At 52.3% G+C, this 57,671-nt stretch carries 49 protein-coding genes and 1 other RNA gene (2 of these 50 cut by a window edge); 15 read left to right on the top strand and 35 right to left on the bottom strand.

What is annotated here, in order from left to right; genetic code table 11:
- Together EBB_RS07725 and EBB_RS07730 are read left to right on the top strand one after the other, a co-directional pair.
- Nucleotides 1–539, top strand: partial view of an HNH endonuclease signature motif containing protein gene (locus tag EBB_RS07725; protein ID WP_192393174.1) — the 3' portion only. 457 nt of this gene lie to the left of the window's left edge; only the last 539 of its 996 coding nucleotides appear in the window; the start codon falls outside the window, past its left edge; its stop codon occupies nucleotides 537–539.
- A 265-nt stretch (nucleotides 540–804) separates the two neighbouring features.
- A complete protein-coding gene (locus EBB_RS07730) occupies nucleotides 805–1,011 on the top strand; it encodes a hypothetical protein (protein WP_192393175.1) in 207 nt (68 codons plus the stop codon).
- A gap of 21 nt (nucleotides 1,012–1,032) precedes the next feature.
- Here the strand turns inward: EBB_RS07730 and ubiH are convergent, their stop codons facing one another.
- The 3 genes from ubiH to EBB_RS07745 are packed head-to-tail and all read right to left on the bottom strand — an operon-like array spanning nucleotide 1,033 to nucleotide 4,101.
- Nucleotides 1,033–2,247, bottom strand: coding sequence for a 2-octaprenyl-6-methoxyphenyl hydroxylase (gene ubiH, locus EBB_RS07735; protein WP_192393176.1), 1,215 nt, complete (start codon nucleotides 2,245–2,247; stop codon nucleotides 1,033–1,035).
- A 3-nt stretch (nucleotides 2,248–2,250) separates the two neighbouring features.
- A complete protein-coding gene (gene pepP, locus EBB_RS07740) occupies nucleotides 2,251–3,558 on the bottom strand; it encodes a Xaa-Pro aminopeptidase (RefSeq protein ID WP_192393177.1) in 1,308 nt (435 codons plus the stop codon).
- Between the two features lie 15 nt (nucleotides 3,559–3,573).
- The gene (locus EBB_RS07745) at nucleotides 3,574–4,101 is read right to left on the bottom strand and encodes a UPF0149 family protein (RefSeq protein WP_192393178.1); all 528 of its coding nucleotides are present in this window, start codon (nucleotides 4,099–4,101) and stop codon (nucleotides 3,574–3,576) included.
- Nucleotides 4,102–4,203: 102 nt separating this feature from the next.
- On the opposite strand from EBB_RS07745, the gene EBB_RS07750 reads away from it, so the two are divergent.
- The 7 genes from EBB_RS07750 to EBB_RS07780 all read left to right on the top strand — a co-directional run bounded on the left by EBB_RS07750 (nucleotide 4,204) and on the right by EBB_RS07780 (nucleotide 10,994).
- Nucleotides 4,204–4,431, top strand: a complete 228-nt coding sequence (locus EBB_RS07750) for a TIGR02449 family protein (RefSeq protein WP_192393179.1) — start codon at nucleotides 4,204–4,206, stop codon at nucleotides 4,429–4,431.
- Nucleotides 4,428–4,727, top strand: a complete 300-nt coding sequence (locus tag EBB_RS07755) for a cell division protein ZapA (RefSeq protein ID WP_192393180.1) — start codon at nucleotides 4,428–4,430, stop codon at nucleotides 4,725–4,727. The genes EBB_RS07750 and EBB_RS07755 overlap by 4 nt, the downstream gene beginning before the upstream one ends.
- A gap of 22 nt (nucleotides 4,728–4,749) precedes the next feature.
- Nucleotides 4,750–4,929, top strand: a non-coding RNA gene (ssrS, locus tag EBB_RS07760) — 6S RNA.
- Between the two features lie 226 nt (nucleotides 4,930–5,155).
- Nucleotides 5,156–7,054, top strand: coding sequence for a GspE/PulE family protein (locus EBB_RS07765; RefSeq protein ID WP_192393181.1), 1,899 nt, complete (start codon nucleotides 5,156–5,158; stop codon nucleotides 7,052–7,054).
- A gap of 22 nt (nucleotides 7,055–7,076) precedes the next feature.
- Complete coding sequence (locus EBB_RS07770) at nucleotides 7,077–7,913, top strand: HDOD domain-containing protein (RefSeq protein WP_192393182.1); 837 nt, start codon at nucleotides 7,077–7,079, stop codon at nucleotides 7,911–7,913.
- A 162-nt stretch (nucleotides 7,914–8,075) separates the two neighbouring features.
- A complete protein-coding gene (locus EBB_RS07775; protein ID WP_192393183.1) occupies nucleotides 8,076–9,605 on the top strand; it encodes a hypothetical protein in 1,530 nt (509 codons plus the stop codon).
- A 447-nt stretch (nucleotides 9,606–10,052) separates the two neighbouring features.
- Entirely contained in the window at nucleotides 10,053–10,994 is a 942-nt protein-coding gene (locus EBB_RS07780) for a DUF1152 domain-containing protein (protein WP_192393184.1), read from the top strand.
- Between the two features lie 317 nt (nucleotides 10,995–11,311).
- On the opposite strand, the gene EBB_RS07785 is transcribed toward EBB_RS07780, so the two are convergent.
- From EBB_RS07785 to nifH, 9 genes are all read right to left on the bottom strand, one after another.
- Nucleotides 11,312–12,274 carry a hypothetical protein gene (locus tag EBB_RS07785; RefSeq protein WP_192393185.1) on the bottom strand — a complete coding sequence of 321 codons (963 nt, stop codon included), beginning with the start codon at nucleotides 12,272–12,274 and terminating at the stop codon, nucleotides 11,312–11,314.
- Entirely contained in the window at nucleotides 12,267–13,031 is a 765-nt protein-coding gene (locus EBB_RS07790) for a 4Fe4S-binding leucine-rich repeat protein (protein WP_192393186.1), read from the bottom strand. Before EBB_RS07790 ends, EBB_RS07785 begins: the two co-directional genes overlap by 8 nt.
- Before the next feature lie 9 nt (nucleotides 13,032–13,040).
- Complete coding sequence (locus EBB_RS07795; RefSeq protein WP_192393187.1) at nucleotides 13,041–13,307, bottom strand: DUF6129 family protein; 267 nt, start codon at nucleotides 13,305–13,307, stop codon at nucleotides 13,041–13,043.
- A 2-nt stretch (nucleotides 13,308–13,309) separates the two neighbouring features.
- Nucleotides 13,310–14,005 carry a nitrogen fixation protein NifX gene (gene nifX / locus EBB_RS07800; RefSeq protein WP_192393188.1) on the bottom strand — a complete coding sequence of 232 codons (696 nt, stop codon included), beginning with the start codon at nucleotides 14,003–14,005 and terminating at the stop codon, nucleotides 13,310–13,312.
- A 4-nt stretch (nucleotides 14,006–14,009) separates the two neighbouring features.
- The gene (locus EBB_RS07805; RefSeq protein ID WP_020483289.1) at nucleotides 14,010–14,210 is read right to left on the bottom strand and encodes a 4Fe-4S binding protein; all 201 of its coding nucleotides are present in this window, start codon (nucleotides 14,208–14,210) and stop codon (nucleotides 14,010–14,012) included.
- A gap of 4 nt (nucleotides 14,211–14,214) precedes the next feature.
- Nucleotides 14,215–14,436 carry a putative nitrogen fixation protein NifT gene (gene nifT, locus EBB_RS07810; protein ID WP_020483288.1) on the bottom strand — a complete coding sequence of 74 codons (222 nt, stop codon included), beginning with the start codon at nucleotides 14,434–14,436 and terminating at the stop codon, nucleotides 14,215–14,217.
- 113 nt (nucleotides 14,437–14,549) lie between these two features.
- Nucleotides 14,550–16,133, bottom strand: coding sequence for a nitrogenase molybdenum-iron protein subunit beta (gene nifK, locus EBB_RS07815; protein ID WP_192393189.1), 1,584 nt, complete (start codon nucleotides 16,131–16,133; stop codon nucleotides 14,550–14,552).
- A gap of 148 nt (nucleotides 16,134–16,281) precedes the next feature.
- Entirely contained in the window at nucleotides 16,282–17,763 is a 1,482-nt protein-coding gene (nifD, locus tag EBB_RS07820; RefSeq protein WP_033159061.1) for a nitrogenase molybdenum-iron protein alpha chain, read from the bottom strand.
- Nucleotides 17,764–17,867: 104 nt separating this feature from the next.
- Nucleotides 17,868–18,752 (bottom strand): nitrogenase iron protein, encoded by an 885-nt coding sequence (gene nifH, locus EBB_RS07825; RefSeq protein WP_192393190.1) that lies wholly within the window; start codon nucleotides 18,750–18,752, stop codon nucleotides 17,868–17,870.
- 411 nt (nucleotides 18,753–19,163) lie between these two features.
- Between nifH and EBB_RS07830 the strand changes: the two genes are divergently transcribed.
- The 3 genes from EBB_RS07830 (at nucleotide 19,164) to EBB_RS07840 (ending at nucleotide 24,011) form a co-directional block, all read left to right on the top strand.
- Entirely contained in the window at nucleotides 19,164–20,489 is a 1,326-nt protein-coding gene (locus EBB_RS07830; RefSeq protein ID WP_192393191.1) for a cyclic di-GMP phosphodiesterase, read from the top strand.
- Between the two features lie 151 nt (nucleotides 20,490–20,640).
- Nucleotides 20,641–21,117 (top strand): type IV pilin protein, encoded by a 477-nt coding sequence (locus EBB_RS07835; protein ID WP_192393192.1) that lies wholly within the window; start codon nucleotides 20,641–20,643, stop codon nucleotides 21,115–21,117.
- A gap of 14 nt (nucleotides 21,118–21,131) precedes the next feature.
- The gene (locus tag EBB_RS07840; RefSeq protein ID WP_192393193.1) at nucleotides 21,132–24,011 is read left to right on the top strand and encodes an EAL domain-containing protein; all 2,880 of its coding nucleotides are present in this window, start codon (nucleotides 21,132–21,134) and stop codon (nucleotides 24,009–24,011) included.
- Here the strand turns inward: EBB_RS07840 and EBB_RS07845 are convergent.
- The 5 genes from EBB_RS07845 to EBB_RS07865 all read right to left on the bottom strand — a co-directional run bounded on the left by EBB_RS07845 (nucleotide 23,998) and on the right by EBB_RS07865 (nucleotide 33,320).
- The gene (locus tag EBB_RS07845) at nucleotides 23,998–27,072 is read right to left on the bottom strand and encodes a multidrug efflux RND transporter permease subunit (RefSeq protein WP_192393194.1); all 3,075 of its coding nucleotides are present in this window, start codon (nucleotides 27,070–27,072) and stop codon (nucleotides 23,998–24,000) included. The genes EBB_RS07840 and EBB_RS07845 overlap by 14 nt on opposite strands.
- Nucleotides 27,069–30,191, bottom strand: coding sequence for an MdtB/MuxB family multidrug efflux RND transporter permease subunit (locus EBB_RS07850; protein WP_192393195.1), 3,123 nt, complete (start codon nucleotides 30,189–30,191; stop codon nucleotides 27,069–27,071). Before EBB_RS07850 ends, EBB_RS07845 begins: the two co-directional genes overlap by 4 nt.
- A 2-nt stretch (nucleotides 30,192–30,193) precedes the next feature.
- Nucleotides 30,194–31,402 (bottom strand): MdtA/MuxA family multidrug efflux RND transporter periplasmic adaptor subunit, encoded by a 1,209-nt coding sequence (locus EBB_RS07855; protein ID WP_371741540.1) that lies wholly within the window; start codon nucleotides 31,400–31,402, stop codon nucleotides 30,194–30,196.
- 114 nt (nucleotides 31,403–31,516) lie between these two features.
- Nucleotides 31,517–31,792 (bottom strand): cupin domain-containing protein, encoded by a 276-nt coding sequence (locus tag EBB_RS07860; RefSeq protein WP_192393196.1) that lies wholly within the window; start codon nucleotides 31,790–31,792, stop codon nucleotides 31,517–31,519.
- 61 nt (nucleotides 31,793–31,853) lie between these two features.
- Nucleotides 31,854–33,320 (bottom strand): GumC family protein, encoded by a 1,467-nt coding sequence (locus tag EBB_RS07865; RefSeq protein WP_192393197.1) that lies wholly within the window; start codon nucleotides 33,318–33,320, stop codon nucleotides 31,854–31,856.
- Between the two features lie 693 nt (nucleotides 33,321–34,013).
- On the opposite strand from EBB_RS07865, the gene EBB_RS07870 reads away from it, so the two are divergent.
- Nucleotides 34,014–35,237 (top strand): cyclic di-GMP phosphodiesterase, encoded by a 1,224-nt coding sequence (locus EBB_RS07870; RefSeq protein WP_195880863.1) that lies wholly within the window; start codon nucleotides 34,014–34,016, stop codon nucleotides 35,235–35,237.
- 45 nt (nucleotides 35,238–35,282) lie between these two features.
- Complete coding sequence (locus EBB_RS07875; RefSeq protein WP_192393199.1) at nucleotides 35,283–36,479, top strand: cyclic di-GMP phosphodiesterase; 1,197 nt, start codon at nucleotides 35,283–35,285, stop codon at nucleotides 36,477–36,479.
- A gap of 12 nt (nucleotides 36,480–36,491) precedes the next feature.
- Here EBB_RS07875 and waaC read toward each other — a convergent pair whose 3' ends face one another.
- The 3 genes from waaC to EBB_RS07890 are packed head-to-tail and all read right to left on the bottom strand — an operon-like array spanning nucleotide 36,492 to nucleotide 39,512.
- Nucleotides 36,492–37,502 carry a lipopolysaccharide heptosyltransferase I gene (gene waaC, locus EBB_RS07880; protein ID WP_192393200.1) on the bottom strand — a complete coding sequence of 337 codons (1,011 nt, stop codon included), beginning with the start codon at nucleotides 37,500–37,502 and terminating at the stop codon, nucleotides 36,492–36,494.
- Nucleotides 37,503–37,505: 3 nt separating this feature from the next.
- Entirely contained in the window at nucleotides 37,506–38,531 is a 1,026-nt protein-coding gene (gene waaF / locus EBB_RS07885; RefSeq protein ID WP_229427565.1) for a lipopolysaccharide heptosyltransferase II, read from the bottom strand.
- Between the two features lie 54 nt (nucleotides 38,532–38,585).
- Nucleotides 38,586–39,512 (bottom strand): branched-chain amino acid transaminase, encoded by a 927-nt coding sequence (locus EBB_RS07890; RefSeq protein ID WP_192393202.1) that lies wholly within the window; start codon nucleotides 39,510–39,512, stop codon nucleotides 38,586–38,588.
- 363 nt (nucleotides 39,513–39,875) lie between these two features.
- On the opposite strand from EBB_RS07890, the gene EBB_RS07895 reads away from it, so the two are divergent.
- Nucleotides 39,876–40,085 (top strand): hypothetical protein, encoded by a 210-nt coding sequence (locus EBB_RS07895; protein ID WP_192393203.1) that lies wholly within the window; start codon nucleotides 39,876–39,878, stop codon nucleotides 40,083–40,085.
- A 62-nt stretch (nucleotides 40,086–40,147) separates the two neighbouring features.
- Here EBB_RS07895 and EBB_RS07900 read toward each other — a convergent pair whose 3' ends face one another.
- The 15 genes from EBB_RS07900 to EBB_RS25825 form a co-directional block, all read right to left on the bottom strand.
- A complete protein-coding gene (locus EBB_RS07900; RefSeq protein WP_192393204.1) occupies nucleotides 40,148–41,533 on the bottom strand; it encodes a DUF3526 domain-containing protein in 1,386 nt (461 codons plus the stop codon).
- Nucleotides 41,530–42,942 carry a DUF3526 domain-containing protein gene (locus EBB_RS07905; RefSeq protein WP_192393205.1) on the bottom strand — a complete coding sequence of 471 codons (1,413 nt, stop codon included), beginning with the start codon at nucleotides 42,940–42,942 and terminating at the stop codon, nucleotides 41,530–41,532. The genes EBB_RS07900 and EBB_RS07905 overlap by 4 nt, the downstream gene beginning before the upstream one ends.
- Nucleotides 42,939–43,664 (bottom strand): ABC transporter ATP-binding protein, encoded by a 726-nt coding sequence (locus tag EBB_RS07910; RefSeq protein WP_192393206.1) that lies wholly within the window; start codon nucleotides 43,662–43,664, stop codon nucleotides 42,939–42,941. The genes EBB_RS07905 and EBB_RS07910 overlap by 4 nt, the downstream gene beginning before the upstream one ends.
- Before the next feature lie 469 nt (nucleotides 43,665–44,133).
- Nucleotides 44,134–47,487 carry a tetratricopeptide repeat protein gene (locus EBB_RS07915; protein WP_192393207.1) on the bottom strand — a complete coding sequence of 1,118 codons (3,354 nt, stop codon included), beginning with the start codon at nucleotides 47,485–47,487 and terminating at the stop codon, nucleotides 44,134–44,136.
- 3 nt (nucleotides 47,488–47,490) lie between these two features.
- The gene (gene gapS6a / locus EBB_RS07920; RefSeq protein WP_192393208.1) at nucleotides 47,491–47,826 is read right to left on the bottom strand and encodes a GapS6a family protein; all 336 of its coding nucleotides are present in this window, start codon (nucleotides 47,824–47,826) and stop codon (nucleotides 47,491–47,493) included.
- 1,277 nt (nucleotides 47,827–49,103) lie between these two features.
- Entirely contained in the window at nucleotides 49,104–49,670 is a 567-nt protein-coding gene (gene efpL / locus EBB_RS07925) for an elongation factor P-like protein EfpL (RefSeq protein WP_192376202.1), read from the bottom strand.
- Nucleotides 49,671–49,673: 3 nt separating this feature from the next.
- A complete protein-coding gene (locus EBB_RS07930) occupies nucleotides 49,674–50,396 on the bottom strand; it encodes an arginyltransferase (protein WP_192393209.1) in 723 nt (240 codons plus the stop codon).
- Nucleotides 50,393–51,085 carry a leucyl/phenylalanyl-tRNA--protein transferase gene (gene aat, locus EBB_RS07935; RefSeq protein WP_192393210.1) on the bottom strand — a complete coding sequence of 231 codons (693 nt, stop codon included), beginning with the start codon at nucleotides 51,083–51,085 and terminating at the stop codon, nucleotides 50,393–50,395. The genes EBB_RS07930 and aat overlap by 4 nt, the downstream gene beginning before the upstream one ends.
- Before the next feature lie 91 nt (nucleotides 51,086–51,176).
- Nucleotides 51,177–51,890 carry a response regulator transcription factor gene (locus EBB_RS07940; RefSeq protein ID WP_225587271.1) on the bottom strand — a complete coding sequence of 238 codons (714 nt, stop codon included), beginning with the start codon at nucleotides 51,888–51,890 and terminating at the stop codon, nucleotides 51,177–51,179.
- Nucleotides 51,891–51,918: 28 nt separating this feature from the next.
- A complete protein-coding gene (locus EBB_RS07945) occupies nucleotides 51,919–53,505 on the bottom strand; it encodes a sensor histidine kinase (protein ID WP_192393211.1) in 1,587 nt (528 codons plus the stop codon).
- A gap of 5 nt (nucleotides 53,506–53,510) precedes the next feature.
- Complete coding sequence (locus EBB_RS07950; protein ID WP_192393212.1) at nucleotides 53,511–54,086, bottom strand: hypothetical protein; 576 nt, start codon at nucleotides 54,084–54,086, stop codon at nucleotides 53,511–53,513.
- Nucleotides 54,087–54,091: 5 nt separating this feature from the next.
- Entirely contained in the window at nucleotides 54,092–55,549 is a 1,458-nt protein-coding gene (locus EBB_RS07955) for a sensor histidine kinase (protein ID WP_192393213.1), read from the bottom strand.
- Nucleotides 55,550–55,876: 327 nt separating this feature from the next.
- On the bottom strand, nucleotides 55,877–56,353 hold the full coding sequence (locus EBB_RS07960; protein WP_192393214.1) for a NifB/NifX family molybdenum-iron cluster-binding protein: 477 nt from the start codon (nucleotides 56,351–56,353) through the stop codon (nucleotides 55,877–55,879).
- A gap of 180 nt (nucleotides 56,354–56,533) precedes the next feature.
- Nucleotides 56,534–56,923 carry a hypothetical protein gene (locus tag EBB_RS07965; RefSeq protein ID WP_371741541.1) on the bottom strand — a complete coding sequence of 130 codons (390 nt, stop codon included), beginning with the start codon at nucleotides 56,921–56,923 and terminating at the stop codon, nucleotides 56,534–56,536.
- Between the two features lie 418 nt (nucleotides 56,924–57,341).
- Nucleotides 57,342–57,671 carry the final stretch of a putative bifunctional diguanylate cyclase/phosphodiesterase gene (locus EBB_RS25825; protein WP_223146812.1) on the bottom strand. It continues 456 nt past the right edge of the window, so the window shows 330 of its 786 coding nt (coding positions 457–786); the start codon falls outside the window, past its right edge; the stop codon is at nucleotides 57,342–57,344.

Genomic DNA, 57,671 nt, shown 5'->3' on the forward strand with positions numbered 1-57,671 from the left:
ATGATGCCCCCTCAGATGATTCAATCTTCTATCTGCGAGCCACAATTCAGGGACGACCTGACCTCATTCCCCAGTCAGTCGTAGATCGTCATCTCGCAACTTACGTTGATAGAGAAAATGCTGAACAGCACGCGCGCGCACTATTTGCTATTGAGCGCCGCCTTGATGCTGCGGTTGAGTATATAAGAGGAGTTAATCAGTCTTTGCAGGAAGGAAATTGGTTCTCCGCTGCATACTACCTACGCGAGTTTAATGAAGGACAACTGGTTGATGAGCTCCTAATTGCGGCATACCGGAAGGCATCTGACGAGGGAAGCCTCTGGTGGCAAGTTCGAGCATTGCAGGAGCTTGGCTGGGAGTCAGAACTCAAGGAGCTTATCCTCAGCAAGAAAGAGGACATCACTTCTTCAAAAGATGTTCTGCTATTGGAACTGCTTGCCGAGTCAGAAGGAGATATTGATAAAGCTAGAGCCTTTCGCAAGGAAATGGCTAGAAATTTAATGAGTTGGCAGGCTGAGGAAGAGGACAAAGATGCCTAACCTCGCGTTCGGCGGGACTGCCGCGAAGCAGCCCTGTAGGTCAGGGTGCGCGTCAGCGTTCCCTGGCATATCCAAAGCTGGTATTGCAATGTCACATAACCGCTTACGCGGCAACTGGACCTACGGCTACGATTCGCACGAAACTCGAAAGCCGCAACCCAGTTGGCATCAAGCGTGAAATTTTGTTCCGGGAGGTTTAAATCAGTTTCATACGGCTGTTGCACCTAGCAGGTGCCATTTTTGCGGTCTCTTTGGGCGTCGGCTTATGGAAGTATTGGACATCAATCTGCAACGAAGCGTGTGCGCCGGGGCGGTCGGTAATGATGATTTTGCTGAGCTTCCTGCTGCCGGCCGCGGCATATTGGATGCTGCTGGTCTGGACGGCGGCACGGCCCAGGCCTGTTGCCCGCGTTATTGCCGCTGTTTTGACGTTAGCCAGTCTGATGGCGGCGATTTGGCTAAGCTTGTTTGACTGAGACTGTGCGGTTCCGGTTTATTCCCGATCACCCAACTTAGGCAATCTATCCGCTAAACCCATCGCATGCCGCGTCAGTAGTTTTTTCGCAAACGGCAGGTGATCCAGCATGGTCAAGCCGGCGTTGCGGACCGCGGCCAGCGGCAGATTGTCGTTGGAGAACAGCTTCACCACGCTATTGGTAAAGCCTATGGTTTTGCCATGATCTTGTTGGCGTTGCCGGCTGTAGTTCTTCAGCAGGCGGGCATCGCCCAAATCGCCATCGCGCTCGTGTTGGTCTATCAGCATTTCCGCCAATAAGGCCACATCGCGTATCCCCAGGTTAAAACCTTGGCCGGCGACCGGATGCAGTTGATGCACGGCGTTGCCGATGATGACGGTGCGGCCGGAGACCATGCTTTCCGCGCGGATCAGGCTTAACGGAAAGGCCCGGCGCGGCGCGGCCAGTTTCAGTTCGCCCAATCGATAACCGAAGCAGTTTTGCAGCTCGGCGAGAAACTCCCGGTCGCTGACGTTGATCAGGGTTTCGGCTTGCTCGTGAGTGCGGGTCCAGACCACCGCCGATTGTTTACCCGCTACCGGCAGCAAGGCCAACGGGCCGAATTCGGTGAAGCGTTCGAAGGCGATGTTGCGATGTGGTAGCGCCGATTGCACGGTGGTGACCAGCGCGGTTTGGCCGTATTCGGTGATTTGCTGCGGAATTTCCAACAATTTACGCACCGTGGAGTTGCCGCCGTCGGCGCCGACCAGTAACTGGGCGTTGACGTTTAAGGAACTGCCGTCGTGCTGTTTCAAGCTGACATTGACCGCGTCGCGGCCTGACATTAAACCGGCGACTCGGGTTTGATACAGACAAACGGTGTCGGTTTTTTCCACCAGATCGGCCATGTGTTGTTCGATGTCGCGGGCGACAATCACATAACCCAGCGCTTCCACGCCCTGATCCTCAGCCGCCAGCCGGGTTTTACCAAAATGGCCGCGGTCCGAGACGTGAATGTGTTTGATGGCGGTGGCTTTGTCCGCAACGCCGCGCCAAGCACCTAAATCATTGAGCAGTTCCACCGTGCCGGCCGCCAAGGCCAGCGCGCGGTCGCCGGCGGGGGAGTGACGCAGTTGCTCGCGGCTATTGGCTTCGACCAAGGCTATCTTCAAGCCGCTGTTTTTCAGCGCCAGGGCCAGACAATTCCCGGCTAGGCCGGCGCCGACAATGATTAGGTCGAAATCGTGTTGCATGGTTTAGCCTGCCATCAGCGCTTCGATGTCGGCCACGGTTTTGGGCACGCCATGCGTGAGAATTTCATGGCCGTCTTTGGTGACCAACACATCGTCTTCGATGCGAATGCCGATGCCGCGCCATTGCTTGTCCACCGTCTCGCAGTCGGCTGGGACGTACAGGCCGGGTTCCACGGTTAATACCATGCCCGGTTCCAGCAAACGCCATTCGTCCTTGATTTTGTAATCGCCGACATCATGCACGTCCATGCCTAGCCAGTGGCCGATGCGGTGCATGTAAAACTGTTTGTACTTTTCGTCTTCGATCAGTTTTTTGACTTTGCCTTTTAACAAGCCCAGTTCGATTAGGCCTTTGGTGAGGGTTTCTACCGAGGCGTCGTGGGCTTTGTTCCAGGGATTGCCGGGTTTGATTTCAGCCAGCGCGGCGGCTTGGGCATCCAGCACCAATTGATAAAGTTGTCTTTGCGGCTCGCTGAATTTGCCGGAAACCGGAAAGGTGCGGGTGATGTCGGCGGCGTAGTGGTCGCATTCCACGCCGGCGTCGATCAGCAGCAAATCGCCTTTGTTGAGTTTGTCTTTGTTTTCGACGTAATGCAGCGTACAGGCGTTTTTGCCTCCGGCGACGATGGAAGGGTAGGCCACCGCGCGCAGGCCATCCTGAATAAATTCGTGGATCAACTCGGCTTCGATTTGATATTCGTACAAACCGGGTTTGCAGGCTTGCATGGCGCGGATATGGGCTTTGGCTGACACTTCGCCGGCGCGGCGCATCAATTTCAATTCTTCGGCGCTTTTGAATAAGCGCATTTCGTGGACGATATGCTCCAGTGACACCAATTCTCCTGGTGCGGTGACGCCGGAACGGGATTGCTTGCGGATGTGGTTGATCCACTCCAGCAGTTTGTGGTCCAGGTCGCTGTCCTTACCCATCGGGTAGAACACCTTGCTTTTGTTTTCCAGCATGCCGGGCAGGATGTCGTCCAGATCGTCAATCGGGAACGAATCGTCGGCTTCATAGTGTTTGGTGGCGCCTTCCAGGCCGGCGTGTGCGCCTTCCCACTGGGCTTTTTTCTCGTCGAACTCGCGGCAGAACAGAATGTATTCGCCTTGCTCGCGGCCGGGGATGAATACGGCCATCGATTCGGCTTCGTTAAAGCCGGTCAGATAATAAAAGTCGCTGTCTTGACGGAATGGGTAGTGGACGTCGCGGTTGCGGGTGCGCTGCGGGGCGCTGGCAATGATGGCGATGTTGCCTTTGCCGATTTGCTTCATCAGGCTGGCGCGGCGTTTTTTGAATTCGCTTTGTTTCATGGTCGATCTACTTGATTAATGCGTTTGCGATGAGCCGAGTTCGGCAAATTGATCGCGGACGGTAAACACGGCGGCGCGCACATATTCGCGCAGTTCGATCAAGGCATTTTCGTCGTCTTCGTCGCCGACATCGGTGTCGATTTTGGTGAGCTCTATCATGTCGCGCATCACTTCGGCGGTATCGCCCGGCCAATCGGCGCCGGTTTGCGCGTAACCCACCCCAAATAAAAACCCTTGGCACCAGCAGCGTAAGGCTTCCACTTGTTCGTCGAGCGGATCGTCGTCGTCCGGCATTAGCAAATCGAAGGCGAAATCGTCGTTTTGATTTTCCAGTAATACCCGGGTTTTTTCGAACACGCCATGCAGCAGCGCCTTATCCTCGTCGATCAATTGTTGCTCGTCGTCGATGAGTTCCCGTAGCCAGTTTTCCGCATCGGCGCGGATTTCGACACAGAGCATGCCGGTGGCGATACCGTGCGCCTCGGCAGCGCCGATGTCGGCGTCTTGTTGCTCTAAAATTGTTTCAACCGAACGGTAGGTCATCTGGACTGTGTTTCCTATTAAAGCTGTTTAATAACATGGCTTATGCTAACATTCTTAGCCATCTACGATGATTATAACGTCATATCGGCCCATACTCCTGCTATGTCTCAAACAGAAAAAGATCCGTCAACCGAACTGGAAGCATTGGAAGCGAAATTGGATACGCTCATTGCGCAGTTCAATCAAGTTAAAAACGAGAATAAATCCTTGAAAGTTAAACAGGATGCCTTGGTTAAGGAAAAAGCCAAATTGCTGGAAAAAACGACGTTGGCTAAAACCCGAGTGGAAGCGATGATTGCCCGTTTGAAAGCCATGGAGCATGATTCGTGAGTAAAGCCGTACAGCCCGTTTCGCTGAATATCCTGGATAAGGAATACAAAATTGCTTGTGCCGCCGATGAAAAAGAGGGTTTGATTAACTCTGCCCGGGAACTTGACCGGCAGATGCGCAAGATCCGCGATACCGGCAAGGTCAGCAGCACTGACCGCATCGCTGTGCTGGCTGCCTTGAACTTGGCCCACGACTTGGTGGCATCCAATAAGACTGAAGCCAGCGGCAGTTTGGATATTTGCCAACGCTTGGCCGATTTGCGCAGCAAAATAGAAAACGTTTTGGAAAACCCGTGATTCCCCGGTAGACTATAAGTCCAATCTCCTGCGGCGTTCGAGCAGTACTGGGTGTTTCCTGAACCTGTTTTTACCCCGGAAACTTTTTGCCATTCATGGTGTGCATGCCTGTTTATTCAGGAAGCCTGATTGACTGGATTTGGTTTCCACTTGAACCTTCGGTTCAAGGACGAAAGTATCAGACGGCGCAGGCGGGAGATCTCTTGATTTTTTTGTCTCTGTTTCCCGCCCTCGTTCGAATTTCCCCCACGTGTTTGTTGTTAGTCTGCTGTTAACTGGCGCGCAGGGTGGCGTAAGGCCTGGCGACTATAATCGCGGCTTAAAATTCGGTGAGCTAGCGCTGTATAGACTATGATCCGTCCTCCAACACCTGTTGATAGCATGCCCCTTTCCTTTTCGCTCCGCTGGACAACGACGATTACGCGGCAATGAACATAAGCGACACCAACACTGGCGATTCCTGCAAAAGCTTCACAGAAAACTTCTTGGGCCTATTGGTTGGTCAGGGCCTGATCGATGCGGAAAAACTGAAATACGCCTTGCGGGTGCAAAGCAAACTGGAGTCGCCAAAGCCGATTTTGTTGGTGCTTTGCGATCTGGGTTATGTCACCCACAAGCAATTGGTCGAGTTGTTTCGTAACCACCCGGTCAAAGTCAAGTTAGGCCTGTTCCTGGTGGAGTTCGGGTTCATCACCAACACCGACCTGGACTTGGCGCTGGCCGAGCAACGGCAAAAAGCAGGGCGCAAACGCCTGGGCGAAATTCTGGTGGAACGCAATCTGATATCGGAAACGAAAATGCTCGAGGTTTTAGCGGACCTGATGGGGATTTCGGTTGTCGATTTAAGTACTGCCGTGATCGACCATTCGCTGATGACCAAGCCGATGTTGAAGTCTGCCAACAAGCATTGTTTTTTGCCTATCGAAAAACAAATGGACGGCGTATTGGTGGCTTTTGGTGATCCGCTGGATCAAAACGCCATCGAAATGGCCCGGCACGTCTTGGGCGCCGAGATCATTCCGGCGGTGGGGCGATATTCGCAGATCATGCGTTTTCTGCTCAATTACGAGCGCAATACCGGCGCCGAAAAAGCCGCCACCGGCGAGCAGTCGGCCGTCGCGGTTGCCAACCTGATCTTTGAAGACGCGATACGCCAGGGAGCCAGCGATATACATATCGAACCGCTGGAGCATAAGGTTCGGGTGCGGCAACGGATTGACGGCGTAATGGTGCACTACCGGGATTTTCCGGTCGAAATCGCCCAGGCCTTGATTAGCCGGATTAAAGTGATGGCCGGCGCCGATATTGCCGAAAAGCGCCGGCATCAAGACGGGCGGGTCATGTTCGAACAGGCCAGCAGCAATCGCGTGATCGATATGCGCGCTTCGTTTTTCAGTACCATCAACGGCGAAAAAATCGTGTTGCGGCTATTGAACCGCAAGACAGAATTGCTGGATATACACGAAGTGGGCATGGCGCCCTTGATGCTGGAACGCTTCATTCAAGATTCGCTCGATGTACCGACCGGCGTTGTGATTATCACCGGACCGACCGGTTCGGGTAAAACCACGACACTGTATAGTGCAGTGGATTACCTGAACGCACCGGAAGTCAGCATCGTTACCGCCGAAGACCCGGTTGAATACGTAATTGACGGCGTCGCGCAATGTTCGATCAATCCGAAGATCAATCTGACTTACGAAGAAACCCTGCGCCACATCGTGCGTCAGGATCCGGACATCATCGTACTCGGCGAAATTCGCGACAAGTTTTCCGCGGACACCGCGATCCAGGCGGCCCTGACCGGCCACAAAGTGTTGACCACATTTCACACCGAGGACAGCATCGGCGGCCTGTTGCGGCTGCTGAATATGGAAATCGAGGCTTTTCTGATTTCTTCGACCGTGGTTTCGGTAGTCGCTCAGCGCCTGTTGCGCAGAGTGTGCCGGCATTGTGCCGAACCGTCCAAGCCCGATCCGGCTTTGCTGCGTCGGTTGAATGTGACGCCGGATGATATTGTCGGCGCTCAATTTTTGTTGGGCAAGGGCTGTGAAAAGTGCCGTTTTACCGGATACTCCGGCCGGGTGTGCGTGTTCGAGCTATTGTCGATGAACGAATTGGTCAAAGATGCGATATTGCAGCGTAAAACCTCCTACGAAATCCGGCGGGTTAGCCTGGAGACGGCGGGCTTGGTTACCCTGCTCGAGGATGGTTTGGTGAAGGCCGCTGCCGGCACCACCTCACTACAGGAAGTGATCCGCAATCTGCCGCGTTTTGGAAAACCCCGCCCTTTATACGAACTGCGCCGCTTGTTGGGCAGTCGATGAACAAATAAAACAATCCAGTCCTATGAGTGAAAAAACGCTTTCCGAATTGATAGATGAGGCCATGACCTCGGGAGCCAGTGCCTTGCCGGTATTTCCGCGGGCGGTAACCGAGCTGCGTTTGGCGTTGCAAGACGAAAATCGCTCGCTGGACGCGATTGCCAAACAATTGGCGATGGACGCCAGTCTGGCTAGCCAGATTTTGCGCGTTGCCAACTCGTCGTTCTATGCCGGCTTGGGATCGATCAACACGGTCAAGGACGCCCTGGTCCGCTTGGGTTTGCCGCGCATTGTCCAGATTGCCACCTTGGTTACGCAGAAAGGCTTGTTTGCGGCAAAAGATGCCGCCACTCAGCAATACATGGTCAAACTTTGGCAGCATAGCGTCGCGGTAGCCTTGGGCGCCGAATGGCTGGCCAAGCGTTTGTCGTTCCAGACGATAGCGGAAGAAGCCTTCATGGCCGGCCTGTTTCACGACATTGGCGAACTGTTGCTGTTGCGCTGCCTCGAAGACCTGGCGGCCAAGGACCCCAATCTAAATTTACCCGCCGATTTGCAGCGCGAACTGATCCTCCGCCAGCACGAGAGCAAAGGCGCATGGTTGCTGCAAGAATGGAATTTACCGGAAACCTATCGTACGGTTGCCGCCAACCATCATCAGCCGGCCACCGAACATACCGGTACGGTGGAATTGTTGGTGCGCGTAGCCGACATGGTGGCCTACAAGCTAGGTATTGCGCCGCGTCCGCAGCCTGATTTGGTGATCTCCAGCAGCGAGGAAGCCGGTCGGCTCGGCCTGTCGGAGATCATGCTGGCGGAATTGGAAATTGCGCTGGAAGATTCGCTGGCCTTGTCTGCCTGAAGCGCCAATCCCGGCCATACACTTGCGATGCGGGGCAAACCGGTTGTTACCGATTCCAACCGGGGCAACCAATTGCCGTCGCTAAAACGCGAGGCTTTGCTTTAGAATGGACGTCAGCCGGCATGGCCGCTTTCCCAAACTTTGCATAATCACGTTGGAACAATGACCATCGAATTTCTGATCAATTTTCTGATTCTGTTGCTCGGCACTCTGGCCGCCGGGTTTTTGGCTTACCGCTCGTTTCAAAAGCGCCGGGTCCAACTCGGTGCGGAACCGACGCTGCCGCAGTACTTTATCCGGCGCAGCACATACTGGAGCGGGATTGTCCTTTACTGCTCGTTGATGGCTGGATTGTTTTTCTTGCTGACTTGGCAATGGCTGCCGCTGGAGCCGTTGGTAACGCTGATCGTTAGCCATTTACGCGCCGGTGAGCTGGTGAATCTGCTCTACGGTCTGGATGGTAACAAACTGTTCCCGCTAATTGCTGCCGGCATCATGCTGTTTTTCGTCGGTTGGGAAAGCCCATTTAATCCGTTGTTGATTTTACGGGACAGCATTCACGACGCCTTTGCGATTCCGACCAAAGCCGTCGAAGTGTATAACGCGCTGATCAAATCCCGGCTGTCGGCGGCGGACGACAAGATAAAAGCCCAAATCGCTGATCGCCTGTTGGTGCAAAGCATCGACGCCGGCGATTTCGATAAATCCGGCGCCACCGTCGAATACAAATGGGCGCATAACAGCCTGCTGTTCGATCAGATTCAACATTACGCCGACCAATCCTCGTATCGCCGGCTGTTCAGCGAACCCTCGTTGATGTGGGGCGAAATTTGCATTTCCTACAATGCGATGTCGGAAAAGGTGAATATTTGGAAGGAAGCCGAGCCGCATTACACCAAAACCGTCAACTTGCTGAAGGATTTGGACCGACTGACCGGATTGCTGTGCCGATTGCTGGCGGCGGCGGTGGTATTCGGCAGCCCCAGCGAAAACGACATGTGGGAGACGGTCAGAAAGCTCGGCGGCAATGTGCACGAAGCGCGCTTGAAGCACACCTATAAATACCTGCTGATATTCGCCGCGGCGACGGCGTTTGGCGTGATTTTGGGGCGGGAAGTGTCGGTGGCGCTGCACAATGTGTTTTTGTTCCCGGACAAACCGTTACCGCACTTCAGTTATACCACGCTGCGCTGGATAGCCTATTCGATTGCGATTTACGTGGTGCCCATTACACTGGTTTTTGCTTTGCGGAGCGTCGCCTTTCGCCATCAACAGGAACCTGTCGAGCAGAATTACGGCTTTTACATGGCGATCATGTTCGTCTGCTTTCTGGTTAGTACCACCATCTCGACGTTTATCCTGGAGTTAACCTTTTATCGCCGGGATGATTTTAATTTCCTGGACAGTTTCCTCGACCACGCCCGCTGGGGAATTATGCCGGCGCTGATTTGCGGTTTCGTCGCCTACCGGATGGACGCGCCGGCCAGCGAAGCCGAGGCCTTAAGCAAAACCATCCTCTCCGCTGTGTTGGGTTTTCTGGCTTGGGGCGGGATTGCGGTGATTTTCATGCTGTATGCGACGGACGATTTGGCGATTGAGAAGTTGAATTTGCGGTTTACTTTGGTGGGGACGGCGTTTTTTGTTACCGGGTTGCTGGGTGCGGCGGCTCGGTTTAAGACGGCTAGTGATTAGATTGGATTTGTCGGGTGGGCGCGGGATTGAAGTTTATGTGTCGCTGGCGCGACGGCTGGTTTTAATGTCGGGTCTCGGCCCGACAGCCGAGTAACTTTTCTTTGTTTGGCCAAAGAAAAGTCACCAAAAGAAACGCCACCCGGATGCCGCTTTGATCCTGCGCGCCGAAGCTTTTATCGAGGGTCGGCAGAAGGGGCTTCCCAGCCCCTCCGCCGACGTGCGGCATCCCTGCCGCACCCCTTCGGGCTATTCTCGATAAAAGCTTTGGTGCTCGGCGCGGCATACGGGAGAAACACCTCACCTGGAGATTGGAAATTGATTAGGAAATTTATGTGAGGGGTAGGGTACGCATCGCGTACCATCTTGAATTCATTGCTTGTTCAAAGCACAAAAAGGTACTACCTAACTTACTTTCCCTATAGTGGCTCACTAAGCCAAAGGTTTTACGTGAACATTCCATTTTTCGATGCGTTGGCAAATGGACAACGCTTTTTAATTGCTGGGGTTGGCGGAGGATTCGACATCGTCAGTGGCGTCCCCATTTACCTATATTTGCGTCGCCTTGGTAAGCAAGTCACGATGGCTAACCTCTCTTTTACAGAGTTTGGCTTAACAAACTGCGAAGAAATTAGCCCTGGCGCTTTTCTTGTCAATAAACAATCTGCCGACTTGCCGTATTTTCCAGAGAGATACATTTTGGAGTGGTTGTCGTCTCGGGGAGAAGAGTCGGCAATGTATGCGTTTTCGAATGAAATTGGCGTCTTACCGTTGAGAAGTGCATACGCCGAAATAGTTGAACGCCATCAAATCGATACGCTGGTATTGGTTGATGGCGGTACTGACAGTCTGATTTTTGGGGATGAGCCGGGGATAGGAACGGTTGTTGAAGACGCATGTTCAATGATTGCCGCTAGCGGCGTAGCCGTAAAACAAAGTTTGATGGCGATGGTCGGTTTTGGAATAGATCATTTCCACGATGTTAATCACCACGCTTGTCTTGAAAATATTGCGACTCTAATCAAGGACGATGGCTATTTGGGAGCTTTTTCTCTAACCAAGGATATGTATGAGGGCAGAGGGTTCCTGGAATTGGTTGATTACCTCAATCAAAATATGCGCGTTAGGCATTCTATTGTTACAAATTCGGTTGCTAGCGCGATAAAAGGTGAATTTGGGGATCATCAAGTGACGCCTCGAACCAGCGGTAGCGAACTATTCATAAATCCACTGATGGGTTTGTACTGGACTTTTTCCTTGCCTGCTGTCGTTCGGCGAATGGGGTTTGCTGCAAAAATTGAGAACACCACTGAAATGGACGAAGTTGCGAAATTGATCCGTTCTTTTCGGATTGGAAGTAGGCTAAGGGATCGCAAGCGTATTCCATTGTAAAAGCTAATGGCTCTCGCGCAAATCATGCATTGATATTCTGATCCCGAGAGGGCTTTACTCCCGTATGCCGCGCCGAGCACCGGAGCTTTTGAGCGGATCAGCCCGTAGGGGTGCGGCATGGATGCCGCACGTTGCCGAAGGGGCAGGAAGCCCCTTTCGGCAACCCCGTTCAAAAGCTTCGGAGCGCAGGAAACAAGCGGCATTCGGGTGGCATTTTCTTTGGATACTTTCTTTTGGCCACACAAAAGAAAGTATCTCGGCTGTCGGGCCGAGACCCGACATTAAAACAACCGTCGCGTTAGCGACACAGCACAAAATCAAACGTTATAAGGCGTAGAAATCCAATCCCGCAACACCGCCTCATCCCGCTCCGGCAAATAAGCAAAATCCCCGGAAATATCCTTATAAACCGCATCGGCGCTGTGGGTGGATACCAACTTGCCTTTGACCATGTAAAAAAACCAAGCAAACGGATAACCGGCTTGCCGGTCGAAGCGATTTAATACATTACTTAACGCACTGCCTTTCTTGCCGGCAAAGTCTTCCAGATGCGGCAGGTTGTTTTTGTGGGTGTTGACGATTTCCACGTTGACGATTTGTTCGCCGAAACGGCCGGTGTGCCGATAAGGGCGGATGATCCAGTCTTCGGACATGCTGTGTTTTTGGCCGGCGCTGCTGCGGTTCCAGTCTTCCATGAAGCGTTGTACCGGATGTTCGCCGGGATGGCGCTCGTTAATCACTTCCATGAACAGCTTGACATCGGTCTTGCGCCGGTAGGTGTATCTGGAATGTCCGAAGCCGAAGCTCTCGATGCAAAAAGGTTGCAGCGGGTCGATGAATTCTTCCAGATCGTCGGGCGGATTGTTTTCATCCACCAGCATTCGATCAGAGACTTCGTGAGTCTTGTCAATTTCGATCAAGGTAAAGTCTTCGGCTTTAGTGCCGGTCTGCACCACAAAATACAGGGTTTTACCGGTTTGCTTGGTGGCGATCAGTTTTTGCTCCAGCGTGTAATCGATCAGGGTTTGCAGGTTTTGCCCGCATTCCAGATAGGTGCGTTCCACCCATTCGATTAAATCGCTGGCGATGCGTTTGCCGTCCATATCCACCACGCCGCCCAGCCGGTACCATTCGTCGCCCGTCAAAGCCAGGCGGATAGGATGGTCTGGAATCAGCGCCTGGAGTTTGCTGAGCAGCAAATCGTCGGTTTGGCCGGGGATGATTTTTTTACAGCAATCGGTAATGTCTTGTCCGGCAAGATTGAGTCTTGATTCAGTCATGATCGGCTTCAGGTGTGGAGTTGGAATGTAAGCGTTGCTGCACCAGTTCGCGGACATCCGGTTCCGGATCGTCGGCTAGTCCGGCTAGTTGCGCGGGATCAACCTTTAGAGCCGCCGTGTAGCGCACGACCCAGTCGTCGTCGTTTAACAGCATGGCGGCGTCTTCCGGCGACATGCGTTCCGCGACGATGCGCCGTACATCCGGCGAACGGTCGTTGGCCATTAGCCCCAGGCTGACTTCCGGCAGCCTTTCGGCAACGCGTTTGCGTACTTGTAAGTCGTCGTCTTTGATGAAACGGAACAAGCGGCCCGGCGGCAGACGTTTGGCGACCATTAAGCGCACGATGTAGTCGGGGTCGTCGGCCAGCAATTCCAGGTGTTCCAGATCAATGCGGTCGGCGACCGTCATGCGTACTTCGCGGTCCGGGTCGTTGATCAGGGCGATTAATTGCTGGGTCGGCAGGCGGAAAGCTACGGCGCGGCGCACCACTTCGTCTTCGTCGGTGATGAGCGCCGACAAGGCTTTTAGCGGTGCGTAACGCACGGCGATGGCGCGGCGTTCCCAGAACGGATCTTGCAGATAATGCGCGGCATAGGCCGGATTAACCCGAAAGAAACGGTCGATTTGCCGACCGCTATTTATGAACACGCAGGTATCACCGGGCATGCACCGGCCCATCAGCAGGGTTTTCCCGCGGAATGGGCAGAGGCTGCAATCGGCGACGGGCAGAGTAACAGGGCTGTCTTGTTCCGCCATATTATCGCCTTATTCGGGGATAACTTCGGCGATCACAATGCCTGAGGCATTTTCGTAATTATCGGTAATGCGTAAGCAATGTTCGCGGCCATCGACCAGATACAGGTTAAAGCCCGTACCTTCCAATAACGGTTCATTGTTGGGCAGGTCGTCATCCATGCAATAGGTGAAATGGACGCCGGGGTATTCGCCGCGTAGTCCACTGACGACGGTTTCGTTCAAGGCTTGGCCGTTAATTTTCTCGGCTATGGTTTGCAGTTGCTCTGGACTAATCATCGCTAGGATTCCTGTTTGAAACAAACGCGTTGCACGGGCTGGATGCCCATCGATTTAGCCAGCCACGGTGGCGGAGCATGCGCTAAAACGATTTGCAGCTGCTTGATAATTTGAGTGATGGCTTCGCCCTGATCGGCTTTGACCGGATGAATGCCGTATTTGATAATTTTCGCCGCCGCCGGACCGCCGATAGAGGCAATATACAGCACTCGGCAATCGGCTATCAGTTCCGCGCGATACACATTCTTGTCGTCATGCTGCCGTTGCGCGTCGCTATCGATGCTGCGCACATCGATGAGGCGGGCGTCGTCCGCGGCAATCTGATAAATCAAAAACTGTCGGCACGAGCCAAAATGACCGCTGATGTGCTGCGGATCGTCGCTGCCGATGGCAATTCGGATCGAGCTGGCGGATGCAATTGTCTGGCAGGGATCGGCTATCGGCGGCGCTGCTTCCTCGCTGTTTTGCAGGATGCGCAACGATTCACGGATACTGTCGGCGTCGGCCACAATGCCGAAATTGTTTAAAGCTTGTTGGAACTGGGCTTTGCCGAGTTCGGCCAGGCTTTTGTCGTTTAAAGCCGTGCCGGTACAGGCACGTAGCACGGAGATAAACAGTTTGGGAGGGGTATCGGGCAGGGCGCGAGCCGCAAGCCCGATGCGCAGTGCCAGTTCCCGGGTTAAGGTAGACTGGCTCATGGCGTCAAGCCACTAAAGGCAGAATGCAGTTGTCGATTGGGCAAACCTTGACGCATTGCGGTTCGTCGTAATCGCCATTGCATTCCGTGCAGGTTTTTTTGTTGATTTCAAAAACAATCGCCCCTTCCTTGATGGAGTCGGTAGGGCATACCGGCAGGCAATCGCCGCAGGAGATGCATTCTTCGGCAACAATATACAGAGACATGGCTTTATTCCTCCGATAACCGTTTAGCTTGCAAGGTTGTAGGGATTTTAGGCGGAGGCGACAGTGGATCAAAGTAATATTTCGATCCGTCACCCAAAACCACTTCACCGCCCCATTTATCGGCGCTGTCGAATTCTAAGGATTCGATGGTTTCTTCCAGGTCTTTTTTGGCGATGTAGAACAGCAATTTGCCGTCTTCGCGTTTCCTGAGCATGACGCTAGGCATTGGGTTTCTCCAGACAAGTGTAGGTCGGGTTAAGCCTGCGCTGTAACCCGACGCGATTTGGTTTGACTAGCTTAAGAAAGCGGTGGGCGCCGCCGTCGGTGCCCACCCTACGATTAACGAATCAAATCGTAGTTGTAGTCAGTGGTTCCCATACCTTTGGTTTCTTTGTCCAACTGCTCCAACAAGGCATTAACGATGGTGGTCAGCATGTACATGCCGCCTTCGTAGCCCAATGTGGTCATACGGTGCAAGTGGTGACGATCGAAGATGGGGAAGCCGATGCGGATCAACGGTACTTCGAACTCTTCGCCTTTGTAGAAGGTGTCGCGTTGGATAAATTTGCCGTAGGAGTTGCCGATCATGAAGTCCGGTTTGTTGGTGAACATCAATGAACGGAAGTGCCACAAATCCTTACCGATATGTACCGTCGCTTCCTGGCCGTAAGGAGAGGCTTTCAACACTTCTTCAACCGCTTTTTTGTAACGTTTGTTCGCGTGGTTGACTAACACGTCTGTTACCTCGGCGCCCATTTCCAGCAGGAATTTGGTCATACCCAAAGCAAAGTCTGCGTCGCCGTACAGGGCAAATTTTTTGCCGTGTAACCAAGCGTGTGAGTCAGTCATCATGTCCACATAACGACCGCGTTCCACTTCCAGTGATTTTGGAATCGGTTTGCCGGTCAGTTCGGAGATTTTCATTAGGAACTGGTCGGTCCATTCCAAGCCCATTGGGATGTTCAGCTTAGGTGCGTCATGTTTCCAACTGTTTTCCAAGAATTTTTTGGTTTTTTCCAATTGCCAAGGTTGCAACAGAATGGTCGTAATCGCATTCGGCGCGTCTTTGACTTCGTCGATGGTGGTGCCACCGGCATACATGTTGAAGTGGCCGTCAGCTGGCGTATCCAACACTTCGGTAGGATCGCTCAACAAAGTGTGCTCAACACCCATTTCGTTCAGCATCCGGTGAATCACGCGGAAGTTGCCCAAATAAGTTTCAAAGCCAGGGACTAAGTTGATTTTGTTGTTACTGCCAACTTCGTATTTACCGTCAGGCATCACACCTTTCTCAAGGGTGAAGTAGCGGGCAATACCTTCGAACATGTTATCCCAACCCGTGGTATGGCTACCAACGAAGCTAGGGGTGTGCGCAAATGGCACAGGGTAGTCTTGATCGACGTGGCCTTCTTTTTTCGCGTTGTTGATGAACGCGTTCAAGTCGTCGCCGATCACTTCCGCCATACAAGTGGTTGATACTGCGATCATGGTGGGTTTGTACAGGGCTTTCGCGTTTTCCAAACCGGCAAACATATTTTTCTGACCGCCGAATACCGCCGCGTCTTCAGTCATAGAGTCAGATACGCAAGAGATAGGCTCTTTGAAATGACGGTTGAAGTAAGTCCGGAAGTAAGCCACGCAGCCTTGTGAACCGTGCACGTAAGGCATGGTTTTTTCGAAACCCAGTGCGCAAAGTACCGCGCCCAGAGGTTGGCAAGCTTTGGCAGGGTTAACCGTGATCGCTTCACGTTGGAAGTTTAGATCTTGGTATTCCTGGGTAGTTGTCCATTGGAACACTTCATCAATCGTGTCTTGCGGATGACGTTCTTCGTACTGTTCACGTTTGTTGGCCAAGCTTTCCTTGTACTCGTCATTTCTGAATAAAGGATAACTGGGTTCTATTTTATCGACATTTTGGCTCATGATAATCTCCTAACGCGCCACTAATCTGTGGTCCGGCGTTGATTGGATTTTGCCGGGAATCAAATCCCGACCGACATTTTGGCACCTAGTAAGGTGGACACAGGCCCACCCTTCCGGGAATTAAGGTGGGTAATACCCACCTTACGGATTACGCAACCGCTTTGACGGGTTCGCTCTCGGTCGCCTCGGTTTTCCAAGGGGCTTTGAAGCTTTTCCAGCAAGGATTGTTAATGGTCATGTCCATATCGCGGGCGAAAATGGCGAAACCGTCGTAGCCGTGATAAGGGCCTGAGTAATCCCAGGAGTGCATTTGGCGGAAAGGCACACCCATTTTTTGGAAAATGTATTTTTCTTTGATGCCGGAGCCGACTAAGTCAGGTTGGACTTTTTTCACGAACTCTTCGAATTCGTAGCCGGTGACGTCGTCATACAACAAGGTCGCGTTGCCCATTTCCTTGATGGTACGGTCGTAGTCGTCGTTGTGACCGAACTCGTAACCGGTACCCACCACTTCCATGCCCAAATCTTCATAGGCACCGATAACGTGGCGAGGACGCAGACCGCCGATGTACAACATCACGCGTTTGCCTTCCAGGCGTGGTTTGTATTTAGCAATGACTGCATCGTATTCGGCTTTGTAGCGTTCGATCACGCGCTCAGCACCTTCTTTGATGGTGTCATCGAAGTGAGCAGCGATTCTGCGCAAAGACTCGGCGATTTTGGTCGGGCCAAAGAAGTTGTACTCGATCCAAGGGATGTTGTACTTTTCTTCCATGTGGCGGGCGATGTAGTTCATCGAACGGTAGCAGTGAATCAGGTTCAGTTTCACTTTTGGGGTTTTTTCGATCTCGGCAATGGTACCGTCGCCAGACCATTGAGCCACAACGCGCAGACCCATTTCTTCCAACAGGGTACGTGAAGCCCAAGCGTCACCACCAATGTTGTAGTCGCCGATCACGGCTACGTCGTATGGTGTGGTTGGGAAGCTTTCGTCGCCATCGCGATTTTCCAAAACCCAGTCGCGGATCGCGTCGTTAGCGATATGGTGACCCAGTGATTGTGAAACCCCACGGAAACCTTCGCAACGTACCGGAACGATAGTTTTGTTGTACTCTTTGTTTTTAACTTTTGAAACCGCTTCGATGTCGTCACCGATCAAACCGATTGGGCACTCAGATTGAATGGAGATGCCTTTGTTGAGCGGGAACAAGGTTTCGATTTCGTCGATACATTTGGCCAGTTTTTTGTCACCGCCGAATACGATGTCTTTCTCGGTAAAGTCCGAGGTAAAGTTCATGGTACCGAAGGTGTTGACGCCTGTTGTACCTACATAATAGTTACGGCGACCGGCGCGGGAATATTGTCCACAGCCAACCGGACCGTGTGAAATATGGATCATGTCCTTAATAGGACCCCAAACCACCCCTTTGGAACCGGCATATGCGCAACCACGAATGGTCATGACGCCGGGCAGGGATTTACGGTTGGACGTGATACATTTATTTGATTTTTCCAAGCTTTGATCGTTGATGGCCAAATGTTTGGCGCGATCAGCTTTGGCTTTTTCGGGATAGACTTCCAGCACTTCTTGAATAAGCGCTTCGGTCTCTTCTCTTGTCATGGCTGCCATGATGAAATCCTCCTGGTAGTCGTGGGTAATCCCCCACAGACCTGTTAGGAACAATGCGAAAGCAGGTTGAGCTGGCTTAAGAGCCAACCCAACCTACATACTGATTAAGCGGTGGCTTCTGCGGCTGCGGTTACACCAACAACGCTTTCGTCAACTTCTTCCATAACGCCGAATTCCATCAGCAGGTCTTCCAATTCGTCCATCGTGATGGGAGTTGGGATGACCAGGTTGGTGTTAACGATGATTTTGTTGGCCAAGTCGCGGTACTCTTGCGCTTGTTTGGCTTGTGGTTCGTACTCGATCACAGTCATACGGCGGATTTCCGCACGTTGTACAACGTTGTCGCGTGGTACGAAATGGATCATGTGTGTGCCCATTTTTCTGGCCAATTCCATGATCAGTTCGTCTTCGCGAGCGGTTTGACGTGAATTGCAGATCAAACCGGCTAAACGTACGCCGCCTGAGTTAGCGTATTTCACGATACCTTTAGCGATGTTGTTGGCAGCATACATAGCCATCATTTCGCCTGAGCAAACGATATAAATTTCTTGCGCTTTGTTTTCACGAATGGGCATCGCGAAACCGCCGCACACAACGTCACCCAATACATCGTAGAATACGAAGTCGAGGTCGTCGGTGTAAGCACCTTCTTCTTCCAAGAAGTTGATCGCGGTGATAACACCACGGCCGGCGCAACCTACGCCTGGCTCTGGACCGCCTGACTCAACGCATTTAATGTCGCGGTAACCCACTTTCAATACGTCTTCCAGTTCCAAGTCTTCTACGCTGCCGGCGTCGGCTGCCATTTGCATGATGGAGTTTTGCGCTTTCGCATGCAGAATCAAACGAGTAGAATCGGCTTTAGGGTCGCAACCGACGATCATTACTTTTTTGCCAAGCTCTGCCAAGCCAGCAACCAGATTTTGCGTGGTGGTAGATTTACCGATACCACCTTTACCGTAAATAGCACATTGACGTAATTTCGCCATGATCTTCTCCTCTTGAGTAGGTGTTGTTAATAACAACCTGATAATTGCAATGGCCGTGCCAAAGTTTTTTTGTTTTTTAAGTCTTTGAAAATAAAGGTTAAAAAATAATATTTCTAGTTTTTTCGATGGTCGGATTAGCAACATTCTTTGTAAGGCCTGTTATCTAACCAACATAAATCGCGGGGTTTTTATATGGAGGCGGAGGGTTGGTGCGTATTCGTCTCGGATTTTGGTCCCGGTGCTTTAGCGATCACACTCTATAATTGATGCCAATCTTGGGCGCCAGGCATAAGCAGGCGTGTATCCGGTTTTATCACGGGACGTGTATGTGGCGGGTTGCAGCCACATTTTTTACCTGGGAACGGTTACCCATGTGGTATTTCTCATATTAAATAGTGATATTGTCTTTGTATGTTCTTTAAGAATTGGTGGCCTTTCCGTCGCAAGCTGAAAAATCAGGCGAAGAAGGATGATTCCTTCGATGTCAATCAGCGCATCTACACGCCGGTTAGCCAGTTGACCGTCGGCATGTATGTCATCGAATTGGACCGGCCTTGGTTGGAGAGTCCGTTCTTATTTCAAGGATTTGAACTGGAAACCGAAGCGGATATCCGCGCGGTAAAAGATGTCTGCCAGTACGTTTACATCGACGCCACCCGCAAAAGAAAACGCCCGGTCCAGGCTAAAACCACTCAAGACAGTTTGTTAAGCGAAAGCAATATTGATTTTGGTGCGCCGCCGCCGCCAAAGCTAAGCGTTTTCGAGAAAGAGTTTGCTCGTGCCGAACATGTTCATAAAGAAGTGGAGCAGTTGGTATCTAACTTTATGGAGCGCATCGCCAATGGCGAAGGCATAGACACCAAGGCCGCCAAAGAAGCGGTCGCGCAATGCGTCAACAGTATTTTGCATTCGCCGGATGCTTTTTTGTGGCTGAACCAGCTCAAGAACAAAGACAAATACACCGCCCAACATAGCTTGAATGTTTGCGCCTTAGCAATTGTGTTGGGACGATACCTGAATTTTTCCGTAGCCAACCTCAACAATGTCGGTTTGTGCGGGATGATGCACGACATGGGTAAAATGCTGGTGCCTTTGGATATTCTGAATAAACCCGGCAAGCTGGAACCCGAGGAGCTGGCGATTATGCGCTCGCATGCCGCTCTGGGCTACGAACTGCTCAAGTCCAGCGATCAAATGTATCCAGGGGCGATAGACACGGCCTATTCTCACCACGAAACCCTGGACGGCAAAGGCTATCCCCGGCGCATTGGCGAAAGAGGAATTTCGCTGTTTACCAGAATCGTCACCATCGTGGATATGTACGATGCCATCACCAGCGACCGGGTGTATCAGAAAGGCCGGACGCATCTGGAAGCGACCAATATCCTGGCCAATATGGCCGGCTCTCAGCTGGACGAGCGTTTGGTGATCAAATTTATAGAATGTTTGGGCGTTTATCCGCCCGGCAGTATCGTCATGATGACCAATGGTTACATTGCGATTGTGGTGGAAGTGAATGAATTGCAGAAGCTGCGCCCCAAAGTCATCATGTTGCTCGATGCTCAGAAACAGCGGATTCCGGAAACAATCGTCAATCTAGCGGATATGTTGCTGGACGAACACGGTAAGGTGTTGACTATCAAAGGCATTGTCAAAGCCCAGGATTACAACATAGACATCAAAAAATATTATCAACAAGGCGTTTTGCAAAAGGGATTTGCGAATGAAAAACGCTAGGCTACCGTAGGAATCCCGACGTTTAGAGCAACTCTGCTAAAATAAGCAACCTGGCGATGGTCACGAAAGGGATTGTTTGTGGGTTTATCGTCCGTATTCTTTTGCCAAGCCTAGCCAAGGCTATAAATTTTCTTGAGGCGTCTTGGATTAAATGTACAGAAAAAATAGGGTAGTACACGGATTTACGCTGATGGAGATGCTGTTGGCGGTCGCTATTATGGCGGTGTTGACGGCCATTGCGATACCTGCCTACAACGGTTATATCGATAAGACTAAGAACGATCTTGCCATTAGCTACCTGATAGGCATCCAAATGGAAATCGAACGGTATTACACCCGCGAATTTCGCTACCCGAATGCACTTAGCGACATCACCTCCGTTCTTCCAAACAACGGTAAGGACCCTTGGGGTAGAGACTATGTCTATCTCAATATCATTGAAGGCGGTCCGGGTACCCACGGCGATGTACGCAAAGATGGCGCGCTTAACCCGATCAATACCAAATACGATTTGTACAGCCTGGGTAAAAATGGTGTCACAAAAAAGCAGATTAGTCTGAAGGACAGTCTGGACGACATTATCCTGGCCCGCGACGGCGGTTTCGTCGGTCTGGCCGCTGATTTCTGAGTAAACCATCGGCGATGGGTAACAGACTATCTTTTAGCGGTAGTAAAGTTGCCCGCCGCATTCTGTTTTCTTTCGTGCTGGCCGCGCTGATTCCTATTGTCATTCTGGGTGTACTTTCCTTTCAACAGGTGAAGCAGCAGCTGCAAGAGCAGACTGCCAAGGCATTACAGAGAGGTTGTAAGGATTACGCCTACGGACTGGTCAGTCGTTTGCTGTTTGCCGAAAGCTCTCTGCGACTGGCGGCCTTGAAAATTCATAAATCCAGCAATAGTGATAAGCCGGTCGCGCTGGCCGGCGAACAATGGCTGCAAGGCCAATTCACCGGGTTGGCGGTGCTGCGGGCCGATGGCCAACCCTCCACATTATCCCGAGACAACACGGCAATACCGACGCTGACGCCAGAAGAGCTAGCGCAGATTGTGATCGGGAAAACGTTGATTAAACCGGTGAGTGGTCAGCGGCTTGAAGACAATCGTTTGTGGATGGCCATCAATCTAGTCGAAAACTCACCGAAAGCCGGCATCCTGATGGCCGAATTGAAACCCGACTTGTTATGGAATTCCGAAACTATCGATCCCAACAATCTGCTATGGGTGATGGCTGCCGACTCGATACAGATATTGTTCGCGCTGGAGCAAGATTTCGATCCGTCTCCGGAGCTTAGGGCGCAAGTCGCACAAGCCAATAGCGGCCGCTTCTCGTGGCAAAGGGACGGCGAAGCCTACCTCGGTGCGTATTGGAAGCTGCCGGTCGCTACGCTATTTTTCGGTCCGGACCTAATCATCGTGCAAAGCCAGCCTGAATCGCTGGCGTTTGCGGCAATCAAGCAATTCAGCGCGATTTACCCGCCCGTGATTCTGCTGGCCGCGCTGATTGTCGTGTATTTGAGCAGCAGGTTGATTGCTAATTATTTAACGCCGCTCGAACGCTTAAAAATCGGCACCCAACGGGTTGCCGACGGCAATCTGGAATGTCGAGTAGATATTCATAGCCACGACGAATTTGAAGAGTTGGCGGATTCGTTCAACGAAATGACGCGCCGCCTGCGCAGCCAGTTCGATATTCTCGCCACGATGGCGGAAATCGACCGTCATATTCTCTCCGCCTTAAATGCCGAAGATATTATCGACACCGCGCTGAATCGCTTGCCCAGCATATTGTTTTCCGATTTGATTTCCATCGCCGCCGTCAATCCCGATACCGGTATCGCCGACGAGATTCGGGTTCGGCGCAGCGGGCACGATACCGAAACATTAGCCGAACCGGTGATTCTGAACCAACAGGATGTGGCGGATTTGCGCGCCATGCAAAATGGCGTGCTGGAGATTGCTAACGACGACGAGCAGATGTCCGAGTATTTGCAGGTACTCGGCGTGTCCGGCGCATGGCGCTATTTGCTAGTTCCCGTTCATGTCAGCGGCGCACTGGCTTCGCTTATTTGCTTGGGTTATCAAGCGCCGAAACAGATTCCACCGGAATCGCGCAACGCGGCCATCAACTTCGGCGACCGCATCGCCGTCGCGCTGTCCAATGCCGCCTGGGAAGAGAAGCTATACCAACATGCACATTACGACTCCCTGACCGGTTTGCCCAATCGCTTGGTACTGCATGACAGGCTGGGGCAGGAAATCGCGCGAGCCCGGCGCGATGACGCGCAGCTGGCGGTATTTTTTATGGACTTGGATCGCTTCAAAAACGTCAACGATTCCCTGGGGCACTCGGCCGGCGACGAATTGCTGCGGCAAGCGGCGCGGATTTTTCTCAATTGCGTTAGAGCGACCGATCTGGTTGTCAGACTGGGCGGTGACGAGTTTGTCATCGTGATCGGTGAATTGCATACTCAGCATAACCCGGCGGCCTTCGTCAGCGCGGTTGCCGAGAAAGTTCTGGCCGCGCTGAAGCAACCCGTGACGGTGGCCGGACTGCCCATGACCGTGACGACCAGTGTCGGGATTGCTCTGTTTCCCGACGATGCCGACAACGTGCCGGATTTGTTAAAGAATGCCGATGCCGCCATGTACCATGCCAAGAGCGAAGGGCGCGCCAATTTCCGGTTTTATTCGCCGGAGCTGAATGCGGCGGCATTGGAAAATATCAAGCTGGAGCAAGAACTGCGCGGTGCGATTGGCAGAAATGAACTGCTGGTGTTCTACCAACCCAAGGTGGATTGGGATGGCCGCATTGTCGGCGCCGAAGCGCTGATCCGCTGGCGACACACCGAGCTGGGCATGATTTCGCCGGCCAAATTCATCTCGTTGGCCGAGCAGACGAGTTTGATTGTGGAGATCAGCGATTGGGTGTTGGAGCAAACCTGTTTATGGGTGAACGCTTGCCATGCCCAAGGACTGGGGCCCTTGCGGATTTCTGTTAATCTTTCCGCCGTCGATTTTAAGCATCCGGAATTAGTCGAGAAAATCGCGGCGGTGTTGAGCAAAACCGGCACAGACCCAAAATTCATCGAACTGGAACTCACCGAGTCGGTGGCTATCGGCAACATCAAGACCTGCATCGAACGCATGCACCATTTGAAAGCACTAGGACTAACCCTGTCTATGGACGATTTCGGGACCGGTTTCTCCTCACTGTCCTATCTAAAAGAATTGCCGCTGGATGTGCTAAAGATCGATCAATCGTTTGTCCGGCAGCTGGAAAACGATGACAGTAGCGCGGCCATTGTCCGGGCGATTCTGGCGCTTGCCGACGGCTTGGGTATGGAGACCATCGCCGAGGGCGTCGAAACCGCAGCGCAACTTGAACTATTGAAACAACATCACTGCGGCTTATTTCAAGGCTACTTATTCAGTCGCCCCGTGCCTACCGACGAATTTTTAAGCTTGTTGCAGGCCGACGCTGCCAAACGTGGCGCAGAATTGCCGGCTGTTAGTTCGAACTAAACCAGCGGCGGCCCCAGGCACTGACACCATCCAGATATAGATACACCACCGGCGTGGTGTACAAGGTCAGCAATTGACTGAAAATCAAACCGCCGACGATGGAAATCCCCAACGGTTGGCGCAGTTCCGCGCCGTAACCCGAACCCAAAGCCAACGGTAGCGCGCCCAGCATCGCCGCCAGTGTGGTCATCATGATCGGCCGGAAGCGCAATAAACAGGCCTGGAAGATGGCTTCCTCGGCGCTCAGTCCGCGGTGGCGTTCGGCGTCCAAGGCAAAATCGATCATCATGATCGCGTTCTTCTTCACAATGCCGATCAGCAAAATGACCCCGATCAAGGCGATGATGCTGAACTCGGTATCGCAGGCCAGCAAGGCCAGCAAAGCGCCGACTCCGGCTGAGGGCAGGGTGGACAAGATCGTCAGTGGGTGGATATAGCTTTCGTAGAGCATGCCGAGCACGATGTAGATGCTCAACAGCGCCGCCGCGATTAACCAGGGTTGGTTGCGCAGCGATTCCTGAAAAGCTTTGGCCGAGCCCTGAAAACTGCCGCGCACCGCCGCCGGCGTGCCGAGATCGCGCAGGGTTTGTTCGATGAATTGGGTGGCGGTGGACAGCGATGTGCCGGGCATCAGGTTAAACGACACGGTGGCGGCGGCAAACTGGCCTTGATGGTTGACGGTCAGCGGCGCGTTGCTGGTCTGGAAACTGGCCAGCGTCGCCAGCGGAATTTGGGTGCCGGTGTTGTTGCTGACGTAAAGCTGTTGCAAGGTGCGCGGGTTTTGCCAGTATTCCGGCGCCAGTTCCAGCACCACCCGGTATTGATTCAGCGGCTTGTAAATCACCGACACCTGGCGTTGCCCAAAGGCGTTGTTCAAGGCGGTATCGATAGCCGCCTGACTGACGCCCAGGCTGGCGGCTTTGTCTCTATCCACCACCAGCGATATTTGCCGGCCCTTGTCTTGCTGATTGGTGTTGACGTCGGTCAGCTCCGGCCGCTTGCGCAGCGCCGCGACGATCTTGGGGGTCCATTCGCGCAGCAGGTTCAAGTCTTCGGATTGCAAGGCAAATTCGTACATGGCCGCCGAGCCGCGACCGCCGATGCGTAAATCCTGCACCGGCTGCAAGAACAGGCTGGCGCCGGGTTCGTCGGCCAGTTTTTCCCGCATGCGCCGGCTGATTTCAGCCATCGGCGCGTCACGCTGTTCGGGTGGTTTCAGCACCGCAAACATCAGGCCGGCATTAGTGTTTTGCATGCCGCCGGCGAAGCCGACCACCGCAGTCACGGCCGAGTCTTGCCGCAAAATATCGACAAAATCGTGCAGCTTGGTCTGCATGGCTTGAAAGGAAATGCTTTGATCGGCCTGGATGGCGCCGCTGAGCCGGCCGTTGTCCTGCACCGGGAAAAACCCTTTCGGCACGATGATATACAGGTAAACATTCAAGCCGATGCAAGCCAGCAGCACCGTCAACATCAGTTTGGGATGGTGCAGCGCCCAACTCAAACTGCGGCGATAGCCGTTTTGCAAGCGCTGGAACTGCGCTTCCAACCAAGCCGACAGCTTGCCGGGGGTATGATTTTCCTCCGGTTCCAGCCAGCGGGCGCAGAGCATCGGCGTCACTGTCAAGGACACCACCAGCGACACCAGTACCGCCGCCGATAAAGTCACGGCAAATTCTCGAAACAGCCGGCCGACGATGCCGCCCATCAATAATATTGGCGTGAAGACGGCGATCAGGGACAAACTCATCGCCAGCACGGTAAACCCCACTTCGCCGGCACCACGTAAAGCGGCCTGGAACGGCGGCACGCCGTTTTCGATATGCCGGCTGGTGTTTTCCAAGACCACGATGGCGTCATCCACGACAAAGCCGGTAGCGATGGTCAAAGCCATCAACGACAGATTGTCCAGGCTGTAATCGCATAAATACATCACCGCGCAGGCGCCGATCAGCGATACCGGCACCGCGACCACCGGGATCAGCGTGGAGCGCAGCCGGCGCAGAAATAGCAATACCACCAGGATTACCAACACCACCGCGATCAACAAACTGCGTTCCACTTCATCGACCGAGGCGCGGATGGTTTGCGAACGGTCCGAGACAATCGACAATTCCATGGCCGCCGGCGTCAGCGCGCGCAATTGCGGCAGCATGGCTTTGACGTGTTCGACCGTGTCGATGATATTGGCGCCGGGTTGTTTATTGATGATCAACAACACCGCCGGCTGGCCATTCTTCAGGCCGGTACTGCGCAAATCTTCCACCGAATCCACCGCCGTCCCCAGATCGGCGATGCGCACCGGCGCACCGTTGCGGTAAGCGACGATCAAGGGCAGGTAATCGGCGGCGTGTTCGGCCTGGTCGTTGGCGTGAATTTGCCAATGCCGCTCGCCAGTTTCCAGCGCGCCTTTGGGGCGATTGGCGTTACTGGCGTTGATGGCTTGGGCGACTTGATCCAGGCCGATGCCGTATTGTGCTAACGCGCCGGGATTCAGTTCCACCCGTACTGCCGGCAGCGAGCTGCCGCCGACATTGACCTGGCCGATGCCGGGCAACTGGCTGATTTTTTGCGCCAATATCGTCGAGGCTGTGTCGTACATTTGACCGCGGCTGAGCGTGGTGGAGGTGAGCGCCAGAATCAGAATCGGCGAATCGGCCGGATTGACTTTACGGTAATTGGGCCGGTTGGGCAGATTGCTGGGCAGCAGGCTGCTGGCGGCATTGATCGCGGCTTGCACGTCGCGGGCCGCGCCGTCGATGTCGCGATTTAAATCGAATTGCAAGGTGATCCGGGTCGAGCCCAGGGAACTGGCCGAAGTCATTTCGCTGATGCCGGCAATGCGGCCCAGCGCCCGTTCCAGCGGCGTGGCGACCGTGGCCGCCATAGTTTCCGGACTGGCTCCCGGCAGGTTGGCGGATACCGAAATGGTCGGAAAATCCACTTGCGGCAAGGGCGCGACCGGCAGTTGCAGGAAGGCGATGATGCCGGCCAGTGCCACACCGAGCGTCAGCAGCGTGGTAGCAACCGGGCGGTAGATGAACAGTGCCGAGATATTCACGGCTGGCGGTCGCCGCTGTCGGCTAAAGGCGATTCGGCCGCGCCGCTTAGTCGGCGGGCCAGCCGGTCCAAGCTCAAGTAAATCACCGGCGTGGTGTACAGCGTCAGCAATTGGCTGAGCAACAAACCGCCGACCATGCTGATGCCCAAAGGATGACGCAATTCCGAGCCAACGCCGCTGCCCAGCATCAAGGGCAGGGTGCCCAGCAAAGCGGCCAGCGTTGTCATCAGAATCGGCCTAAAGCGCAGCAGGCAGGCCTGGAAAATCGCTTCGCGCGGCGGCAGGCCTTGCTTGCGCTCGGCTTCCAGCGCAAAGTCTATCATCATGATCGCGTTCTTTTTGACGATGCCGATCAGCAGCACGATGCCGATCACCGCGATGATGCCCAAATCGTTGCCGGACAACTGCAAGGCCAGCAGCGCGCCGACCCCGGCCGAGGGCAGCGTGGACAGAATGGTGATGGGATGAATATAGCTCTCGTACAGCACGCCCAGCACGATATACACCGTGACGATGGCGGCCAGGATCAGCCACAGCGTGCCGCTGAGCGAGGCGTTAAACGCCAGTGCCGCGCCCTGATAATCGCTTTGTACCGCTAACGGTAAACCAATGTCCTGCTTTGCCTGTTCGATAGCTTGAATGGCGTCGCCCAATGCGGCGCCCGAGGGCAGGTTGAAGGAAATGGTCGCGGACGGAAACTGATCCAGATGGTTGATAGCCAGCGCGGTCTGCCGTTCGGAAATGCTGGCCAGGGCCGACAGCGGCACCTGGCTGCCATTGCTGGAAGGAATCCGCAGCTCTTGCAAGCCTTCCGGGCCGCTCTGCTGCTTGGGGTCTACTTCCAACACCACCCGGTACTGATTGGACTGGGTAAAAATGGTCGAGACCAAGCGCTGGCCGTAGGCGTTGTATAAAGCGTTATCGATGTCGGCGGTGCTCACCCCAAGCCGGCTGGCGCTGGCGCGGTCGATTTCGATATAGGCTTGCAGGCCTTGGTCCTGCACGTCGCTGGCGGCATCGGCGATACCGGGCAGGGCGCGCATGCGCTCGACCAGGCGTTGGGTCCAGCGGTTTAACTCTGTTAGATCCACGGTCTGCAAGGTAAATTGGAACTGGGTGCGGCTGACCCGGTTTTCCAAAGTCATGTCTTGCACCGGTTGCAGATAGACCGATATACCCGGCACGTCGGCCAGGCGCGGACGCAGACGTTCGATTACAGCCGTGGCGCTGTCGCGTTGGGCTTGCGGTTGCAGGTTGATTAAAAAGCGGCCGCTGTTCAGGGTCGGATTACTGCCGTCCACGCCAATAAACGACGACAGGCTGGCCACGGCCGGATCGGCCAGGATCTGTTGAGCCATGGCTTGCTGGCGTTCGGCCATCGCCGCGAAGGAAATGCTGGGCGGCGCCTCGGTAATGCCTTGAATCAGGCCGGTGTCCTGGATGGGGAACAGGCCTTTGGGCATGGCCGCGTATAACAACACGGTCAACGCCAGCGTGGCGATAGCGACCAGCAGCGTCAGGCCTTGGCGCTTTAGGACCCATTCCAGGCTGCGGCCGTAAGCAGCGATGACTTTGTCGAGGAAGCCCACGTGTGAGTCATGGCCGGCTGCGCTGGCCCGTAGCAGCCTCGCGCACATCATCGGCGTCAAGGTCAGCGACACCACCGCCGAGATCAGAATCGCCACCGCCAAGGTGATGGCAAATTCGCGAAACAGTCGGCCCACCACGTCGCCCATGAACAGCAGCGGAATCAGCACCGCCACCAGCGAGATGGTCAAGGAGATGATGGTAAAGCCGATTTGCTCCGAGCCTTTCAGGGCCGCCTGCAAGGGCGACTCGCCGCGTTCGCGGTAGCGGGAGATGTTTTCGATGACGACGATGGCGTCGTCCACCACAAAGCCGCTGGCGATGGTCAGAGCCATCAAGGTCAGATTGTTGATGCTGAAGCCGGCCAGGTGCATCACCGCAAAAGTACCCACCAACGACAGCGGTACCGCGACTGCCGGGATCACGGTTGCCGCCAGGTTGCGCAGAAAAAGAAAAATCACCATTACCACCAGCGCCACGGCCAGCAGTAACTCGAACTGCACATCGTGCACCGAGGCGCGGATGGTGACGGTGCGGTCGGTTAAAGGCAGCACTTCGACCGCGGCCGGCAAGGTCGCCCGCAGTTGCGGCAGCAACTTGTTGATGCGATCCACCACTTCAATGACATTGGCGCCGGGTTGGCGTTGGATATTGACGATGACGGCGGCTTTGTCGTTGGCCCAGGCTGCCAGTTTGACGTTTTCGGCGGCGTCGACCGCGTCGGCGACTGCGGATAGCCGCACCGGCGCGCCGTTGCGATAGGCCACCACCAAGTCGCGGTACTCAGCGGCCGAGCGTAGTTGATCGTTATTGTCGATGATGGCCGAGCGTTGCGGGCCGTCGAACATGCCTTTGGGTTGGTTGACATTGGCGGCGGCGATGGCGGCGCGCAGGTCTTCCAGACTCAGGCCGTAGGCGGCCAGTGCTTGGTGGTTGGCTTGTATCCTGACCGCCGGCCGTTGGCCGCCGCTGATGCTGACCAGACCGACGCCGGGCAATTGGGCGATTTTCTGCGCCAGACGGGTATCGACCAAGTCCTGGACTTTAGGCAAGGCCAGGCTGGATGACGTGACCGCCAAGGTCAAAATCGGCGTGTCGGCCGGGTTGACCTTGTTGTAAATCGGCGGCAGCGGCAGGTCTTTGGGCAGGAAATTGTTGGCGGCGTTGATGGCGGCTTGCACGGTTTGTTCGGCAATGTCCAGATCCAATGCCAGATCGAATTGCAGTGTCACCACGGACGCGCCGCCGGAGCTGGTCGAAGACATCTGTCGCAGACCGGGCATCTGCCCGAACTGGCGCTCCAGCGGCGCGGTAATCGCCGAGGTCGTCACTTCCGGGCTGGCGCCGGGATAGAGCGTCGTGACCTGAATCGTCGGGTAATCGACTTGCGGCAGCGCCGAGATCGGCAATAAGCGGTAAGTCAAAATGCCGGCCAGCAGCAGGGCCAGCATCAGCAAGGAGGTGGCGACCGGTCGCAGGATAAAGTGTCGCGACGGGTTGAAACCGGGAAGCGGGTTTTGCGCGGCGGCCATGTTTAGTTGGCGGTTTTGCCGGAGGCGGCCGGTTGGGTTTTATCGATTACCTTGACTTGGCTGCCTTCGCGCAGCTTGTCGGCGCCATCGACCACCAGTTTTTCGTTCGCGGCAATACCTTCCGGAATCGCGACCGTTTCGCCGTCAGCCGGTCCGACTTTTATCCGCTTTACGCTGATGGTGTTGTCGTCCTTCACTAGGTACACGAATGCGCCATTGGCCCCGTGCTGAATGGCCGCGCTGGGGACTAAGGTGGCCGCACGCAAGGTGTCCAGGCGCATTTTGATGTTGACGAACTGGTTGGCGAACAGGGTGCGGTCTTCGTTAGCAAATTGGGCTTTTAATTTCAGCGTGCCGGTGCTGGCGTCGATCTGGTTGTCCACCGCCAGCAGCTTGCCGCTGGCCAGTTTTTGCCGGCCGGCCCGGTCGTAGGCGTCGATGACCAGCGTCTCGCCGGAACGCCAGCGCCGCATAACCTCGGGTATCACATCTTCCGGCAGCGTGAACACCACCGAGATCGGCTGAATTTGGGTGATGACAGCCAGGCCATTGACGTCGCTGGCGCGGACCATGTTGCCTTGATCCACCAGCCGCAAACCGATGCGGCCTGATACCGGCGCGGTGATGCGGGCGTAACTCAGTTGCAGCTTGGCGTTGTCGAGCTGGGCGCGGTCGATCTCGACCGTACCGCGATATTGCTTAACTAGCGCGGCCTGGGTGGCGGTTTGCTGGGCGGCGATGGAATCTTGCTCCAGCAAGGTTTGGTAGCGAGCTTGGTCGATTTCGGCGTTTTTCAACAGGGCTTCGTCGCGCAGCAATTGGCCTTCGGCTTGTTGCACGGCCACTTGATAAGGGCGGGGGTCGATTTCGGCGAGCAGTTCGCCTTGTTTAACCGCTTGGCCCTCGCTAAACCCCACCCGGATCAGTTCGCCATCGACGCGGGAGCGCACTGTCACGGTATGCAGTGGCGTGACGGTGCCCAGGCCGTTCAGGTAAATCGGCAAATCGCCTTGCCAGCTTGAGGCGACTGCGACGCTGATGGGGATGTTTTCGTTGGGATTGGCGCGCGCGTCCTGGTTTTCCTGCGGATGCTGGTCGGCTCGGTGCAAATAATAGCCGCCCGTCGCGACCGTTAATAGGAGAATGGTCGCCCAGCGCCAGCGCGACCTCGGCTTTAATACGGAATAATCCTGATCCTGGTTCATAGCCATGCGAATATCAATAGTTAGGTGCCGGCTTCATGCCGGCCAGCCGAGTCTACCGGCACAACTAAAAAAGGCATCTTGAAGATGCCTTTTTCGGATTGTCGACCGATGTAGTGACGATCAATCGTAGTGGTAGTGCTTGCGCAAAGGTTTGACCACTTCCCATTCGCTGTCCAGACCTTCATGAAACATCACCAGGTCGCCCGGTAAAATCCGCACCGGCTCGCCGCCGACCGGGGTGACGATGATTTCGCCTTCCAGCACATAAGCGGTTTCGGTTTCGTCGAAATCGATGGTGAATTTGGAAATTTCTTTTTCCCAGATCGGCCAGCTCGATACGCCCAGCTCTTTTAAACGTTCTTCGCTGGGGTTATGTTCAACGGTAATTTGGCTCATGGGTTTCCTGTTTGATAAAGTTGATCGAGCGGCGAATTTTAGCATTGTTGCCGCGCCGCAGCTATGAATCGGTGGTTTCGTCCGGTAATTGCTTCAGATCGTCCGCGCGGCGCAGCCTGTTACGCCGCTCTGCCCCGACCGTGTGGTTGTCGGCATTGTTCTCCAACTTGGGCTCGCTTTGCTGGTAGATTTGAAATTCGGTGACGGAATTTATCGTGGTCAGCGTCTGCTCCTTATTTAAATAATCGTTAAGCCAGATCACCAGTAACGCGATTGCCAGGCTGGCCGCGCCAGCGATGCCGGCGTCCTGGCCGTAATCGGGTTTCACCGGCTTATCGGGGAGTGAGGCCCAATCCACGACATCCAGTTGCGGATTGCTTTGCCGTTGTTTGACGTCGATTTCCACCAGCCGTTGTTTGGTTTGCTGCAATAATTCTTCCAGCTTAAGCAGTTCTTCCTGCATCGTTTTGTGTTTGGCGAATTGATTGGTGTATTCGGCGGCTTTTTGTTTATGCTCGGCCATTTGCTTTTGAATGGTCACTACGGTGCGATGTGCGGCGCCGTAGGCGTTTTCGGCCTCTTGCGTGGCATAGCTTGAGCCGGCTTGTTCTTTGCTGGCAATTTTTTCATCCAGCTCGGCCAATTGGGTTTTTAAATTGCGCAAGCTGGGGTGAAATTCGATGTATTCGTCGGTGTATTGGCTTCTTTGCGCTTCCAGGCGTTCGCGCAGGCGCTCGGCTTGCTGGGTTAACACCGCCAGACTTTGCGAATCGGCTTCCGGCACCACGGCTTTGCCTTCGGCGATGGCAGCACGAATGGCGTCCAGTTTGGCCTTGGCTTTCGCTTCTTCTTCCAAGGCGGCGTTCAAGGAATTATTTAAACCTTGTAAGCGGGCGTGAGCCTCGTTATCGGTGCTCTCCAAGGAGAGGATGTCATGCTGCAAGCGGAACGATTCAATGTCCTGGCGTTTGTCGCGCACTTGTTGTTCAAGGCGAGTCAATTCCGATTTAATCGACGTACTGGCTTTATCGGTGATTTCGGCGATGTACTCCGCGCGAATTTGTTGGTAGGTTTTGATCCAAGTATTTAAGGCAATTTGCAGAAATTGCGGATGATTACCTTCAGCCGCCAATTGCACTAGATTGGTGTCCGCAACCGGTTTTACCTGGAACAGCTCTTTTAACTGATTGATATTCGGATGCTCGATACCATCCTGCTGTTTTAGCGTCTCGGCGGTTTTTTCCAATACGAGCTGTCCGAGCAAGACCTGCTTTTGAATGTTGACATGCTCCAGATCCGCCTCTACATGAGTTTGATCAACATCGGTTGCCGCAGTCGTCAATACCAAGGCTTGGCTTTCAAAAACCGCCGGCTGGAGAAAGACATAGGTTTCGGTAATTAGCAGCAAGGGCAGAAGCACCAGCAAAAATAAGGTCCGGCGCCGTAAACGGCGTGGCCAAGGTGTTGGATTGGAACGGTAAAAGTCGTCTCCGACGATCTGGAAATCATGGCGATAAGGAAACATCACGATTCTCTCCCTGGCGCTAAGTCCGCAGGTTATAGTTTTTGTTGTAATCCGCTTTGCGGAAAGTTTTTCTAAGCGATCCCTGCCGAGAAAATTTTTAACGCCCGGACCAAGTCTGTGCAAGTCAGCTTCGGTTACGGGCAATTAAACGAATGTCTGGTTTAGTTGTTGTCGATATTGACTGCTAACTTCAGTGGGAATCTTGATTACGCAAGACTTAATTGATAGCCCATTTCAGGCTGTAGAGCTCGAGTTCCGCGCTGGCTGGCCTGCTCTGGTGCCTAAACAGTCAATATCGGCGAGTTGCCAGTTTAAACCAATACAAAAATCAAGCAATTCTTAATTTGCCAACGGCTATAAAGGCTGGGCTCCAGTCTGGTGTTATGTCGGGTCAATAATCGAAGGCGCGTCAAAGCCCGTAACCCGAGTCGAAAGCGATTAGCAAATCGGTTGTAGGCCTGGCACTCAAATCCAAGATATTAAGCCACGCATAAAATATGCTTCGCCTATACTAAAAAGCCAATTGGCTTTGTGATCCGCCGCCGGTTTGCGGGCTTTTTGTTCGGACAAGACCGAGTGAACTAGGTATGCTGGTTAAACGGCGTCCTAGGCTAGTCGGTCACAATTTTCCTTGATGCCGTTTTGGCGGCTATTTTTCAAATTTTTGGATTTCTACAAATCCCCGATTGGATTGGTATGGCAGATAAAGAGGATGGAATACTCAGAATTCATGTATATGAACTGAGAATTGGCATGTGCGTAAGCCGTCTGGAAGCGCCGATAGAGGATTCGCCTTTTTTATTGGATAGGGTCGTTATTGAAAGTCATGCGGATATTCAAGCCATTCAGGCAATTTGCGATTATGTCTATATCGATGTCAAATACCAAAAATCCTTCTCCGGCGCGATTCCCACCAGAAATACCGAAGCACGTAAACATCTGAGCTTTGCGCGCTCTTTTAACCAAACCGCCAATACCTTTCAACGCACCGGTAATTTAATTAAAACGGTGATGGACGATATTCGTTTCGGTAATCAATTTAGTGTCAGTGCGGTTAAACAAGCTGTTTCCGAGTGCGTCGATAAAGTATTGGAAAACCCCGATACGATGCTGCTGCTGACCCAAATTAAAGATCAGGATCAATATACCGCGCAGCATAGTATGAATGTTTGCATATTGTCGATTCTGTTGGGGCGTGAGTTGAATTTTTCGATGGAAGACCTGAATAAAGTAGGTTTTTGCGGCTTGATGCACGATGTCGGTAAAATGAAAGTGCCGTTGGAAATCCTTAATAAACCCGGCTCTTTAGAGGACTATGAAATGGACATCATGCGTAAGCACACGCTCTACGGACGCAACGTGTTGATGTCGGCCCGTAATGTCTATCCCGGCGCTGTTGACGTTGCCTACGATCATCACGAGCACTTGGCCGGTACCGGTTATCCCAGAGGTTTGAACAAAACCACGCTATCGATATTTACCAAGCTGGTAGCGGTTGTCGATACCTACGACGCCATCACCAGTGACCGGGTTTATCAGCGCGGTAAGCCGCATCTTATGGCGTTGGGGATTTTGGTGAAAGGGATGGGGCAGCAATTTGAAGCTAATTATGTTACGCAATTTATCAATTGCATCGGATTTTATCCGCAGGGTAATTTAGTGGAATTAAGCAGCGGCGAAGTCGGCTTAATAGTCGAGCAAAATAAAGCCGATAGGCTTAAGCCAAAAATATTACTGATTCAAGATGGTAATAAAAACCCTATTGAAGAGAAAATACTCGATTTGTCCTTGAATATTGCCGATGCAAGCGGTAAGCGTTATGGAGTCAAACAGGTGATAAGGCCGCAGGATTGTGGTGTCGATTTAGCCAAATATTATCAAGACGGCAAGTTTACGAAAGAATATGCGGTAGTTGGCTAAGGGTTTATTTTTGTAAGTTACCTTCCTTGGATATTGTTTTTCAATATGGTTAAAAAAATTAATATTAACCAGCTCAGAAAAGGCATGTTCGTTTGCGGCACTGATCGGAAATGGCTAGATACCCCTTTCTTTCGTACTAAATTTCTGATTTCATCTGATAAACAAATTAATACCTTAAAAGAGTATTGCCAAACCGTTTCTATCGATACCGCGAAAGGCCTTGATGTGGCCGAGCCGGATCATACGGAAACGATAACAGATGCCGGCAAAGTTTCGACTACCCAGATGTCGAGCGACCTCAATGAAAACGCTACTTTTAAACCCATCTACCAGCAAAGCCTGCTGCTGTTCGGTGAGTTGTTAAACGATGCCCGTGGTGACAGGGTCCTTGATGGGGGCAAGATCGACAAGATAGCGGCGGATTTGTTGGCGGCTGTCAGCGCCGATACTCAGGCCATACTCGGGCTGATTCAGTGCAATCGCGAAAACAAGGATAGGTTGGCGCTTAAATCCGTCAATGTCTGCATCCTGGCCGCCGTGTTGGGTGCGTATTTAAAGCTGCCGGAAAACAACTTGCGGCTATTGGTGCGGGGTGCGTTGTTGCACGATATTGGCATGCTGGCTGTTCCGGATGCCGTGCTACTAAAAACCGTAGCCTTGACGCCGGAAGAGCGGCTGGTTGTGCAACAACATCCTGCATACGGTTTGGCCTTGTTGAGTAAAGTACCTGAAATGCCCGCCGACGTTCTGGAAATCGTTGTTAGCCACCACGAACAACTGGATGGCGGCGGTTATCCGAATGGTTTGTTGGCAGAGCGGATTGGCGAATTGACACGGATAGTCAGAATTGTCTCGGTGTACGAAGCCTTAACCGGTGAACGTTTTTACCACAAATCTCTAACACCTCTCGAGGCACTGACGTCTCTATATGGCTCCGGCCCGTCATTATTCGATACGCAATTGCTGGCTCGTTTTATCGAGGCGTTGGGTATTTATCCAGTGAATTCCATCGTCGAATTGCAGACCGATGAATTGGCAGCGGTGGCGCGGGAAAACTCACAATCGCCCCGGCGCCCGCTAGTGAAGGTGATCACTAATCCGCAGAAACAATTGCTGTTTCAAGAGCGCTTGCTTGATCTGGCCGATGAGCAGCAAAATCAGATCAACATAGTCAGGGTGTTGGCTAGCGACGAACCGATTATCGAGCTACTGAAAATGTTTGTCGAATTGGAAAAAACTTAGCCGGCCAATCACTCAGGCGCGTTGTTGAGTCTTCCCAAAAAGCTCGTTACTCAGGGCAATGACGGCGCGCGGATCGATTTCGGCAATCGAAAAATCGTTTTTATCCAGTTTGAACGGATTGACCTGTGAAGGCGACTTCAACGCTTTATTGATGTCGGTTTGGTAAATCCGGCTGACCGGCGTTGGTCCGAACAAGGTAATCGACGGCCGGTTCAACCCCCAAGCCATATGCGTCGGCCCGGTATCGTTACCGATCACTAAATCGGCCCTGGCCAGCGCCGCTTTCAAATCATTGAGGCTTAGTCGCGGTAATACCCTAGCCAGGCTGCGTTCGGCCAGCCATTGCGCCATCCAATGTTCTTTCTCGTTGCCCCAACAGATCAGAAAATTCGCTTCCAGACCGAAGATAACCTGTAGAAATTTTTCTAAAGGGTAGTTACGGCTGGGCCAAGTAGAACCAATGACCAGGATGATGTTGGGTTGATCGGCTAGAAAATATTCATCCAATTCCGTTTGCGGCGGTTGAAAAAACAAAAACGGCTGCTTTGCCCGGATTTGCTCCGGTGTCACATTCAGACCCAGCGGCTGGGTCAGCACGGCGACATTGCGATCAATGGTGTTGGCGTCGTAAGGGTAGGCCACATGTCGGCTGTAAAAAAAAGCCGCCCATTTTTCCCGGATCGAATCTTGATCGAAACCCACGCAATTGGCCGACAGCAAGCGCGCGACCACTGCGGATTTAATCAAACCTTGCGCATCCAGAACTAAGTCGTAGCCCTGCTCGGCATAAGCGCGAATTTTACTTATCTCGGCAAAGACGCGCCATTTGTCGGTTTTCAGGGCTTTTAAATTCACACCTAAAATATTATCCAGGTGTGGATTGTCGGCTAGCACGCCGACGAAGCGTTCCTCGACGATCCAGTCGATTTGTGCCAGCGGTAATGCGGCTTTGATGAATTGTAAGGCCGCCATCGCATGAACGATGTCGCCCAAAGCCGACAATTTGACGATGGCAATTTTCATCGCTCAGGTGTTCAATGCTGCCAGCGCCTGTTCCGGCCGGATTTCCGTCAAGCAGCGAGTATGCCCCAACGGACACTCACGCTTAAAGCACGGCGAACAATCCAGGCGTAAATCCAGAATCTTCGCTTTGGGATGCAGCGGCGGGGTAAAGCCAGGGTCGGAAGAGCCATAAACCGCGATCAGTTTTTTATCCAATGCGGCAGCGACGTGCATCAGGCCGGAATCGTTGCTGACGACCGCGTCAGCCAAGGACAGCAAGTCCACCGCGTCAGCCAGCGAGGTAATGCCGGCGAAGTTACGGCAAATACCGCCCGATAAATCATTGATTTGCTCGGCAACGGCTTTATCCTTATCGGAACCGAATAGCCAGATTTGCCAGCCTTGTTCTTCCATTTGCCTAGCTATGGCGGCATAATGCTCGCTTGGCCAGCGCTTGGCCGGGCCGTACTCCGCGCCGGGGCACAGGGCCAGGATTTTGCTGACGATAGGCCGCAATTCACCCGAACCCTCAAGTAGAGCGCTGGGGTGGGGGATTTCGATTAAATCCGCACCGGTAATCTCGAATTTTTTGCAGACGTTTAATTGTTGCTCGATTGTGATCGCCAGCTTCGGAACTTTGTAAGTTGGCGGCTGAGGCGCATCGTTCGGCAAACCCAGCGCCACGAAGCGTTGCACTGTCATGGTCAGCACGGTCTTATCCAGCTTGCGCACGTCGTTCAACAGGCCGCGGCGTAGTTCGCCGAGAAAACCGGTACGTTTGGGAATATGCGCAAAGAACGGAATAACGGCCGATTTCCAGGAGTTGGGCAGCACAATCGCCTGATCGTAATGCTGGCTTTGCAATTCCCGGCCTATGCGGATCCGCCCCCGCAAATCAAACTGCCCGTGGCCCAGCGGCATCGTCAGGCCTTTATGCACTTCCGGCATGCGCTCCAACAGAGGCAAGGACCAAGCCGGGGCCAGCACGTCGATCAGGCAGTCGGGATGTTGTTGCTTGAGGGTGATGAACAGGCTTTGCGCCATCACCATGTCGCCGACCCAGGATGGGCCGACGACCAGGATTTTATAAGCTTGTTCCGTCACTTAAGAAACGAGTGTCAGCCATTCCTTATGGTCGGCGCGGCGGCCTTGGACGTAGTCGAAATACAGGGCTTGCAGCTTTTCGGTGATAGGGCCGCGGCTGCCGGAACCGATGTCGCGGTTATCGTATTGGCGAATCGGCGTGACTTCGGCGGCGGAACCGGTGAAGAACGCTTCGTCGGCAACATACACTTCGTCGCGGGTGATACGTTTTTCGATGATTTCGTAGCCTTGTTCGCGGGCGATGGTGATTAAGGTGTCGCGGGTGATGCCTTCCAAAGCCGAGGTGGTTTCCGGCGTGTAAATTTTGCCGTTACGAACGATGAATAAGTTTTCGCCGCTGCCTTCCGCGCAAAAACCTTCGTGGTCCAATAGCAAGGCTTCGTCGTAACCAGTGGACAGTGCTTCTTGCAGGGCCAGGATGGAATTGATGTAGTTGCCGTTGGCCTTGGCTTTACACATCGTACTGTTGACGTGGTTGCGGGTGTAAGACGAGGTACGGATGCGGATGCCTTTTTCCATGTTTTCCGCGCCCAAATAAGCGCCCCAAGTCCAGGCTGCGACCATGACGTGGACTTTCAGGTTATCGGCGCGCAAGCCCATGCCTTCGGAGCCGAAGAACACCATGCTGCGGATGTAGGCACTGTCGAGATTGTTTTTGGCGACGGCATCGCGATGCGCCTGGTTGATCTCTTCTTTAGAGAAAGGCATTTTCATGTTCATGATATGCGCGGAGCGGAACAGACGGTCGGTGTGTTCGGCCAATTTGAAAATCGCTGTGCCGGCATCGGTTTTATACGCGCGCAAACCTTCGAAGACGCCGCAGCCGTAATGCAGCGTATGAGTCAAGACGTGGACTTTTGCATCGCGCCAATCAACCCATTTCCCGTCTAGCCAAATCAACCCGTCTCTATCATCCATCGTTGCCATTATCTGAACCTGTTTTGTTTAGTGATTATTGCTGCGCCGCGTCGGCTTAAAAGTGACGGAAATTGTACTATAAAGCGCTCTCCGGCAATACCGGCTGCGCAGAAGTCCTGATTTTGGTGTGAGAATGAGTTTGGCGGCTTGTGAGTGATTGGCTGTATGCGCCGGTGAAATAATTCACTGATTCCTCGTGGCATAGGCTACCGACGGCGAGTGCTGTTTGCGATAAATTAAACTCAGCGTCAATTTTTAGCTGTTGCCAGATGTTAGAAAAATCTTATGAATATGATTTTTAAAGGCTTTTGTTAATTGGCGTCACTTATGCTCAAGATTTATTAGTCAAATCGGCAGATTCGGGAGAGCGTCATGGAAACAAGCAATGAAGTCAACGAAATCAGCACCCTGCGTATCGTATTTATCGAAACGTTAAGCAGGCAGTTTATCGCCATCACCGGTTGCGGCATTTATGTGTACCTCAATCCGCTGACGATTAACGAATTGTTCAACCGCTATTTAAACAGCAGCGTGCCTATCAATGTGTTTGCCAGGCAATGCGTTAGAAATATAGTGGCTTAATGTTGCGTAGCCGACCCGGACGACTAGCGTCGTCCAGGACGTTTTTTAATCAAATAGCGTCGTCAGGCTTTGGCAAAGCGCCGGCGTGAGCCGAAGAGTACCGCCAACAACAGCAACGCCAGCCCCGCTTGTCCGGCAATCAAGCTTAGACACGCCGCCGGGTTTGCCGGATGCGCAAATGCAAAGCGCGGCTGATCGTGACTGAGTTCATCGCCCCAAGCGTTATCGCTCATGATCTTAGGGACGAAATAGTCGCGCCATTGATCTTCAAAGTGATTGACCGCCTGAATATATTCGGCATAGCGCGGCGCGTCGATACCGGCAAGCCTATCCGCCATTTGCACGGCCGCCAGCGCCGGCGACAGCCAGGACCACGCTTCCAAAAACTCGAATTGCGCCTGGCGGACGCTGTCGAAGCGGTACATCACCGGTCTGATCTGTTGATCCAGAATCAGACCGGCCGGCAAACCGGTAATTTCGCGCGGTAACTCTTTGCCGGTTTGCGGCAGCTTCAGGTCGGGATGATTGCTATACCACTGCGCCAGCAGCGCTTGGCGTTGTTGGCTGTTTTGCTCCTGAAACTGGCGGACGGCGATGATGCTATCCAGCCGGGAAGGCATCGGCGCGTGCCGGTCGGCCGTCCAGGCCAGCAAGGCCGGGCCGGCAAAGGTCAATAGCAACCAGACGCCCAGCATGCCGATGGCCGCCGCCCCTGAAGAGAAGGGCAGCAGCAGAAACAAGCCGGCGATACCAAACCACACCAGTGTGTACAGGCCGGCGAACGCCAGCCAATAAGCCAGCGTTTCCAGGCTAAATGCCGGATCCAGACATAGCGCCAGTAGCGAACTGCTGAAAACCGCCAATACCACCACGCTATACCGCACGCTAAGCGCCGCACACACCAAGCGCCAGGGTGCCGACATTTGCGTGCAGACCAAGCGCCAGACCCCGCTCTCCCTGTCTTCCTGCACCAGGCCGTAGCTCAAGGCAATCACCATCAGCGGCGTCAGTAGCGCGAACACGGTGGCAAAATCCAGCATGCCCAACTCATGCAGCATCGGGTTGAACAACTGATCGCTGTTACGGCCGTCGGAATGGCGGCTGCGGGTGGAGATTTTGATGCCGGTGCTTAAAAAATCCAGTTGCCGCACGCTCAAGGCCAAACCGCTCAGGGCGGGCAGCCGCAACGGCGGCGCGGCGGCGCTGGCGGCAAAGGCATTGGCTTTGGGTGTGTGGTCCGCCGCTTTCGGGGCGTCATGCATCTCCGCTTGATTGGCCATGGCGTTGACGGTCTGCGGCGCTGCTGGCGCGTGCTGACGGAATTCGCGCGCGGCCAAACCCGACCAGACGGCGCTAGCCAGCATCACCAGCAGAAATAATCCAGTCACCAACAGGTTTAAGCGGTTGCGTTTAAAACGCAGCCATTCGATGGCGATTAATTGCATCATGGCACCAGCCTCCGTGCGGAAAGACTCAATAAACCAACAGACAAACTCAGCCACAGCAATAACACCAAAAGATCCAGTTCGGCGGCCTGCAAGGCAAAACCGATGTCCGGCGCCTGATAACTAAAATCCGCCACGCTACGCCAATCGGCCTCAGCGCCGGTGGCCTTGCGCTCTGTACCATGGCTGCGTTCGCGGTCCCAGTCTTCGGTCAGGTTGATAAAATAGTGCCGATATTGTTCGGCGGCGTCTTCAAAATGCCGTTGATGGCTCAAATCCATACCGGCCAAGGTCATGGATAAAGACCGTAGCGCCAGACTGGGGCCCAGCCAGGACGCCATATGGCTCAAGTGTTGTTGTTTAATAAAGTTATCGCGCAAGGCGTCGAAATGCAGCGCGTGCACCTTAACGGAATAGGCATCGTTATGCTGACGATTTAAGGACACGAACCCGACCGGCAAATCTTCCTTGCGGGACACCCCGTATTGCGCCAACACTTGCGCTTCGAAGGCCTTGGCGCGTTGCTCATGGTCGCCGTCGTGCTCCAGGCCGTGGTCGATGTCGTCCTTGATCTCACGCCAAAACTCGCTGGCGCTGGGGTTGGGAGCCAGCATTTCCGCAGCCACGGCGCCCAAGCGCGGGGCGATAAACACGCTGGCTAACCAAAAGCCCAGCAGGCAAAACAAGGCCGTGCGGCTGGTGTTGAAAGACGCGGACGCAGCGATGGCGACTGCGGCGAAGATGCCGTAATACAGATTTAACAGCAGCAGCAACACCAGCAGGCGCAGCACGTCATCCAGGGTAAACGCGAAGTTGCCCAGTAGTATCGCGGCGGCTACCAACAGCGCCGGTGCCAAGACCAGGGCAAACGCGCTCAGCAAGCCCAGCAATTTGCCGAATAACAGCTGGCCGGCGTTCACTCCCAAACTGTGCAACATTCGCAAGGTGCCGGATTCTCGCTCCTGGCTGACGGCGTTAAAGGTCAAGGCCACGATCAACAGCGGTAACAGCGCAGTCAGCACAAAACTGGTCGTGGCTTGACCGAAACGGCCGGCCAGCACTTGATCCGCCGCCGGGCTGAATCGGGTCAGGTTGCGCTTATGCGGCTCCAGCCATAACGACTGGCCGATATAGGGCCGCAAGCCCGGATCCAGGGCCGCCACCGGCGTGTCCGGCTTAAACACGTAGATGCCGTAATGCGCGGCGGAGTGCGGGTTTTTCACGCTCTGGGTATTCCATTGTTCCTTGGCGGTGGTGCCTACGCGGTGCTTTTCAGCGCGCAATTGCTGCAATTCGTAGGCTGACGCCAGAAAAAAACCCACAAACAATAGCAACAGGGCAATCCCTAAGGTCAGTAAGCGGCCGTCGCGCAGTGTGGCGAGAAACTCCTTGCGAATGATGGTTTTGATCATGCCAACCCCCGGGCATGCGCCAGATATTTTTGCTCCAGTTCGTCGTGTTGTACGGTGTGGGCGTCGAATTCTTCCACCAGCCGGCCGCTTTTCATGATGCCGATGCGGTCGGCGACTTGCTTGGCGTTGAACAAATCATGGGTGGCCATCAACACCGCCATGCCGTGATCGGCGGCGGCGCGGATGCGTTGGGCAAAGTCGTTGGCCGCGCTCGGGTCCAGGCCGGAGGTCGGCTCGTCCAGCAACATGGCCTTCGCCTGTTTCGCCGAGGCAATCGCCAAGCCCACTTTTTGCCGCATACCCTTGGAATAAGCCGCCACCCGTTTGCCGTGGGCATCGGCTTGCAGGCCGCTGTCCAATAACAAACGACGGGCTTGCTCGTCATGTAAGCGAATATTGGCCAGTGCGCAGAAATATGTCAGGTTTTCCAAGCCGCTCATTACCTCGTATAGCGCGACGTTTTCCGGTAGATAGGCCAATTTCGTTCGCACCAGATCGGGATTGGTGTGCGGCGATTCGCCTTCGATCAGCACTTGCCCGCTGCTGGGTTGGTTGAAGGTCAAAAACGTGCTGATGGTCGTGGACTTGCCGGCACCATTGCCACCCAGCAGCGCGTAAACGCAGCCCTTGGGAATATGTAAATTTAAATTCTCGACCGCACGGTGTTGTCGGTACTCAACAACCAGGTTTTGGGCGGCCAATACGGGGGACTCAGCGTTCATATAAGGTGTTTGGTTTAAGGTGAATGATTTGCGGCGGTCAGTTGTATAGGCTGCCGCCGCGCCCGGCATGCTCAGTATTTTAACGGTAGACTGACGTAATAGGTGCGTTAGGCCAATGGGATATTTTCCTGGATGTACTGATCGGGGCATTGTTGATAGCCGTTGATACAGTGCATTTTTCTGGTGAATGAGACCTCAGCAATCTTAAAGCGATAGGCTTCGGCGAAGTAGTAACGGAAATTCCAGAGGTAATCGCGCGTTCTCAGAGAATGAAAAAGCCGATTGGTACTCGGCGTCTGAGAACCCGAGTAGGAGGCCTGTTTGTCAAGCCAATTGCGCGCTATTTGATTTGTTTATGAATCGATAGTAAATGATCGTTATCAACCCATTGCGATCATTGGCGTTGTTGGTTCTGCCAATAGAAGCCGTATCGTTCGCGATTGGTGCTCCAAACTTTGCGAGGTACGTCCTACGCCCCTTCCTCAATCCCAGATGAGAACTTGTTATATTCTTCCTTAATACACGTGTTAATTTTTGCAAAGTCCATAAAATGACCTGTTATGAACACTGACGCCATCGCTCGAATCACTTGGAACATTGGTGGGATCACGCTAAATCTTACAAATAACCTGCATAACAGCATTGCTAATTTTCGTTCCGCTATGTCTACGTCATTACATTGCATCGAAACATAGCAACAAGCATTGAATACTCTTTCCGCATAACCGTTATTTCTGGGGTTATGGATTCTAAGCCCTCTCAGAATATCCCCATCCAAATATGCTTTTTCCAAAACAGGAACAAGTAATTCGAACAGCGTGGCAACTGCTGTTTCAGTATCGGGAAAGGCTTTAAGATGAAGGTTAAGTATTTTTGCTAAGAAGTAATGGGCATGTTCATCATCGGAAAAACTGAGCAATCTCAAATCGTTATAACTTAAAGCATAGGGAATGATTTGCTCGGCGTACAAATACAAACCGTCTTTCTTTTGTTCAAAAGCAACCGAGTTTCCGAGTTCAATAAAATATTTTACAGCATTAGCTTGCTTATATCCTGATTCTTTAATGCAATGAGCGAAAACTTCGTCAATACAGAGCCAAGGAATATTGTTGCTAATTGATAAGCAAGCGCTTGAATATACAGAAACGTCGACAATGTCTTGAATAGAAAGCATCAATGATGGCATATCTACTACGTTAGGTTTGATAACTTCTGCCTTATCAATAATTAGGTGTAATGCCTTTTCAATATCCTCAGTGGATTGTCTTATATCATCAGCCGTTACTCTCCATAGTCCTCCACCAGGCATTGCACCTACTGATAAATAATCCTCACGACTTATCTCTGCCAACCATTGCTCAACAGCCATCTTGGTTTCTTGAGTAATAACAAAATCAATCGACGTATGGTTAATGCTATAAGCGAGCCCAGTAATGGCAAGGTAAGTTATCGCATAAACATCAAGTATGATTTCAACAGCCTCTTCTTCGCCAAAATTGGGCATAAAGCACGGAACTGATTTTTTTGTTGTTAATTGTTCCAGCGCTGCTTTGAAGGGATGATTGCGATTTAAAATACGCCCCTTACAAAACAAAGGGATTTTCGAATTATTGAAAATATTATCATCTCTATTTTTAGGCAATTTACGCTCAAGAAGAGCAAGCAATTCATCAGGATCATCCGGTGCTTTTAATGCAAAGAAACAATCACTTCCATCATTTTGCGTATCTCGTAATTCTAATGATATTTGAATGGCAGCAACATAAGGAGGCAATCGCTCAAGCAATGTTAAATCGTACATTCCATGTTGTTTAGTCTCACCTACTTTCATTTGGTAAAGAGTACTGCCTAGCTCAGAATTAACATTTAGCAAGCATTGATGATTGACAGCTACTTCATTCACTAACAATCTAGTTAATTCTTCATTATCTTTTTTAAATCTTACGCCAATAGCACAATCACCGACTCTTTCATGTGTTGGTATTATATTAACATTGACAAAAATGAGGCTAAAATAGAAGTTAGTTAGTTCTGTCGCGCAGGAACTTGGGGATTTAATAAACCAAGAAAGAATTATGTTTTCTGCTCTAGTAAAGCCTCCTGTTTTGGCGATTTCTATCAATAAATCCAAAGCCATATTTGATTTTTGGAGTAAAAGATCGTCTGGAAGATATTTTAAAATCGATGCTAAATCGCAATCCGATATTGACAGCTTTCGATGTAAATATATCAGAAAATGCCACGCATCCAATAACTTGGAATTAATTTTTATGGCTTCTTCAATGGCTTTTATGGCACTAGGATAATCATTCTGTTGTTCAAATAGCCGAGCTTGAACTTGCCAGACTAAACTATTCCATTCAGCTTGATTGATATTTGAAAGTACGAAAGAAAGTGTTGCCATTTGCTGGCTAACGAGCAATGCTTTTAAGTAAGACTCAACGATGGGCGAAGCCCATAAATCAGATACGGGCAGTATGAAATTGATTAAATCACAAGCAATGACAGAAAGTTTTGGGTGCGATATTAATCGTTCAGTTATTTCGAGTAGAGGGACGGGGTGAAGACAAGTTAGCTTTTCTTTATACTGTTCAATAATTTTTTCAGATTGAAGAACGATCTCTTCAGCTTTTTCACTATTATCAGGATGTTTTTTATTGGGCAGGGTAAGAAGTAGCAATTTAAGACGATTAAAGTCCATAACTATATCTTCTTCCCCTATGATTTTCCCGCCAGAATCAACCCATTTTCCCAAGCTTTTAGAATCAGAGAAAAGGCTAGCAATTACAAAATCATCATTGGAAATTTCTTTTTTAGAGAATATGTCATTTAATAATTCGGTGCGATAGCGTATATCGCCATGAGCTTTATTGCATTTAGACTGAAGATCATCTGTATTATATATATTGACTGGACGAAGAAGAGCCGCTACTTCAGGACGGACTTTTTCAACTTCCTCAATATACTTCAAACAAATATCATTTAGCTCCTTGTGCTCACCTTGTAAGTTATACCAATACGGCGCAGCAATATTAAATAGTCTTGAATCCCCCCCTTTTGATTCATTTATCAAAAGAACAACTTCGTCAACTAACTTTATGACTTCTGCTTTTAAGGTTGAGCTGATAATCCAGAAGTGTTTGTTTCTAAGTTTTATATCAAGATGACAAGCGGTGGCGAACAGCAATAAAACTTTGCTATTGAAAGATGGGAATATCTCATTTAGACGGTTAGCAATAGTTAATGATAGTTCAAACTGCTGTGTTCTAAATGCCCCACGAATAAGGCCATTAAGCTGGCTTTCGTCCAGATCAATCCGATTTTCTTCATACGCTTTCGCCAATTCCTCAGACGTTGCAACAAATTCATAAAAGGCTTCTTGAGAGTAGGAATTGGGCGAGTCAACTTGAAAATAACGCTCTCTAGCATCATCAACTCGGTTATTTTTTGCATCCAGCCGGATTAGCGTAGCTAAACATAAATCCCGGAAGACACTATCAGTTGAGCTTTTGAATATTGAAAGTAGCGAGCTATAAACTTTAGGCCTTTCATCATCTTGAAGTAAATTCAGCTGAATAGAAAGCATATCAAGGATAGCTTCGCTATTGGAATCCAGATCAGTAGCCTTAAGTGTTTCTAAACGAATTTTTGCAACATCCTGCTTTCTTTCACGGATACTGGAAAGTATTAGCTCAATCGGTTTTCGAAGTACTTCTGGCGCAAGCTTTTGATAGATAGTTATATATTTATCTCTACCAACATTATCGCCATCGCCAGTAGCATTTTGGTAAACAGAGGAATTACTTTTTGTCATTAAACCCATAGCTTATTTTCCGCTATGGATTATTTTATCTCTACCTATATTATCACCACTACCTGAGTGGTGCTGAAGAATTGTGTTACCCTCTGAAGCTAGCTTTATATTTTCAAGGAGTTGTTTTAATTCGGGTGAGCCTGCAATTTTTCTTTCAATTGCTGTTTCGCTCATTTCATCGGTCAATTCAAGCTTTTTCATTTCATTAGCAAGAGCCAATAATTCAGAATCAGTAATTAACCAGCCTTTTAGTCGTTGTTTTAGTTCATCGATACTTAGAGCCACACCGCATTTCATTACATCATAAGCAATGCCTGATAAAATCGCACCTGTTAAGAACTCTTCCATACAATTCCTCTTTGAAAATATTTGGTTAATTTATTCTATAGATATAAGTTGGGGCAATACTAATTATAAGAAGCACTAGCCCCAGAGTTATGGCCCTGTTGATTTTTCTGAATTTAGACTGCTGGCATGGTATCTAAAAGATAAATACCTGTATACGGTTAAGACGAGTCACTAATAACACTTTTGATTATATCTCATTAATTTTGAATGACGGCTTTTGGCCGATAGCCACGTAAGTCTGCCAGCAATACATTGATCAATCACATGCAATTCCGGGACGGTTGGACAGTGCCTGGCCTGATTTTCTAGGGGGATATCGCTTCTCCCCTCAACCGCAGGCCTTGAAGCCTCACGCTAGTCGCATTTTGCTATTCGCTAAAGTTTCGCTCGCTTGGACGCAAACCAAAACGCGTTGCCGCAGGGCTTTGCAGGCTTGCGGGCAAGGTAAAAAGCTTTACTGCGATAGCACAAAGACCGAATGCGCGAGGCGTTTTGCCGATCGGGCGAATGAATTTGCGTTGCCCGCAAGGCTTTATGGTTAATTCGCAAGGCTGGGTAGGCTTGCTCGCAAGGTAAAATGCTTTGCGACGATAGCAAAAGGCCTCGTGCGCGAGCTTATTTGTGTTGCGCGCAAGGCGTTTTGCCGGTCGGGCGAACGAATTTGCATTGCCCGCAAGGCATTTAGGTTAATTCGCAAGGCGCGGTAGGCTTGCTCGCAAGGTAAAAAGCCTTGTGACGATAGCAAAAGGCCTCGTGCGCGAGCTTATATCTGTTGCGCGCAAGGCGTTTTGCCGGTCGGGCGAATGAATTTGCGTTGCCCGCAAGGCTATTAGGTTAACACGTGAGGCTTGGGGGCTTGCACTCAAAGTAAAAAGCTTTGCGACGATAGCGGAAGGCCCAATGCACCACCATAAATGCTTTGAGCGCAGGGCGGTAAGCGGAGCGCCACGCGCCTAGGGTAAGCCTCTCGAGGCATGACACTATCGCTTATGCATGCTTCGATTGCGGACAATTATCTGGCGGCAAACGAACAGTTTGATGTCATTGAAATTGCTTTATCAGAGACAGGTCTTGGCCGAACTCGCTCAGTCAGCACTGAATGCGCGCGAAATATTCCAATAGAGCTGGTGCACTCAGAATTCTTTCAGCAATGCTGCCAAAGGGATTGCGGTGTGTGCCATAAAGAATGAAAAATCGCTTGATAAGGGGCGGGGCTTTTAATTGCAGCCTTTGCCGCCGACGGCTTATTCGGTCGGCGGCTGGCGGAGAGGGCGGCGTTACGCCCGCGATGAAAACTCGCCTGTATCGGTATTAACCTTAATCATCTCGCCGGATTCTATATATTCGGGGACTTGCACTTCCAGGCCGGTGCTGAGTTTCGCGGTTTTGGTGCGTTTGGTGGCGCTGGAGCCTTTCATGGACGGTGGGGTTTCGACGATTTGCAGCGTAATGGTGGTGGGCAGTTGGATGCCTAGCGCGGCGTCGTCCATCAGCAGCATGATGATGCCTTCCAGACCGTCCGATAAATACTCGGTTTGGCCTTCCAAATCTTCCGCCGACAAGCTGTATTGTTCGTAGGTTTCGGCGTTCATAAAATAATAAGTATCGCCGTCCTGGTAGGAATATTGCACATTGCACCGCGAGCAATCGGCAGCTTTCAGCATCTCGTCGCTTTTGTAGGTTTCGTCCAGCTTCTGCCGGGTTTTCATGTGGGTGAAGCGGACTTTGTAAAGCGTGGTGGCGCCGCGCGAAGTGGGGTTGCGCACATCGATGCTTTTGACCACATACGGTTCGCCGTTGATTTCGATGGCGGTTCCCTTTTTCAGTTCGTTGGCTTTTGGCACGGCTTAGTCCTCGTTGAATGTTTGTTTTGAAATAGCTTGCCACTGGCCGTCCAGCAGGCCGGTCAGCGGTTGATAATCGATTTTGTAGCGCATTTTACGACAGTCTTTGATCCAGTAGCCCAGATAAACATATTCCAGGCCCAATTGTTTGGCGGTTTCGATTTGCCAACACACGGCGTAAACGCCGGGGCTGTAGTCGGCAAAATCCGGGTCAAAAAAGGTATACACCGCCGACAAACCGTCGGCTACCACGTCGACCACCGCTACGGCCGCCAATTGGCCGCCAATCAAAAACTCCACAAACAGCGTGTCGCACCAACGGCTACCGAGGAATTTGATGTAGTCATCGGGCGTGGTTTCGGTGTCTTCACCAGGTTTGTCGTGACGGGCGCTTAGATAACGCTGATAAAGCAGGAAATGCCGCGGGTCGTAATTGGCGTCTTTGACGACTACCCGGGTTTGCGCATTGCGCTTGATGCAGCGCTTTTGTTTACGGTCGGGTTGGAATAACGACACCGGCAGCCGCGTCGGCACGCAAGCCTGGCAAGCTTCGCAGTAGGGTTTGTAAACGTAATCGCCGCTACGCCGAAAGCCCTGGGCGATCAGTTGCGAGTACAGCGTGGTGTCGATAGTCACCGACGGATGTACGAAGCCGGAACGCGCGATGCGGTCGTCCAGATAGCTGCAGGCATGGCCGCTGTCCAGCCAAATCGGCACAGCGTTCATGTTTGCCAAGCGTCGGGAGTCGGCAATTGATCGCAGAGCCGGTCCAGCAGGTCTACAAAGCGGCGGCGCGGAATTTCAGCCGCGCCAAGGCTAAGTAGATGTTCGCTGCTGACCTGACAATCGATGAGTTGATAGCCCCAAGCCGTGAGTTGCTCTACCAGATGCACAAACACCACTTTGGAGGCGTCGGTTTTACGATGGAACATCGATTCGCCGAAAAATACTTGGCCTATGGCAATGCCGTATAGGCCGCCGACCAGTTGGCCGTCCAGCCAGGCTTCGCAGCTGTGGGCGATACCCAGGTGGTGTAGGGTGGCATAGGCTTGGCGGATGTCGTCGGTAATCCAGGTGCCGCCGTCTTCGCTACGCGGCGCCGCGCACGCATCGATCACCTGGCGAAAGGCGCTGTCGTAACGAATCTCAAACAGTTGTTTGCGTAGGGTTTTCGCCAGGCTGCGAGAGATATTCAGATGTTCCGGAAACAAGACCAAACGCGGATCGGGCGACCACCACAGAATCGGTTCGCCGGGATTGAACCAAGGGAATACCCCGTGCCGGTAGGCGTTGACGATGCGCTGCGGCGACAGGCAACCGCCAAAAGCCAACAAGCCGTTGGGTTGTTTCAATGCCTTATGCAGTGGCGGAAAGGCTTGGTGCGGATGATCCGGGTCGAGCAGGGTGAGTTGCATAGGAGGCGCGTGGGTCCGGGTTGGCGCTGGTTAGTTCAGTGACTTAGCTTGCCAAGGTTTGTGGGCGGTGGCCGGCTAGGCTGTTGTTAACTCAAGACGCATCCATTTTGTAACCAAAGCCGCGCACGGTTTTCAACAATTTCAGCTCGTAATCGTCGTCGATCTTCCGCCGTAGCTGGCGAATATAAACATCCACCACATTGGTCAGTGGATCGGCGCTATAGCCCCAGACTTGTTCCAGAATTCGCGTGCGGCTCAATACTTTACCCGGCATACGCATAAAGCATTCCAACAGAGCAAACTCCTTGGGGGTTAACTCGATGACGTTATCGCCGCGCCGTACCTCGTGGGTTTCACCGTTGAGTACCAAGTCTTCGATACGCAATTCCTTGTCGTCCTGCTTCACTTCGCCGCCGCGCCGCCTGAGCAACACCTCGATACGGGCCAGCAATTCTTCAAACGCGAACGGCTTGGTCATGTAGTCGTCGGCGCCGGAGCGCAGGCCGGCTACTTTGTCTTGCACGGTATCGCGCGCGGTTAGCATCAAAATCGGGGTGTCGATGCCGTTGCTGCGCAAGCGTTCGCAAATCTGCCGGCCGTTCATGTCCGGCAGGCCCAAGTCCAGAATGATTACCTGAAAACTGCCCTCGGTACCCAAGGCAATGGCCTCTTGCCCACTGCGGGCCACCTCCACGGCATAGCCCTCGGCTTTTAAGCCGCGTTGCACAAAATCGATGATGCGCTCGTCGTCTTCAACCATCAGCACCCGCATATAGCCTATTCCCGTCAGAGTATTGGTTGTCATGTATTTCTCATTCATATGAAAATCCGTCTTATGCTACCGTAAGCAGGGGTAGTGTAACCGTAAATGTCGATCCGGCGTTTTCCACACTACGCACCGCTATTTGCCCGCCGTGAGCTTGCAGGATGGATTTGGCCATCGGCAAACCCAGGCCGGAGCCATCGTCTCGGGAATGCTGGGCGTTGCTGCTGCGGAAGTGGCGTTCGAAAATCCGTTCCAGATCTTCCGCTGGTATGCCGATGCCCTGATCGGTCAGGCTGAAACAGGCCTGTTTGCCGTCGCGCCATAAAGCCACGGCGATATGCCCGAGCGGTTTGGAATAGCGGCAGGCATTTTCGCCCAGAATGAACAGCACTTGCCGTAGCCGCTGCTTGTCGCCGCGGACCAGTAATGGCCCGGAGGGCGCGTCCAGGCTGACAGAAATCGAATATTCTTGCGCCATCACCTGAAAATCCTCGACGCTGCTGGCTACCAAATCCGCCAAATCCACTTTATTCCATTCGAATTGCAGATTGGCCGTGTCGGCGCGAGCCAGGAATAATAAGTCGTTCACGTATTTACCCAACTGCATCGACAACTCGACGATGCGCTGCAACGCGTCTTTGTATTCTTCGGCGTCGCGGTCCTGGCCCCGTAGCGTCACTTCCGCCTCGCCGCGAATCACCGTGATCGGCGTGCGCAGTTCGTGGCTGATGTCCGCCAAAAACTCACGGCGGGCATTATCCATGCGCTTTAATTCCTCGTTCAACAGATTAAGTTCAAAGGTCCGCTCGGTTACTCGCTCTTCCAACACAGCACGGCCTTCGCGTAGTTTATCTTGTTGAACTTCCAGTTCTTTGGCCATTTGATTGAAGTGGCTGGCCAAATACGCAAATTCGTCGCGGCTGTCCAAAGCGATGCGGTAATCCAGGTTGCCGGAGGCGATTTCGTCCGTGCCTTTCATTAGCGCTTCGATAGGTTTTTTAAACGCGCGGAGCAACATAATACCGGCTACCAGACTGAATAACGCCGCGGTTAACGAGGCCAGGATCGCGGTCCAGCGCGACTTTTCCACCAAAATCTCCAACTCCCGCTTGGCTTTTTGGGCCTTTTCCCGTTCGGCGTTGATGGCAGCGTCGATTAGGGGTTGGAATTTACCGTCTATCTCTTCCTCGGTGAATTTAGCCAAAGCCTGCACGGCGGTGGTCAGCTTGCCTTGCAAGCGCAGCCGCTCGACTTCTTCGAAGCGGTATTCGCTGGCTTCCAGGAAAGCGGTGAGATGAGCAACCTTCTCCAATTCCGCGGGTTTATTGGTCCATTCTGCGCTGGCGCTGTCAGTGCCCGGTGCTTTGACGGCCGTGTCGCGCAGCGTTTGCATGGCCTCGTAAAGACGGCGCTTGGAGGATTCCACGCCGGTTTCCGAATTGGGGTTGGCTGTGATCAGCCGGTCCATGCGTTGCTTGAAATGGCGATAAGCTTCCTGCGACAACTGTTCGTAATCGTCGAAGGTTTCGTAGGCGGTTTGGCTGTGCTGAAAATAGCGAGCCACTTCGTCGGCGCCCCAATACAAGGCAATGCCCAAACTCAACACAAAGCAGAACGAAACAACAATGACTATCGCCAAGCGAAAGCGAAACATGGGCCTTATTTGCCTTCGCTAGTCTCGTCCAGTTGCTTTTCCATCGACCGAATGGCTTCCAGTTTTTCGCGCAGCAGTCTTGATTCTTCTTTCTTGGAACCGGCGGCGTCTTTCGTTTCCAGCACGTTTTGCACGGTTTTGTGTTTGCGTTCCAATGAGCCGAGTTTTCTTGATGCGCTATTAATGCGTTTTAATGCTTCGGTGTGAATGGCAACCAGGTGGCGCATCCGTTCGTCGCTCAAGCCCGAGGGCGGAATGCCGGCAATTTCATCCAGAATTTTGGGAATGTCGCCACAGGCATCTGATAACAGGCGGCCTACCATCAAATGCAATAACACGCCAATCTCGGGTTCGTCTTTTTGGCGTTTCACTAAAGACCGGCACGTCTCAGTGCGGCTCGCCGTGGTCATGTTGGCCAGATTGTTGCCAAAATCCAGCAACTCGTCTATGTCCGAATGCACCACCGGCGCGCTGTAAACGGTTGGAAAATGTTCCTTGACGCTGGAATCCATCTCGGCGCAGCCGCTGATTGCCAACAATGATGCGATCAGTGCCAATACGCGCATGAATAGTGCCTGCATGTTGCTTAATTCTCCACGGTTAACGGAATTTGAACCCGGATGCGGGCTCCTTGTTGGTCTTGACGGGCATCGATGACTTCCACTTTGCCTTGATGATTGGCGACGTATTCCTTGACGATGGCCAAGCCTAGGCCGGGGCCGTCGCTGTCTCCGGTATCGCCGGCCTTGCCGCGATAAAACGGCTCGAAGATATGATCGCGCTCGTCGGCGGCGATACCGGGGCCTTCGTCTTCCACTTCCAGCTCCATCAGCGTGCCGGCGTCACGCAATATGATGCGAATTTCGCCGCCTTCCGGCGAAAACTTCACGGCATTGGTCAGCAATTGTTCGATGATCGCCCGCAATTGCTCGGGAATGCCGGCAATTTCCACCGGCCTTGCCAGCATGCGGATAGCGATGGCTTTGCTGCTTAAAACGGGCTGGAATTCTTCAACCACGGTTTGCAGCAAATCTTTGATGTTTACGCTTTCCTTGCGTTTGATGTCGGGCAGGGAATTGATCCGGCTGTAGCGCAGCAATTCCTCGGATACAGCGCTTAACTTTTCGATATTGGCGCATAAATGCAAAGCAGTGGCTTGCCGCTTGCTGTTGGGGTCGTAGTCGGCTTCGCCGGCCAGCAATTCGGCATTCTGGCGTAGGCTTGCCAACGGCAGTTCTATCTCGCGGGCGACGTTTTGCATAAATTGTTGCTTGGACACTTCCAGTTCCAGTAAGTGAGTGCGCAGCCACTCCAAACGGTTGCCCAGATAACGTAAATCCGACGGGCCGTTCACCAGAATCGGTTCGGCTAGCTCGCCCGCGCCCAAGCGGCGTATCGATAGATCAAGTTGCCGCATCGAACGCGACAATACGATCAACAGAACGGCAATCACACCGAACGAAATCGCCAGTAATACTGCGCCTTTGACCAACAGGCCATGCTCCAGCGATTCCGACAATTGGTGCAGTTCGTTGAATTCGTGATCGACGTGGTTTTCAAACTCACGGGATAGGGTGGCGGCGGATTCGCGCAAGCCCTGAAAAGCCTCGTCTATCGGTAATTCCAGATTATTCTCGTCATCCGAACCGATGATTTGCTGGTAAATCAGGTTTTCTTTTTCGGATAATTCATTGACCAGCAGTGCGATTTTGTTATCGACATGCAGTTTCAGCAAATCACCCAAAGCCTGTTTAAACGAGGCCCGCACCGTTTCGTAGGATTGCCGTTCGTAGGGTTGGCGCAGCGTCGGGTCGGACAGCAACACAAACAGTTTGGCCTTGCGTTCTATATCGGAGGCTTTTTGTAAAACCAGGCGGATGGTTTTGGTTTGTTCGAAAACATGCGTGTTGACGGTGCGGCCCAGCGCCGAGGTCTCGCGCATGCCGAAAGCGGCGTACATCACGGCCAGAAACAGCGGAATCACCGCAATGACAAAGCCCAGAATGATTAGGGACTTTAACGATAAAAAATTTTTAAATTTCATCCTTGTGCGAGAAGCAATAAATCACACCATAGTATAGTTGAAACGGCATTCTAAAAATGGGTCATAAATCCATCACAAACGGCATCGCCTAGGGGCTTATAAGCTGGCGATTGAATTTCGCCAGGTTAAGACCGAAGATCCTGAGTTTAGAAAAAGGTAGTTGAGCGCTGGCGGTACGGGCGCAAACGCCGGTCGCAGGCACAAAAAGTGCGATGATTTTCGCCTGGCCCTCAAATATCGCCCGCTTCCGCGGGCATGACGCTACCCGGAAATTTAAGGGCCGGGTTAATAGGGTTGGATGGTATTGAGGCAAAATTGTCAGGCAGATTATTCAGCCCATTCTTCTTCAGCCATCTCTGCAAAACGGCTCTGATCTTTACCGGATTTTTGTTTAAAAATACGTTCCAGCAGGGGTGACATGGCCCCGGAAATGTCTTGTTGTAACTCGGCAATGATTTCTTCTATGTCGGGGCCACCTTTAACGATAACGGGATGTGCGCCCAATTTGATCAACTCATTGGTCGCCGTGCCGCCGACGGAGCCGCAATAAACCATATCGCAGCCGGTTAACCAGGCCAGCTTAGGTTTTAATTTCTCTTCATTCCCGTCGCGTTGTTCCTTACCAAACGACTTGGCGGCCAAAGGTGTGGCAGTCGTTTCGTCAATTGCATAAACATGAAACCCCAAAGACGAACCGAAATGCTGGTTGACCATCTCCCCATCGGAACTTGCAAAAGCCACGATCAGCTTATTCGCATCGACTTCAAGTTCCGCCACGCTATTTACATCAGCAAGTTGATTCATATGACACTCCGTAATGAATATTTGGGCCAAAGAACGATATAGGCAAAGTCTTAAAATCGATGGTCTTTGGCGTTGTTAATCCGTGCCTTAATTATTAACCCGGCCCTTAAATACCGTTCGACCTGAGCCTTACGAAGGGCTCACCAGCCTTGGGTTTTCACGAGCTCGGTACAAACCGCGTTACTTTCGTTGCCGGTATTCTGCAACCAGCTCTTTAATCTTCAGCCGCATAATGTCCTTGAGCATTTGTATTTTTCGGTCATGTTCCTGGTGTGCAATATCGTAAATTTGTTTTCTGAGAGTTTCGTTACTATCCTCGGGCAGACTCAAAGACCATTCAGAAAAAAAGGCATCGTAGCTGTCTATCGTTTTGATCAACTCAAATCTGAGCTTTTCCCTGTCTTGCCTCGGGATAGCCATTAGCGCTGCATCGATAACGGCATCAAGATCCGACTTTTGTTGTTGGTTGGGAACGGGAAACGGGATGATTTCAGACATAAGCGCCGTGATATTGATGAGCAACTGGACATAGCGTTGATTTGTGCATGCCTTGCTTGATTCATATTTCACGCCAATTTATAAGTTATTGATTAAGCAGTGAAAAATTCTGTAGGTATCTGTTGTGTTTGTAACAAACAAGACCCTGTTGAACCGCAGATGTTTGATTGGCAGCAGTTGCGCTTAATCAACTGCTGCAATCCGCTTGGAAATGTTAGCGCGCCAGCAGGTGCAAATTGGCGGAACTTGCTCAGTCACGATTGAGCGGGTAAAACCGACCCGTTGCAGTCTCTGCCTATTAAGGGCTATAAGGTCTGCAACCCTCCTTTTAGCAGCCATTCCTTCTACAACGAACGACGGTTATATTTCAACTATTGCCTATCCTAAAGTGAAGCAATCATATTAGGTTTGCTTAGGCTAGAATTTTCGAAGGTCTCAATTATCTTTTTACAACGCCGGAATCATCGCCAGGTACTTTCTTCAATGGCTTTTAATTTTTCTGCAATTGAGCATCGAACTGTTCGATGGGCTGCGGTTTGCCGAATAGATATCCCTGGAGATGATTACAGCCATAATCGATTAACAACTTTCTTTGGATTTCTGTCTCGACGCCTTCGGCAATCACATCTAGCTTCAGTGTCTGAGCCATGGCGATGATGGTACGAATAATGGCCCGGTCGCTGGTGTCTTCTGCAATGTCGCGGACAAATGACTTATCGATCTTTAGTTGATCCAGTGGCAGACGTTTCAGATATTGCAAGGAAGAGAAGCCAGTACCGAAGTCGTCCAAAGAGAATCGGACGCCAATTTCCCGCAATGC

The sequence above is a fragment of the Methylomonas fluvii genome, assembly GCF_014850975.1.
Lineage (GTDB): Bacteria > Pseudomonadota > Gammaproteobacteria > Methylococcales > Methylomonadaceae > Methylomonas > Methylomonas fluvii.

What these genes read in the sequence shown, in the direction of transcription:
- EBB_RS07730 (WP_192393175.1), top strand. Translation starts at nt 805, where the DNA reads ATGGAAGTATTGGACATCAATCTGCAACGAAGCGTGTGCGCCGGGGCG.
- ubiH (WP_192393176.1), bottom strand. Translation starts at nt 2,247, where the DNA reads ATGCAACACGATTTCGACCTAATCATTGTCGGCGCCGGCCTAGCCGGG.
- pepP (WP_192393177.1), bottom strand. Translation starts at nt 3,558, where the DNA reads ATGAAACAAAGCGAATTCAAAAAACGCCGCGCCAGCCTGATGAAGCAA.
- EBB_RS07745 (WP_192393178.1), bottom strand. Translation starts at nt 4,101, where the DNA reads ATGACCTACCGTTCGGTTGAAACAATTTTAGAGCAACAAGACGCCGAC.
- EBB_RS07750 (WP_192393179.1), top strand. Translation starts at nt 4,204, where the DNA reads ATGTCTCAAACAGAAAAAGATCCGTCAACCGAACTGGAAGCATTGGAA.
- EBB_RS07765 (WP_192393181.1), top strand. Translation starts at nt 5,156, where the DNA reads ATGAACATAAGCGACACCAACACTGGCGATTCCTGCAAAAGCTTCACA.
- EBB_RS07770 (WP_192393182.1), top strand. Translation starts at nt 7,077, where the DNA reads ATGAGTGAAAAAACGCTTTCCGAATTGATAGATGAGGCCATGACCTCG.
- EBB_RS07775 (WP_192393183.1), top strand. Translation starts at nt 8,076, where the DNA reads ATGACCATCGAATTTCTGATCAATTTTCTGATTCTGTTGCTCGGCACT.
- EBB_RS07785 (WP_192393185.1), bottom strand. Translation starts at nt 12,274, where the DNA reads ATGACTGAATCAAGACTCAATCTTGCCGGACAAGACATTACCGATTGC.
- EBB_RS07790 (WP_192393186.1), bottom strand. Translation starts at nt 13,031, where the DNA reads ATGGCGGAACAAGACAGCCCTGTTACTCTGCCCGTCGCCGATTGCAGC.
- EBB_RS07795 (WP_192393187.1), bottom strand. Translation starts at nt 13,307, where the DNA reads ATGATTAGTCCAGAGCAACTGCAAACCATAGCCGAGAAAATTAACGGC.
- nifX (WP_192393188.1), bottom strand. Translation starts at nt 14,005, where the DNA reads ATGAGCCAGTCTACCTTAACCCGGGAACTGGCACTGCGCATCGGGCTT.
- EBB_RS07805 (WP_020483289.1), bottom strand. Translation starts at nt 14,210, where the DNA reads ATGTCTCTGTATATTGTTGCCGAAGAATGCATCTCCTGCGGCGATTGC.
- nifT (WP_020483288.1), bottom strand. Translation starts at nt 14,436, where the DNA reads ATGCCTAGCGTCATGCTCAGGAAACGCGAAGACGGCAAATTGCTGTTC.
- nifK (WP_192393189.1), bottom strand. Translation starts at nt 16,133, where the DNA reads ATGAGCCAAAATGTCGATAAAATAGAACCCAGTTATCCTTTATTCAGA.
- nifD (WP_033159061.1), bottom strand. Translation starts at nt 17,763, where the DNA reads ATGGCAGCCATGACAAGAGAAGAGACCGAAGCGCTTATTCAAGAAGTG.
- nifH (WP_192393190.1), bottom strand. Translation starts at nt 18,752, where the DNA reads ATGGCGAAATTACGTCAATGTGCTATTTACGGTAAAGGTGGTATCGGT.
- EBB_RS07830 (WP_192393191.1), top strand. Translation starts at nt 19,164, where the DNA reads ATGTTCTTTAAGAATTGGTGGCCTTTCCGTCGCAAGCTGAAAAATCAG.
- EBB_RS07835 (WP_192393192.1), top strand. Translation starts at nt 20,641, where the DNA reads ATGTACAGAAAAAATAGGGTAGTACACGGATTTACGCTGATGGAGATG.
- EBB_RS07840 (WP_192393193.1), top strand. Translation starts at nt 21,132, where the DNA reads ATGGGTAACAGACTATCTTTTAGCGGTAGTAAAGTTGCCCGCCGCATT.
- EBB_RS07850 (WP_192393195.1), bottom strand. Translation starts at nt 30,191, where the DNA reads ATGGCCGCCGCGCAAAACCCGCTTCCCGGTTTCAACCCGTCGCGACAC.
- EBB_RS07855 (WP_371741540.1), bottom strand. Translation starts at nt 31,402, where the DNA reads ATGGCTATGAACCAGGATCAGGATTATTCCGTATTAAAGCCGAGGTCG.
- EBB_RS07860 (WP_192393196.1), bottom strand. Translation starts at nt 31,792, where the DNA reads ATGAGCCAAATTACCGTTGAACATAACCCCAGCGAAGAACGTTTAAAA.
- EBB_RS07870 (WP_195880863.1), top strand. Translation starts at nt 34,014, where the DNA reads ATGGCAGATAAAGAGGATGGAATACTCAGAATTCATGTATATGAACTG.
- EBB_RS07875 (WP_192393199.1), top strand. Translation starts at nt 35,283, where the DNA reads ATGGTTAAAAAAATTAATATTAACCAGCTCAGAAAAGGCATGTTCGTT.
- waaC (WP_192393200.1), bottom strand. Translation starts at nt 37,502, where the DNA reads ATGAAAATTGCCATCGTCAAATTGTCGGCTTTGGGCGACATCGTTCAT.
- waaF (WP_229427565.1), bottom strand. Translation starts at nt 38,531, where the DNA reads ATGGTGATGGCGCAAAGCCTGTTCATCACCCTCAAGCAACAACATCCC.
- EBB_RS07890 (WP_192393202.1), bottom strand. Translation starts at nt 39,512, where the DNA reads ATGGCAACGATGGATGATAGAGACGGGTTGATTTGGCTAGACGGGAAA.
- EBB_RS07895 (WP_192393203.1), top strand. Translation starts at nt 39,876, where the DNA reads ATGGAAACAAGCAATGAAGTCAACGAAATCAGCACCCTGCGTATCGTA.
- EBB_RS07900 (WP_192393204.1), bottom strand. Translation starts at nt 41,533, where the DNA reads ATGATGCAATTAATCGCCATCGAATGGCTGCGTTTTAAACGCAACCGC.
- EBB_RS07905 (WP_192393205.1), bottom strand. Translation starts at nt 42,942, where the DNA reads ATGATCAAAACCATCATTCGCAAGGAGTTTCTCGCCACACTGCGCGAC.
- EBB_RS07910 (WP_192393206.1), bottom strand. Translation starts at nt 43,664, where the DNA reads ATGAACGCTGAGTCCCCCGTATTGGCCGCCCAAAACCTGGTTGTTGAG.
- EBB_RS07915 (WP_192393207.1), bottom strand. Translation starts at nt 47,487, where the DNA reads ATGGGTTTAATGACAAAAAGTAATTCCTCTGTTTACCAAAATGCTACT.
- gapS6a (WP_192393208.1), bottom strand. Translation starts at nt 47,826, where the DNA reads ATGGAAGAGTTCTTAACAGGTGCGATTTTATCAGGCATTGCTTATGAT.
- EBB_RS07930 (WP_192393209.1), bottom strand. Translation starts at nt 50,396, where the DNA reads ATGAACGCTGTGCCGATTTGGCTGGACAGCGGCCATGCCTGCAGCTAT.
- aat (WP_192393210.1), bottom strand. Translation starts at nt 51,085, where the DNA reads ATGCAACTCACCCTGCTCGACCCGGATCATCCGCACCAAGCCTTTCCG.
- EBB_RS07940 (WP_225587271.1), bottom strand. Translation starts at nt 51,890, where the DNA reads ATGACAACCAATACTCTGACGGGAATAGGCTATATGCGGGTGCTGATG.
- EBB_RS07945 (WP_192393211.1), bottom strand. Translation starts at nt 53,505, where the DNA reads ATGTTTCGCTTTCGCTTGGCGATAGTCATTGTTGTTTCGTTCTGCTTT.
- EBB_RS07950 (WP_192393212.1), bottom strand. Translation starts at nt 54,086, where the DNA reads ATGCAGGCACTATTCATGCGCGTATTGGCACTGATCGCATCATTGTTG.
- EBB_RS07955 (WP_192393213.1), bottom strand. Translation starts at nt 55,549, where the DNA reads ATGAAATTTAAAAATTTTTTATCGTTAAAGTCCCTAATCATTCTGGGC.
- EBB_RS07960 (WP_192393214.1), bottom strand. Translation starts at nt 56,353, where the DNA reads ATGAATCAACTTGCTGATGTAAATAGCGTGGCGGAACTTGAAGTCGAT.